Annotated in this window: 53 protein-coding genes, 2 tRNA genes and 1 riboswitch (1 of these 56 only partly in view); of the genes, 29 read left to right on the top strand and 26 right to left on the bottom strand. The window is 71.1% G+C overall.

All coding sequences use genetic code 11. The annotated features are described in order from the left end of the window. The 4 genes from ABZ896_RS20440 to ABZ896_RS20425 all read left to right on the top strand — a co-directional run. Window positions 1–225: the 3' end of a UPF0182 family protein gene (locus tag ABZ896_RS20440; protein ID WP_360930656.1), read on the top strand. It extends 2724 nt beyond the left edge of the window; only the last 225 of its 2949 coding nucleotides appear in the window; its start codon lies beyond the left edge, outside the window; it ends in the stop codon at window positions 223–225. A 44-nt stretch (window positions 226–269) separates the two neighbouring features. Continuing rightward, window positions 270–343: transfer RNA gene (locus tag ABZ896_RS20435), tRNA-Met, on the top strand. A gap of 173 nt (window positions 344–516) precedes the next feature. Beyond that, window positions 517–2319, top strand: a complete 1803-nt coding sequence (locus ABZ896_RS20430; protein ID WP_360930621.1) for a tetratricopeptide repeat protein — start codon at window positions 517–519, stop codon at window positions 2317–2319. 140 nt (window positions 2320–2459) lie between these two features. Further along, window positions 2460–2533: transfer RNA gene (locus ABZ896_RS20425), tRNA-Met, on the top strand. A 48-nt stretch (window positions 2534–2581) separates the two neighbouring features. On the opposite strand, the gene ABZ896_RS20420 is transcribed toward ABZ896_RS20425, so the two are convergent. The 6 genes from ABZ896_RS20420 to hisN form a co-directional block, all read right to left on the bottom strand. Then, the gene (locus tag ABZ896_RS20420) at window positions 2582–3727 is read right to left on the bottom strand and encodes an ABC transporter substrate-binding protein (protein ID WP_360930618.1); all 1146 of its coding nucleotides are present in this window, start codon (window positions 3725–3727) and stop codon (window positions 2582–2584) included. Continuing rightward, on the bottom strand, window positions 3724–4587 hold the full coding sequence (locus ABZ896_RS20415) for an ABC transporter permease (RefSeq protein WP_360930616.1): 864 nt from the start codon (window positions 4585–4587) through the stop codon (window positions 3724–3726). Before ABZ896_RS20415 ends, ABZ896_RS20420 begins: the two co-directional genes overlap by 4 nt. Further along, complete coding sequence (locus ABZ896_RS20410) at window positions 4584–5345, bottom strand: ABC transporter ATP-binding protein (RefSeq protein ID WP_360930613.1); 762 nt, start codon at window positions 5343–5345, stop codon at window positions 4584–4586. The genes ABZ896_RS20415 and ABZ896_RS20410 overlap by 4 nt, the downstream gene beginning before the upstream one ends. Before the next feature lie 97 nt (window positions 5346–5442). Then, the gene (locus ABZ896_RS20405) at window positions 5443–5859 is read right to left on the bottom strand and encodes a Fur family transcriptional regulator (RefSeq protein ID WP_037720110.1); all 417 of its coding nucleotides are present in this window, start codon (window positions 5857–5859) and stop codon (window positions 5443–5445) included. A gap of 180 nt (window positions 5860–6039) precedes the next feature. Beyond that, window positions 6040–6432, bottom strand: a complete 393-nt coding sequence (locus tag ABZ896_RS20400) for a CBS domain-containing protein (protein WP_360930609.1) — start codon at window positions 6430–6432, stop codon at window positions 6040–6042. 177 nt (window positions 6433–6609) lie between these two features. Next, window positions 6610–7410 (bottom strand): histidinol-phosphatase, encoded by an 801-nt coding sequence (gene hisN, locus ABZ896_RS20395; RefSeq protein ID WP_360930606.1) that lies wholly within the window; start codon window positions 7408–7410, stop codon window positions 6610–6612. A 212-nt stretch (window positions 7411–7622) separates the two neighbouring features. On the opposite strand from hisN, the gene ABZ896_RS20390 reads away from it, so the two are divergent. After that, a complete protein-coding gene (locus tag ABZ896_RS20390; RefSeq protein ID WP_360930603.1) occupies window positions 7623–8228 on the top strand; it encodes a TetR/AcrR family transcriptional regulator in 606 nt (201 codons plus the stop codon). A gap of 3 nt (window positions 8229–8231) precedes the next feature. Here the strand turns inward: ABZ896_RS20390 and ABZ896_RS20385 are convergent, their stop codons facing one another. The 4 genes from ABZ896_RS20385 to ABZ896_RS20370 all read right to left on the bottom strand — a co-directional run bounded on the left by ABZ896_RS20385 (window position 8232) and on the right by ABZ896_RS20370 (window position 11809). Beyond that, on the bottom strand, window positions 8232–8555 hold the full coding sequence (locus tag ABZ896_RS20385) for a multidrug efflux SMR transporter (protein WP_266888278.1): 324 nt from the start codon (window positions 8553–8555) through the stop codon (window positions 8232–8234). Between the two features lie 101 nt (window positions 8556–8656). After that, window positions 8657–9667, bottom strand: a complete 1011-nt coding sequence (gene rsgA / locus ABZ896_RS20380; protein WP_360930599.1) for a ribosome small subunit-dependent GTPase A — start codon at window positions 9665–9667, stop codon at window positions 8657–8659. Window positions 9668–9678: 11 nt separating this feature from the next. Further along, on the bottom strand, window positions 9679–10995 hold the full coding sequence (gene aroA, locus ABZ896_RS20375) for a 3-phosphoshikimate 1-carboxyvinyltransferase (RefSeq protein WP_360930596.1): 1317 nt from the start codon (window positions 10993–10995) through the stop codon (window positions 9679–9681). 100 nt (window positions 10996–11095) lie between these two features. Next, window positions 11096–11809: a M50 family metallopeptidase gene (locus tag ABZ896_RS20370; RefSeq protein ID WP_360930593.1), complete on the bottom strand. Its 714-nt coding sequence runs from the start codon at window positions 11807–11809 to the stop codon at window positions 11096–11098. A 222-nt stretch (window positions 11810–12031) separates the two neighbouring features. On the opposite strand from ABZ896_RS20370, the gene ABZ896_RS20365 reads away from it, so the two are divergent. Next, on the top strand, window positions 12032–15157 hold the full coding sequence (locus ABZ896_RS20365; protein ID WP_360930590.1) for a BTAD domain-containing putative transcriptional regulator: 3126 nt from the start codon (window positions 12032–12034) through the stop codon (window positions 15155–15157). 213 nt (window positions 15158–15370) lie between these two features. Here ABZ896_RS20365 and ABZ896_RS20360 read toward each other — a convergent pair whose 3' ends face one another. Genes ABZ896_RS20360 through ABZ896_RS20345 form a run of 4 tightly spaced genes read right to left on the bottom strand, consistent with a single transcriptional unit; the run spans window position 15371 to window position 19464 of the window. Continuing rightward, entirely contained in the window at window positions 15371–15517 is a 147-nt protein-coding gene (locus ABZ896_RS20360; protein ID WP_360930587.1) for a hypothetical protein, read from the bottom strand. Between the two features lie 50 nt (window positions 15518–15567). Then, window positions 15568–16872, bottom strand: coding sequence for a cytochrome P450 (locus ABZ896_RS20355; protein WP_360930585.1), 1305 nt, complete (start codon window positions 16870–16872; stop codon window positions 15568–15570). A gap of 13 nt (window positions 16873–16885) precedes the next feature. Further along, the gene (locus ABZ896_RS20350; protein WP_360930582.1) at window positions 16886–17692 is read right to left on the bottom strand and encodes an alpha/beta fold hydrolase; all 807 of its coding nucleotides are present in this window, start codon (window positions 17690–17692) and stop codon (window positions 16886–16888) included. 14 nt (window positions 17693–17706) lie between these two features. After that, window positions 17707–19464 carry a non-ribosomal peptide synthetase gene (locus tag ABZ896_RS20345; RefSeq protein WP_360930579.1) on the bottom strand — a complete coding sequence of 586 codons (1758 nt, stop codon included), beginning with the start codon at window positions 19462–19464 and terminating at the stop codon, window positions 17707–17709. A gap of 132 nt (window positions 19465–19596) precedes the next feature. Here ABZ896_RS20345 and ABZ896_RS20340 point away from each other — a divergent pair, with 132 nt between their 5' ends. The 11 genes from ABZ896_RS20340 (at window position 19597) to rsrA (ending at window position 30334) form a co-directional block, all read left to right on the top strand. Beyond that, entirely contained in the window at window positions 19597–20658 is a 1062-nt protein-coding gene (locus ABZ896_RS20340) for a pyridoxal-phosphate dependent enzyme (protein WP_360930577.1), read from the top strand. Further along, on the top strand, window positions 20655–21854 hold the full coding sequence (locus ABZ896_RS20335) for a hypothetical protein (protein ID WP_360930574.1): 1200 nt from the start codon (window positions 20655–20657) through the stop codon (window positions 21852–21854). Before ABZ896_RS20340 ends, ABZ896_RS20335 begins: the two co-directional genes overlap by 4 nt. Beyond that, window positions 21851–23065, top strand: coding sequence for an MFS transporter (locus tag ABZ896_RS20330; protein WP_360930571.1), 1215 nt, complete (start codon window positions 21851–21853; stop codon window positions 23063–23065). Before ABZ896_RS20335 ends, ABZ896_RS20330 begins: the two co-directional genes overlap by 4 nt. Next, window positions 23058–24272 (top strand): ATP-grasp domain-containing protein, encoded by a 1215-nt coding sequence (locus tag ABZ896_RS20325; RefSeq protein ID WP_360930568.1) that lies wholly within the window; start codon window positions 23058–23060, stop codon window positions 24270–24272. The genes ABZ896_RS20330 and ABZ896_RS20325 overlap by 8 nt, the downstream gene beginning before the upstream one ends. Further along, window positions 24269–25333, top strand: coding sequence for a glutathione synthase (locus tag ABZ896_RS20320; RefSeq protein ID WP_360930565.1), 1065 nt, complete (start codon window positions 24269–24271; stop codon window positions 25331–25333). The genes ABZ896_RS20325 and ABZ896_RS20320 overlap by 4 nt, the downstream gene beginning before the upstream one ends. Continuing rightward, complete coding sequence (locus ABZ896_RS20315) at window positions 25330–26742, top strand: hypothetical protein (RefSeq protein WP_360930562.1); 1413 nt, start codon at window positions 25330–25332, stop codon at window positions 26740–26742. The genes ABZ896_RS20320 and ABZ896_RS20315 overlap by 4 nt, the downstream gene beginning before the upstream one ends. Before the next feature lie 14 nt (window positions 26743–26756). Then, the gene (gene hisG, locus ABZ896_RS20310; protein WP_360930559.1) at window positions 26757–27605 is read left to right on the top strand and encodes an ATP phosphoribosyltransferase; all 849 of its coding nucleotides are present in this window, start codon (window positions 26757–26759) and stop codon (window positions 27603–27605) included. A 50-nt stretch (window positions 27606–27655) separates the two neighbouring features. Beyond that, the gene (locus ABZ896_RS20305; protein ID WP_360930556.1) at window positions 27656–28471 is read left to right on the top strand and encodes an SOS response-associated peptidase; all 816 of its coding nucleotides are present in this window, start codon (window positions 27656–27658) and stop codon (window positions 28469–28471) included. Between the two features lies 1 nt (window position 28472). Further along, on the top strand, window positions 28473–29105 hold the full coding sequence (locus tag ABZ896_RS20300) for an alpha/beta family hydrolase (protein ID WP_360930553.1): 633 nt from the start codon (window positions 28473–28475) through the stop codon (window positions 29103–29105). 246 nt (window positions 29106–29351) lie between these two features. Then, the gene (sigR, locus tag ABZ896_RS20295; RefSeq protein WP_360930550.1) at window positions 29352–30035 is read left to right on the top strand and encodes an RNA polymerase sigma factor SigR; all 684 of its coding nucleotides are present in this window, start codon (window positions 29352–29354) and stop codon (window positions 30033–30035) included. Continuing rightward, window positions 30032–30334: a mycothiol system anti-sigma-R factor gene (rsrA, locus tag ABZ896_RS20290; RefSeq protein ID WP_360930547.1), complete on the top strand. Its 303-nt coding sequence runs from the start codon at window positions 30032–30034 to the stop codon at window positions 30332–30334. The genes sigR and rsrA overlap by 4 nt, the downstream gene beginning before the upstream one ends. Before the next feature lie 75 nt (window positions 30335–30409). On the opposite strand, the gene ABZ896_RS20285 is transcribed toward rsrA, so the two are convergent. Next, window positions 30410–30775 (bottom strand): hypothetical protein, encoded by a 366-nt coding sequence (locus ABZ896_RS20285; RefSeq protein ID WP_360930544.1) that lies wholly within the window; start codon window positions 30773–30775, stop codon window positions 30410–30412. A gap of 155 nt (window positions 30776–30930) precedes the next feature. On the opposite strand from ABZ896_RS20285, the gene ABZ896_RS20280 reads away from it, so the two are divergent. The 7 genes from ABZ896_RS20280 (at window position 30931) to def (ending at window position 37587) form a co-directional block, all read left to right on the top strand. Then, a complete protein-coding gene (locus ABZ896_RS20280) occupies window positions 30931–31305 on the top strand; it encodes a hypothetical protein (RefSeq protein ID WP_360930541.1) in 375 nt (124 codons plus the stop codon). Next, entirely contained in the window at window positions 31302–32138 is an 837-nt protein-coding gene (locus tag ABZ896_RS20275) for a hypothetical protein (RefSeq protein WP_360930539.1), read from the top strand. Before ABZ896_RS20280 ends, ABZ896_RS20275 begins: the two co-directional genes overlap by 4 nt. Before the next feature lie 412 nt (window positions 32139–32550). Then, window positions 32551–32940: a roadblock/LC7 domain-containing protein gene (locus ABZ896_RS20270; RefSeq protein WP_360930536.1), complete on the top strand. Its 390-nt coding sequence runs from the start codon at window positions 32551–32553 to the stop codon at window positions 32938–32940. 118 nt (window positions 32941–33058) lie between these two features. Continuing rightward, a complete protein-coding gene (locus ABZ896_RS20265) occupies window positions 33059–34369 on the top strand; it encodes an HD-GYP domain-containing protein (protein WP_360930653.1) in 1311 nt (436 codons plus the stop codon). Window positions 34370–34516: 147 nt separating this feature from the next. Next, window positions 34517–35779, top strand: coding sequence for a metal-dependent phosphohydrolase (locus ABZ896_RS20260; protein WP_360930532.1), 1263 nt, complete (start codon window positions 34517–34519; stop codon window positions 35777–35779). A 104-nt stretch (window positions 35780–35883) separates the two neighbouring features. Next, on the top strand, window positions 35884–36864 hold the full coding sequence (locus ABZ896_RS20255) for a hypothetical protein (RefSeq protein ID WP_360930529.1): 981 nt from the start codon (window positions 35884–35886) through the stop codon (window positions 36862–36864). Window positions 36865–36936: 72 nt separating this feature from the next. Continuing rightward, a complete protein-coding gene (def, locus tag ABZ896_RS20250; RefSeq protein ID WP_360930526.1) occupies window positions 36937–37587 on the top strand; it encodes a peptide deformylase in 651 nt (216 codons plus the stop codon). 9 nt (window positions 37588–37596) lie between these two features. Here def and ABZ896_RS20245 read toward each other — a convergent pair whose 3' ends face one another. Then, a complete protein-coding gene (locus ABZ896_RS20245) occupies window positions 37597–38562 on the bottom strand; it encodes a helix-turn-helix domain-containing protein (RefSeq protein WP_360930523.1) in 966 nt (321 codons plus the stop codon). A gap of 92 nt (window positions 38563–38654) precedes the next feature. Here ABZ896_RS20245 and ABZ896_RS20240 point away from each other — a divergent pair, with 92 nt between their 5' ends. Then, on the top strand, window positions 38655–38825 hold the full coding sequence (locus tag ABZ896_RS20240) for a hypothetical protein (protein WP_360930520.1): 171 nt from the start codon (window positions 38655–38657) through the stop codon (window positions 38823–38825). Here the strand turns inward: ABZ896_RS20240 and ABZ896_RS20235 are convergent. From ABZ896_RS20235 to ABZ896_RS20190, 10 genes are all read right to left on the bottom strand, one after another. Further along, a complete protein-coding gene (locus ABZ896_RS20235; RefSeq protein WP_360930517.1) occupies window positions 38792–39247 on the bottom strand; it encodes a hypothetical protein in 456 nt (151 codons plus the stop codon). The two genes, ABZ896_RS20240 and ABZ896_RS20235, sit on opposite strands and share 34 nt — an antisense overlap. Window positions 39248–39298: 51 nt before the next feature. After that, entirely contained in the window at window positions 39299–41347 is a 2049-nt protein-coding gene (locus ABZ896_RS20230) for a putative Ig domain-containing protein (RefSeq protein ID WP_360930514.1), read from the bottom strand. A 202-nt stretch (window positions 41348–41549) separates the two neighbouring features. Next, window positions 41550–42563 (bottom strand): ribonucleotide-diphosphate reductase subunit beta, encoded by a 1014-nt coding sequence (locus tag ABZ896_RS20225; protein ID WP_360930511.1) that lies wholly within the window; start codon window positions 42561–42563, stop codon window positions 41550–41552. Beyond that, window positions 42563–44917: a ribonucleoside-diphosphate reductase subunit alpha gene (locus tag ABZ896_RS20220; RefSeq protein ID WP_360930508.1), complete on the bottom strand. Its 2355-nt coding sequence runs from the start codon at window positions 44915–44917 to the stop codon at window positions 42563–42565. The genes ABZ896_RS20225 and ABZ896_RS20220 overlap by 1 nt, the downstream gene beginning before the upstream one ends. Window positions 44918–45038: 121 nt before the next feature. Continuing rightward, a riboswitch (cobalamin riboswitch) is annotated at window positions 45039–45198 on the bottom strand. A gap of 22 nt (window positions 45199–45220) precedes the next feature. Further along, a complete protein-coding gene (locus tag ABZ896_RS20215; protein WP_360930505.1) occupies window positions 45221–45724 on the bottom strand; it encodes a GNAT family N-acetyltransferase in 504 nt (167 codons plus the stop codon). Between the two features lie 73 nt (window positions 45725–45797). Next, window positions 45798–47408 carry a monocarboxylate uptake permease MctP gene (gene mctP / locus ABZ896_RS20210; RefSeq protein WP_360930502.1) on the bottom strand — a complete coding sequence of 537 codons (1611 nt, stop codon included), beginning with the start codon at window positions 47406–47408 and terminating at the stop codon, window positions 45798–45800. Continuing rightward, on the bottom strand, window positions 47405–47659 hold the full coding sequence (locus ABZ896_RS20205; RefSeq protein WP_360930499.1) for a DUF3311 domain-containing protein: 255 nt from the start codon (window positions 47657–47659) through the stop codon (window positions 47405–47407). Before ABZ896_RS20205 ends, mctP begins: the two co-directional genes overlap by 4 nt. Window positions 47660–47779: 120 nt before the next feature. Beyond that, window positions 47780–47977, bottom strand: coding sequence for a YbdD/YjiX family protein (locus ABZ896_RS20200; protein ID WP_360930496.1), 198 nt, complete (start codon window positions 47975–47977; stop codon window positions 47780–47782). Beyond that, the gene (locus tag ABZ896_RS20195; RefSeq protein ID WP_360930493.1) at window positions 47961–50087 is read right to left on the bottom strand and encodes a carbon starvation CstA family protein; all 2127 of its coding nucleotides are present in this window, start codon (window positions 50085–50087) and stop codon (window positions 47961–47963) included. Before ABZ896_RS20195 ends, ABZ896_RS20200 begins: the two co-directional genes overlap by 17 nt. 74 nt (window positions 50088–50161) lie before the next feature. After that, window positions 50162–50926, bottom strand: coding sequence for a GntR family transcriptional regulator (locus tag ABZ896_RS20190; RefSeq protein ID WP_360930490.1), 765 nt, complete (start codon window positions 50924–50926; stop codon window positions 50162–50164). Between the two features lie 318 nt (window positions 50927–51244). Between ABZ896_RS20190 and ABZ896_RS20185 the strand changes: the two genes are divergently transcribed. The 4 genes from ABZ896_RS20185 (at window position 51245) to ABZ896_RS20170 (ending at window position 55906) form a co-directional block, all read left to right on the top strand. Further along, a complete protein-coding gene (locus ABZ896_RS20185) occupies window positions 51245–52528 on the top strand; it encodes an extracellular solute-binding protein (protein WP_360930487.1) in 1284 nt (427 codons plus the stop codon). A 64-nt stretch (window positions 52529–52592) separates the two neighbouring features. Continuing rightward, window positions 52593–53573 (top strand): sugar ABC transporter permease, encoded by a 981-nt coding sequence (locus ABZ896_RS20180; RefSeq protein WP_360930484.1) that lies wholly within the window; start codon window positions 52593–52595, stop codon window positions 53571–53573. Further along, the gene (locus ABZ896_RS20175) at window positions 53570–54409 is read left to right on the top strand and encodes a carbohydrate ABC transporter permease (protein WP_360930481.1); all 840 of its coding nucleotides are present in this window, start codon (window positions 53570–53572) and stop codon (window positions 54407–54409) included. Before ABZ896_RS20180 ends, ABZ896_RS20175 begins: the two co-directional genes overlap by 4 nt. A 9-nt stretch (window positions 54410–54418) precedes the next feature. After that, on the top strand, window positions 54419–55906 hold the full coding sequence (locus tag ABZ896_RS20170; protein ID WP_360930478.1) for a glycoside hydrolase family 3 protein: 1488 nt from the start codon (window positions 54419–54421) through the stop codon (window positions 55904–55906). Window positions 55907–56037: the final 131 nt, after the last annotated feature.

Genomic DNA, 56037 nt, shown 5'->3' with positions numbered 1-56037 from the left:
CAGGCCCTGGACGACGCCCAGAAGGCCTTCGACGCCGGCCAGGCAGCCCTGAAGAAGGGCGACTGGGAGGCGTACGGCAGGGCGCAGAAGGATCTGGAGGACGCGCTGCAGCGGGCCGAGGACGCGCAGAGCGCGGCGGACAAGAAGACCAGCGGCACGGCGAAGCCCAGCAGCAGTCCGAGTCCGAGCGGCACTCCGAAGCCGAGCAGCAGTCCCAGCGGCTGATCAAATGCCCACCCCCGCGCCGTGATACGGTTGCGACACAACGGCGCGGGGTGGAGCAGCTCGGTAGCTCGCTGGGCTCATAACCCAGAGGTCGCAGGTTCAAATCCTGTCCCCGCTACTGAAAGCGAAGGCCCGGATCCTCTTGAGGATCCGGGCCTTCGTGGTGTGCCGCGGGTGGCGGTCGGGGGGAATGTGTTTGACTTGTCGTTCTGTGGGCATGTCGACAAAACGCTGAAGTGACCTCACTGGCTGCGGTATACCAGGTGTACCCGGGTTGCAGGTGGTGCGACGATGGACGTTATGGGGGACAAGGCAACTCTGTTCGAGACAGGGCGTTTTGTGCAACCTTCCGGTCAGGACGGGGCCGCGGAGGTGGCTGACGACGCCGCCGAGGAGCTCCGGCAGCGCCTCGCGGCCGAGGCCGGTGACGTCGAGGCGATGAGCGTCCTCGGGGCCCTGCTGCTGCGCCGCGGTGATCTCGACGGAGCCGAGCCCCAGTTGCGTGCCGCCACCGCCGCCGGGGACCGTGCCGCCGCCAACAACCTGGGTGTCCTGCTGCACCAGCGCGGCTATGCCGAGGACGCGGCCGGCTGGTGGCGGATCGCCGCCGTCGCCGGGTCCGCGCCGGCCGCGCACGCCCTCGGACGCCACCACCGCGAGCGGGGCGACGAGCCCGCCGCCGAGTACTGGCTGCGCCAGTCCGCCCAGCAGGGGCACACGCTGGGCGCCTACGCCCTCGCCGACCTCCTGGAGCACCGCGGGGACGCCGACGCCGACCGCTGGATGCGGACCGCGGCCGAGCGGGGGCACCGGGAGGCCGCGTACCGGCTGGCGCGCGCCCTCGACCGCAGGGCAGGAGCCGACACCGAGGACGCCGGTACCGGGCCGGAGGAGGCCGAGCAGTGGTACCGGCAGGCCGCCGCGCGCGGGCACCGGCGGGCCGCCCTGCAGCTCGGGGCGATCCTGGAGCGGCGCGGGGAACTCAAGGAGGCCGGGCGCTGGTATCTGACCTCCGCCAAGGACGGCGAGGCGCGGGCCGCCTGCGCGCTCGGGTTCCTGCTGCGGGACGCCGGGGACACCGAGAGCGCCGCCGTGTGGTGGCTGCGCGCCGCCCAGGACGGCGACGGCAACGCGGCCAACGCGCTGGGCGCGCTGCACGCCGAGCGCGGCGAGCCGCAGACCGCCGAGCGGTGGTACCGGGCGGCGATGGACGCGGGCGACGACAACGGCGCGTACAACCTCGGGCTGCTCTGCGCCGAGCAGGGACGCGTCGCGCAGGCCGAGCAGTGGTATCGGCGTGCCGCGTACGCGGGGCACCGGGAGGCGGCCAACGCGCTCGCGATCCTGCTGCTCCAGGGCGGCGACACCGCCGGGGCCGAGCCGTGGTTCTCCAAGGCCGCGGAGGCCGGGAGCGTGGACGCCGCGTTCAACCTCGGGATCCTCTTCGCCGGGCGCGGGGAGGACGGGGTCGCGCTGCGCTGGTACGAGCGGGCGGCCGCCGCCGGGCACACCGAGGCCGCGCTCCAGGTCGGGATCGCCCGGCTGCGGGACGGGGACGAGGCGGACGCGGAGCGGTACCTGCGGTGTGCGGCGGGAGGTGGCAGCGCGGAGGCCGCGTACCGGCTGGCGACCGTGCTGGACGCTCGGCGGCCGCCGGTGCCGGCGCACTCCCTCGGGGAGTCCGCGGAGCTGGACAAGAGCGAGTGCGAGGAGTGGTACGAGCGGGCGGCGACGCAGGGGCACCGGCGGGCCCAGGTGCGGGTCGGGATGCTGGCGGCGGCCCGGGGGGATGTCGTGGAGGCGGCCCGGTGGTACCGGGAGGCGGCCGAGGCGGGGTCTCGGAACGGGGCGTTCAATCTGGGGCTGCTGTTGGCTCGCGAGGGCAGTGAGCCGGAGGCGGCCGTGTGGTGGACCCGGGCTGCCGATGCGGGGCATGGGCGGGCGGCGTTGCGGTTGGCGCTCGTCTACGCGCGTGGGGGTGAGCTGGCGGAAGGGCAGCGGTGGGCCGACCGTGCGGTGGCTTTGGGGCCGGCTGAGGTTTCTGAGCGGGCGGCTCGGTTGCGGGATGCGCTCAGAGAAGAGCTGTCCGCCTGAGGGGGTGCCTCGTAGGTCGTACGGCGGCTGCGGGGCGGTGGGGGTTGTTCGCGCAGTTCCCCGCGCCCCTTAGGTGGGTGCGGTGCAGGGAAACCGATTTGCTTGTGTCCTCACCTCTCACGTACTGTTCCATTCATCGACGCGGGGTGGAGCAGCTCGGTAGCTCGCTGGGCTCATAACCCAGAGGTCGCAGGTTCAAATCCTGTCCCCGCTACTGAAGGCCTAGGGCCGGAATCCGAGAGGGTTCCGGCCCTAGGTGCGTTCATGGGCGGTGGCCCACCGCTTCCTCGTACAGGGTTCTGTTCACCGTCTTCGATTCCGGTAGCGAGCCTCCCTCGACTGCTCCCTGTGCCTTGTACGCGGCCTGGAGACGGTCCGTCGTGCCCTTGCGGATCTCCCAGTCCATGCGGAGGGACGGGGTGGACCTCAGGATCGTCTCGTCCGTCTTCAGGAGCTTGGCGAGGTAGGTGACGAAGGTCGCGTCCGACTTGTAGTCGCCGGCGAAGTAGGTGTTGACCGTGCGGATGTAGGCGCGGAGCAGGGCCACTCCCGCGTCCACGTCGTCGTTCAGCAGGCTCGGGCCGTACAGCATTCCGCCCAGGGGCTCGCCCAGCGGCTGGCCGCCCAGGAAGGCGTAGCCGGGCTTGCCGTCGACCCTGCGCCAGACCGGGTCGAGGAGCCAGGCCGAGTCGACCCCGCCGTTCTGGAGGGCCGTGAGGACGTCCGCGGAGCCGAGTTGTTGGTACTGGATCCTGTCCAGGCCGCCACCGTGGCTCTTCAGGGCCTTCTCCATGGGGTAAGCGATCACCGAGCCCTTGCCGATCATCGTGCCCATCCTGCGGCCGGCCATCTTCACCTGGTCGGCGTTCTCCCCATCCCCGAGCTTCACCCACAGGCCGCTCTTCGACTTCGGGTCGGGGGAGAAGTTCCCGGCGACCCAGCGGATGTCGAAACCGCCCCGGACGCCGTTCACGACCGCCGCCTCGGGGGCCGCCCAGAGCGCGTCGATGTCGCCCTTCGCGAGCAGGGGGAGGGAGTCCGGGGTCGGCAGCACCTTCAGGGTGACGTCCAGGCCCTCCTTCTTGAACTCGCCCTTGTCCAGGGCGACTTCCAGCGGTGCCACATACTCCGCGCTCAGCGTGCCCGTCGCGATCGTCACCTTGCGGGGCTTCGAGAGGGGTACGGCCGCCGGCGTGCCCGTGTCGCAGCGGGCCGGGGCGCGGGTGGGGGAGAGGTCCGACGGGTCCGTCCAGGAACCCGAGCCGCAGCCCGCCACCGGGCGCACGGTCCGGGGCGCACCCCCGGGCGCCTGGGACTCCGAGCCCGGTGTGGAGTGTGACGTGCAGGAGAGAAGCGAGGTGAGCAGGGCTCCTACGGCGACTGCGCGGCCGTAAAAAAGGATGTTCACGACTGGCCCCTTCCACGGTCTCTCGGTGCCCACGGGGTGAGCAATCGGCCCAGGAGGCGCACCAGTTCGGAGAAGAGGACTCCGAGGGCGGCCACGCAGACGATGCCGACGAACATCACGTCGTTCTGGAACAGTGCGCGCGAGTCGAAGATCAGGTGGCCCAGGCCGTTTGTCGCGGCGATCTGTTCCGAGGCGACGATCACCAGGACCGCCACGCCCGCCGCGATCCGGGCGCCCACCAGGACGGCCGGGAGGGAGGCGGGGAGCAGGACGTGGCGGAACATCTGCCAGGGCGAGGCGCCGAAGACGCGGCCCGCGTCGCGGTGGCCGGAGGGGATCGCGAGGACCGCGGACATCGTGGAGATCCACACGAAGAAGAAGACCGTCGCCGCGACCAGGGCGATCTGGGGGCCCTCGCCCAGGCCGAACATGTTGAGGAAGATCGGGAGGAGGGCGAGTTTGGGGACGACGTACAGGGCGTCCAACAGCGGTTCCAGGGCCGCCCGTACGAGGGAGAGCGAGCCCATCAACAGGCCCAGGGCGTAGCCCGCCGCGGTGCCGACGGCGTAGCCCGCCAGGACGCGTTTCAGGGTGGCCCACACGTCCGGCCAGAGGTCGCCGGCCGCCGCGCGGTCCCAGCCGTCGGCCAGGATCGTGGAGGGGGCCGGGTAGACGCGGTCGTCGATCCAGGCCTGGGTGGCGGCCAGTTGCCACAGGAGGATCAGGAGGATGGGGACCGCTAGCGCCAACGACAGTTCCAGGGTGCGGCGTCGGCGGTGGGTGCGGGTGGGGTGGAGTTCTTCCGGGCCCGGGCGGCGGACCAGGACGGTTTCCTTCTCGTGGGTGGTCAACGTCGTCATGCCGGTATCGCCTCCTTGCGCAGCAGATCCCACAACTCGCTCTTCAGGGCGGTGAATTCAGGCGTGGAGCGGATGTCGCCGGTGCGCGGGCGGGGGAACGGCGGGTGGTGTTCGGCGAGGAGTCGGCCGGGGCGGGCGGACATCACCAGGACGCGGTCGCCGAGGACGATCGCCTCCTCCAGGCTGTGGGTGATGAACAGGGTGGTGGTGCGCAGGGATTGGGTGAGGTCCAGCAGCTCGTCCTGGAGGATCGTGCGCAGTTGGGCGTCGAGGGCGGCGAACGGCTCGTCCATCAGGAGGAGTTCGGGTTCCACGGCCAACGCCCGTGCGATCGCGACGCGTTGGCGCATGCCGCCGGAGAGCGTCGAGGGGTAGGCGTCCGCGAAGTCCGCCAGGCCCATGCGGGCGAGCCACTCGTCGGTGCGGGCGTTCGCCTCGCGGCGCGGGACGCGCTGGACGTCCAGGCCGAAGCGGACGTTGGCGCGGACGGTCTTCCAGTCGTAGATGCCGTAGTCCTGGAAGATCATGGCGGCCGGGCGCGGGGTGCGGGTGCGGATCTCCAGGGTGCCCGTGCTCGGGCGGAGCAGGCCCGCCGCGATGCGCAGGAGCGTGGACTTGCCGCAGCCCGAGGGGCCGACCAGACAGACGAACTCGCCCGGGGCGACGGTGAGATCGAGCGGGCCGAGGGCGTCGACGGACCGGGGCGGGCGGCCGAAGGTGCGGGTGAGGGTGGTGGCGTGGAGTGTGGGCTGTGACATTCCCACGACGATATGACGGTCCGTCAGATTCAGGAAGCCTGTGGGTACCACAAAGCCCCGGCGTCCGCCTGGGGCGCCGGGGCTTCGGTGGGGTTCGTTACGCGGCCGCGCAGTTGGGGCACACGCCGCGGTACGTCACCTCGACGTCCGAGACCGTGAAGCCGAAGCGCTCGGAGTCGGGGAGGTCGGCCATCGGGTTGCCCGTCGGGTGCACGTCCCGGATCGCGCCGCACTGCGCGCACACCAGGTGGTGGTGCGGACGGTGGGCGTTGGGGTCGTAGCGCTTGGCGCGCTTGTCGGTCGCGACCTCCAGCACCTCGCCGAGGGAGACCAGCTCGCCCAGGGTGTTGTAGACGGTCGCCCGGGAGATCTCGGGCAGCTTGGCCACGGCGCGTGCGTGGACCTCGTCGGCCGTCAGGTGGACGTGTTCGCCGTCGAGGACCTCGGCCACGACGCGCCGCTGCGCGGTCATCCGCCAGCCGCGGCCGCGCAGTCGTTCCAAAAGGTCGCTCATGCGTCCAGCTTAACAGCCGGAGACCAGATTCCGAATGGGTGTTACTTTGGAGGCGAGATCGATTTGGACTCAGTCCAATGTAGATTGGTGGCGGGCTACGACGGGTGGCCGGAGGGATCCGGCACTGGACCGCTTGTCGTAGCCCGCTTTCCGTGCCCGCTTGCTGTCGGGGCCGGTGCGCTAGGCCGGTACGCGCTGTCGGGCCGGGGCCCAGCAGCGGATGATGTCGCGGACCGAGACGATGCCGACGGGTTCACCGCGGTCGAGGACGATCAGATGCCGGAAGCCGCCGTGCGCCATCGCGTGCGCGGCCTCCTCCAAGGTCCAGGTCGGAGCGGCGAAGACGACGTCGTTCGTGGTGTGGGCGTGGGTGGCCTCCGTGTCCGGGCTCTGGCCCAGGCCCACGGAGTTGAGGATGTCGCGCTCGGTCAGAATGCCGATGCCGGTGCCGTCGGGATCGAGGACGACGGCCGCGCCGACCCGGCGGGCGGACATCAGGGCGGCGGCCTGGCGGAGGGTGTGGGCGGGGCCGATGGTGAGGACCACCGTGCTCATGGCGTCGCGTACGAGCATGGGTGCGGAGTCACCTCCAAAGGCAGCACTGACTTAGTTCACCCCCGGCGCCGGAGGCGCCTAATTCAGCACTGCACAAGTTCACAAACGAGGGTCCTCTCAGAGTCGCAGGTAAAGCGGGGGTCAACAAGGGGGCGCGGGTCGCCGATTGAGGGCGCACGCGCTCATCTGTGACTTTCAGTACCGCTCGTTCAGATACCCCAGCAGTTCGTCGTGGAGCAGCCCGTTGGAGGCTGCCGCGTTGCCGCTGTGGGGGCCCGGGCGGCCGTCGAGGCCGGTGAAGGAGCCGCCGGCCTCTGTCACGATGATCGCGTTCGCGGCCATGTCCCAGAGGGAGAGTTCCGGTTCGGCGCAGATGTCGACCGCGCCCTCGGCGACCAGCATGTAGGGCCAGAAGTCGCCGTACGCGCGCGTGCGCCACACCTCGCGGGTCAGGTCCAGGAAGCCGCCGAGGCGCCCCTGGTCCTCCCAGCCGGAGAGCGAGGAGTACGCGAAGGAGGCGTCCGAGAGCTTGCCGACCTGGGAGACGCGCAGCCGGGAGGCGGAGGTCAGGCTGCGGCCCGTGAACGCGCCGTGGCCCTTCGCGGCCCACCAGCGGCGGCCGAGCGCGGGGGCGGAGACGACCCCGACGACCGGCTGGTAGCCGCCCTCGGCCGCCTCCATCAGGGAGATCAGCGTCGCCCAGACGGGGACACCGCGGACGTAGTTCTTCGTGCCGTCGATCGGGTCGACGACCCAGCGGCGAGGGCCGGTGCCCTGGAGGCCGTACTCCTCGCCGAGGACCGCGTCCCGCGGGCGGGCGCGCTGGAGGTGGCCGCGGACGAGTTCCTCGGCGGCCTTGTCCGCCTCGCTCACCGGGGTCATGTCGGGCTTCGTCTCGACCTTGAGGTCCAGCGCCTTGAAGCGGTCCATGGTGGTGGCGTCGGCCGCGTCCGCGAGGACATGGGCGAAACGGAGATCGTCGAGGTAGTCCGGCATGTGACGAACGGTATCCGGCAAGGTCGGGCAGGGGCTACCGGGCCCTGCTCACGGTTTGGCACCACCTTGACGGCGCACGGTGAACGGTTCGGCACCGCCGTGACGGCAGACGGTGACCGCACCGCGCCGTTCCGTGCGCCCGCGAACCCTTGACAGTGCCCCCGCACGCGTCAAATCTGGGGCGCAGAGCCGCTCGCTCCTGGGAGGCGACGATGCCTGCTGCGCGGGAATCCCTGCTGGACGCCGCTTACACGGCACTGGCGCGCCGGCCGTGGTCCGCGGTGCGGATGGTGGACGTGGCCGCGGCCGCCGGGGTGTCACGGCAGACGCTGTACAACGAGTTCGGCAGCAAGGAGGGGCTGGCCCGCGCGCTCGTCAGGAGAGAGGCGGACGGCTATCTCGTCGGCGTCGAGCGGGCCCTGACCGCCCACGGCGACGCCCGCGAGCGGCTGACCGCGACCGCCGAGTGGACGACGGCCTCCGCCCGCGAGAACGCGCTCGTACGGGCCATGCTCACCGGCTGCTGGAGCGAGCGCCTGCCCTCACCGACCCTCTCCGCGGTGCCGTCCTCCTCGGCGGTGCCGGCGCAGCGCCGCGCGGACGGGCCGCTGCCCTCGCCCGGCGACTTCGTGGCGCTGGTGCGCGACCGCGCGGTGACGGTGCTGGCCGGGCCCGGGGTGCAGAAGTCGGACGTCGCCGAACTCGCCCGCTCCTGCGAACTGGCCGTCCGGCTCGCGCTGTCCTGTGTGGCGGCGCCGCCGGGGGAGGGCGGGGTCGCGGATCTCGTGCGCAGTGCGCTGCACCGGCAGTACGCGTAGGACTCAGTGGGCCGAGCCCGACAGCTGGAGTCCGATCACGCCCACGATCACCAGGCTGATCGACACCAGCTTCAGCGTCGAGACCAGGTCGCCGAGGAAGATCATCCCGTAGATCGCGGTGCCCGCCGCCCCGATGCCGGTCCACACGGCGTAGGCGGGGCCCACGTCGAGCTTGCGCAGCGACAGCGTCAGCAGGCCGAAGCTGCCGAGCGCGAAGATGCAGAACGCGACCGTGGGCCAGAGCCGGGTGAAGCCGTGCGAGAGCTTGAGGCACACCGCGAAACCGGTCTCCAGCAACCCGGCCACCACCACCAGCAGCCACGCCATGTGCTGTCCTCCCGTATGTCCGGCTCGGTGCGATTATGCACTTACCGAACTCGCGTACAGCCAAACAACGCGGAGGTCAGTCGCCCCTCCTGGGCGCCCCCTCAGTCGCCCTCCTTGCGCTCCCTCGTCGCGAGCAGTCGTCGTAGCGAATACAGCCGGGCCGGATCCGCGTGGCCCTCCGCGACCCACTCGTCCAGCGCGCAGTCCTGCTCGTCATGACTGCACGCGCGGGGGCAGTTCTCGGTTCCCGGTTCCAGGTCGGGGAACGCGTGGATCACCCGGGACGGGTCCACGTGGTGCAGTCCGAACGAGCGGACGCCCGGGGTGTCGATCACCCAGCCGTCGTCGCCGTCCAGGGGCAGCGCCAGCGCCGAGGTCGTGGTGTGCCGGCCGCGGCCGGTCACCGCGTTCACATGCCCGGTCAGCCGCCGGCGGTCCACCGGGACCAGTGCGTTGACCAGGGTCGTCTTGCCGACGCCCGAGTGGCCGACGAACGCCGTGATCTTGCCGTCGAGCTGCTCGCGCACCCGCTGCGCCGCGTCGCCGTTCTCCAACTCCTCGCGGCTGGTGACGACATGGGGGATGTCCAGGTCGCCGTAGAGCTCCAGGAGCTTGTCCGGCGGGGCGAGGTCCGACTTGGTCAGCACCAGCAGCGGTTCCAGGCCGCCGTCGTACGCCGCCACCAGGCAGCGGTCGATCAGGCGCGGGCGCGGCTCGGGGTCGGCGAGGGCCGTGACGATGGCGAGCTGGTCGGCGTTGGCGACGACCACGCGCTCGTACGGGTCGTCGTCGTCGGCGGTACGGCGCAGCACCGAGGTGCGCTTCTCGATGCGGACGATCCGCGCGAGGGTGTCCTTCTTGCCGGACAGGTCGCCGACGAGGGCCACCCGGTCGCCGACGATCGCCGCCTTGCGGCCGAGTTCGCGGGCCTTCATCGCCAGCACGATCCGGTCGTCGACGAGGACGGTCAGCCGGCCGCGGTCGACGGTGAGGACCATGCCCTCGGCCGCGTCCTCGTGGGCGGGGCGGATGTTCGTACGGGGTCGGGTGCCCTTGCGGTTCGGGCGGCTGCGGATGTCGTCCTCGTCGGTGTGCTTGCCGTAGCGGCGCATCGTCTACGTCCCTACGCCCCGAGCATCCCTGTCCACAGATCCGGGAAGTCCGGCAGGGTCTTGGCCGTCGTCGCGACGTTCTCGATCCGTACGCCCTCGACCGCGAGGCCGATGATCGCGCCGGCCGTGGCCATGCGGTGGTCCTCGTAGGTGTGGAAGACACCGCCGTGCAGCGGGCGCGGGCGGATGTGCAGTCCGTCGGCGGTCTCGGTGACGTCACCGCCGAGTTCGTTGATCTCCTTGGTGAGCGCGGCCAGGCGGTCCGTCTCGTGCAGCCGCAGGTGGGCGACGCCCCGGAGCGTGGAGGGGGAGTCGGCCAGGGCCGCCACCGCGGCGATGCCGGGGGTCAGCTCGCCGACCTCGCCCAGGTCCACGTCGATGCCGTGGATCGCACCCGATCCGGTGAACACCAGGCCGTACTCGGTGAGTTCGCAGGAGCCGCCCATCTCGGTGAAGATCTCGCGCAGCCGGTCGCCGGGCTGGGTGGTGCGGGCCGGCCAGTCCGGGATCACGACCTTGCCGCCGGTCACCAGGGCGGCGGCGAGGAACGGCTGGGCGTTGGAGAGATCCGGTTCGATGGTGAGGTCGCGGCCGAGGAGAGCGCCCGGCGTGACCCGCCAGACGTTGGGCTCGCCGCCCGACTCGGGGGTGTCCACCTGGGCGCCGACCGCGCGCAGCATGTCCACGGTCATGCGGATGTGCGGGAGGGAGGGCAGGGAGTGGCCTACGTGCCGGACCTCCACGCCCTGGTTGAAGCGGGGGGCGCTCAGCAGGAGGGCGCTGACGAACTGGGACGAGGACGAGGCGTCGATCTCCACCGGGCCGCCGTCCAGGGCGCCCGCGCCGTGCACGGTGAGCGGCAGCGCGCCTCGGCCGTCGTCGTCGATCCGGGCGCCGAGGACGCGGAGGGCGTCGATGACGCCGTTCAGGGGGCGCTCGTACGACCTCGGGTCGCCGTCGAAGCGGATCTCGCCGTCGGCGAGGGCGGCGACGGGGGGGAGGAAGCGCATGACGGTGCCGGCGTTGCCCACGTCGACGGTGGCGGGGCCGCGGAGCCCTGCCGGGAGGACGCGCCAGGTCTCTCCGGTGCCGTCGGGGCCCACTCCCTCCTCGATTCCCACGCCCATCTCGCGGAGGGCTGCCGCCATGAGGAGGGTGTCCCGGGAGCGGAGGGGGCGGCGGAGCCAACCCGGTTCTGAGGCGAGGGATGCGAGGACCAGGGCGCGGTTGGTTACGGACTTCGACCCCGGGACGTGGACCGTGGCGTCGATGGCTCCGCTTGCGTGGGGGGCGGGCCAGGGGGCGGGTTCTGCGGGGTTCAAAGCCATGGGTCCACTTTAGTGGGGGGTGCGTTGTTGGGTGCGGCGCCGTTGTGGCTGGTCGCGCAGTTCCCCGCGCCCCTGGATGACGTGCCCCTTCGGGGCTACGTCATCCATCCAGCAACCACCTACCCCCGCCTATCAGTGAGCACAGTGACACCGCGTGGAACAGGAACAGCCACAAGCCCGCCGGGACGTTTGTCAGTCTCGACAGTTGGTCTGCGTCGGAGTCGCCTGCGCCTCCCCTTGACCTCTTCGCCTGTAGTTCGAACGCGGGGCGTACTCCGCCTAGCAGCAGAAACCACACCACCGCGTACGCGAACGCCGCCTGGATCTGGGGGCCAGCCAGCCAGGAGACCAGGACGAAGGTGCCGCCGGTCAGGATCACCGTGAGGGCGCCGTAGGCGTTGCGGATCATGACCAGCATGGCTATCAGGAGGGCCGTCGCCACCCAGAGGAGGAGGGTGATGCGGCCCGCGCCCAGCAGGGCCGCGCCGCCCAGGCCCAGGAGGGGCGGGGCCGTGTAGCCGGCCGCCGCCGTGAGGATCATGCCGAGGCCGTGGGGCTTGCCGCGGCTGACCGTGAGGCCGCTGGTGTCGGAGTGCAGGCGGATGCCGGTCAGCTGGCGGCCGGTGATCAGGGCGATCAGTCCGTGGCCGCCCTCGTGGGCGATGGTGATGGCGTTGCGGGCGATACGCCACACGTTGTGGGGGACGACCACGGCGAGCGCGGCCACGAGGGTCGCGATGACGACCCACAGGTCCGGGTCGCTCTGGGTGCCGACGAGTTCGTCCCACAGAGAGGTCGCAGTACTGCTGTCCATGTCTTCCGGGCGCTCCCTCTCGTCGTACGGAGTGTCCTACGGAGTCTCGCAGTGCGGCCTGTGTGTGCGGAGGGCGGGCCGTCGACGGGGCCGGATCGTTTCTGTTTTCTTGACACTCCGTGAACGGGTCGCAGCTTAAAATCACCACGCGTAGATTCCGCGTGATCATGGACACGATCATGAACGCGATCATGCGGAGAGTGGAGCCGAGGGGGACGCGGAGTGGACGACGGTGTGCGTGGGGAGGCGGGGTTCGCGATCCTGGGGCCGCTGGAAGTCAGGGCCGGCGGGGTCCGGCTGCGGCTCGGCGGGCCCATCCAGGCGCGGGTGCTGACCACCCTGCTGCTCGACCCGTGCCGGATGGTGCCGGTGTCGCGGCTGGTGGAGGCCGCGTGGGACGACGAGCCGCCGGCGACCGCGGCGCACCAGGTGCGCAAGGCGATCGCCGATCTGCGGCAGCGCATCCCGGGCGGGCCCTCGATGATCGTCACCGACGGTCCGGGATACCGGGTGGACGTCGCCCGGAGCCAGCTCGATCTGAGCCAGTTCTCCGACCGGCTCTGCGAGGCGCGGGACGCGCTGGAGGCGGGCCACCTCGCCGAGGCCGCCGAACTGCTGCGCACCGCGCTCGTGCTGTGGCGCGGCCCGGTGCTGCCCGGGGGCGGCGGGTCGGTGATCGCCGCGGCCTCCGTCGTACTGGAGGAGCGGCGGCTGGCCGCCGTGGAGCAGCTGATGGAGCTGCGGCTGGCGCTCGGCGAGAGCCGGGAACTCATCGGCGATCTGCGGGAGTTGGTGGCTGAACATCCCCTGGGAGAATCGTTTCGCGGGCAGTTGATGCTCGCGCTGTACCGCTCGGGGCGGCAGGCCGAGGCGCTGGCCGAGTTCGCCAAGGCGAGGGAACTGCTCATCGAGGAGCTGGGGATCGATCCCGGTCCCCAACTGACCCGGCTGCACGAGGCCATCCTCCGGGACAGCCCCGAACTGGCCGTGCCGGACGCGGTGTCGCCGGAGTCCGCGGTCGCGTCGGCCGCACCCGCGGCGAGCGGTGAACCCGAGCCCGAGGCGGTGGCGGCCCCGTGCACCCTCCCGCACGACCTCACGGACTTCGCCGGGCGCGACCGGGAGTTGACCCAGCTGCTGGAGTACGCCGCACCGCCGCGGGACGGGGCGGTGCGGATCGTGGCCGTCGACGGCATGGGCGGCAGCGGCAAGACCGCGCTCGTCGTGCGGGGCGCGCACCGGCTGGCCGACCGGTACCCGGACGGGCAGCTCTTCGTCGACCTGCGCGGATTCACCCCGGGCGAGCAGCCGATGCGGCCCGGCACGGTGATCGGCACACTGCTGCGCACCCTGGGCGTGCCGGGGGAGCGGATCCCCGACGACCTCGACGGCCGGGTCGCCCTGTGGCGGACCACCCTGGCCAACCGCCGGGTGCTCCTGGTGCTGGACAACGCGGCGGACGCCGCGCAGATCCGCCCGCTGCTGCCCTCGCACCCCGGCTCCCTCGGCCTGCTCACCAGCCGGATCCGCATGGTCGGTCTCGACGGGGCCGAGTGGATGTCCATCGGGACGATGTCGCCCTCGGACAGCCTCGCGCTGATCACCGGCGCGCTGGGCGAGGAGCGGGTGCTCGGTGAGCCGGAGGCGGCGGCGGAGCTGGCGGCCCTGTGCGGGAACCTGCCGCTCGCGCTGCGGATCGCCACGGCCCGGCTGCGCAACCGGCCGCTGTGGACCCTGGGCCACCTCGTGGGCCGGCTCGGGGACGAGACCAGGCGGCTCGACGAGCTGAAGTCCGGTGACCGGAGCGTCGAGGCGACCCTGCGGATGTCGTACCACGGACTGGACGCGCGGCACCGCGAGGCGTTCCGGCTGCTCGGGCTGCACCCGGGGGCCGAGACCGACACCCACTCGGCGGCCGCCCTGCTCGACACCTCCTCGGCCGAGGCGGAGGAGGTGCTGGAGCATCTGCTGGACATGCACCTGGTCGAGCAGCACGAGATCGGCCGGTACACCTTCCACGACCTGGTCCGCAGCTTCGCGCAGCGGCTCCGTGAGGAGGAGGGGGCGGACGCGGGACAGGAGCGGGCCGCCTTCGGGAGGCTGCTGGACCACTTCCTGACGGTGACGGACCAGGCCTGCGCGGTCCTGTACCCGGGGCGGGTTCCCGTCGGGGGCGGCGCGCACGCGAGCGGGGGTGACGGGCGCGGTACGACGGCCGTCGTGGCGCCTCCGGGTGGCCGGGTCGCCGAGCCGTCGTCGATCGGCCAGATCGCCGAGCCGCCGTCGAGTGGGCAGGTCGTCGAGGCGGAGTCGTTCTTCGAGCGGGAGCACGGCACGCTGCTCTCGGCCGTCGCGCGCGCCGAGCGGCTGGGGTTCCTCGGCCAGACCGTGCACCTGTCCCGGAACCTGGTCTTCCACCTCAACTCGCGCAGCTGTCTGGAGGAGTACCGGCAGGCGGCGACGATCGCGGTGGCCGCGGCCCGCCGGCTCGGGGACCCCGTGCTGCTGCGGGTGAGCCTGTCGAATCTGGGCTCCGCCTGGTGGCGGCTGGGCCGGTTCCGGGAGGGGATCCCGGTGGCCGAGGAGGCGCTGGGTGTCGCGAAGGACCACGGGGACCGCAACGGCGAGGCCGTCTGCCTCAGCCTGCTCGGTCTGCTGCACAGCTGCCTCGGCCACTTCCCCGAGGCGCAGGGCTATCTGGAGCAGGCGGTCGAGCGGCGCCACGACATGGCCGACGGCCGGCAGGGCGCGTACGCCTGGTGCAGCCTGAGCACGGTGTACACCTGGCTCGGCCGGTACCGGGAGGCGGCGGTGGCCGCCGAGCACGCGGTGCGGCTCAGCCGGGAACTCGGCGCCCGCGCCGAGGAGATCACCGCGCTCACCGATCTGACGGCGGCCCTGCTCGGCACGGAGGAGTATCCGGCCGCGCGCGCCGTGGTGGAACGCGCACTGGAACTCGGCGACGAGTTGCGGATGCCGGAGGAGTACGCGCACGCGCTGGCGCTCGCCGCGGACGTGAGCCAGTGGCTCGGGGCCGGCGAGGAGTCGGCCGGGTACGCGGAGCGGGCCCTGCACCTGATCCGTTCCAAGGGGACCGCGACCCGGCAGGCGACCGTCCAGAACATCCTCGGGCGGGTGCACTGCCGCAGGGGCGAGTTCGCGCAGGCCCTGGAACTGCACCGCAGCGCGCGCTTCCACGCCGGAGCCATCGAGTACCGGATCGAGGTGGCCCAGGCCGTCGAGGGGATGGCCGAGGCCCTCGACGGCCTGGGCGACGTACGAGAGGCAGCCGCGCACCGCCTCAGCGCGCGGGAGCTGTACGCGGGGATGACGGGCGTACGGGGGTGAGGGGCCGGTGGGCGGGGCGGGCCGGTCGGGGTGAGCCGGGCCGTCGACGGGAGCTGGCCGGCCGGCCGGAGTGGGCTCACCTGCGGGAGCGAGCCGGTCGGCGGGGGCTGGCCGGCCAGCCGGAGTGGACTTACCGGCGGGAGCGAGCCCGTTCACCGGATCGGCCCCACCGGCCGGAGGGAACCAACCGGCCGGACCGAGCCCGTCGCCGAGTCACCCGCCCGTGCTGCCCGGCCCCGTGCCGTTGGCCAGGATGGTGTGGGCGGTGGTGGGGGCGGATGCCTCGTGGGTGAGGGTTCCGACGCCCGCGGCGAGGGCGAGGGAGAGGATCCCGGCGAGTACGGCCAGTTTGCTGCGCATTCCGTGCACCTTCGTTTCTGCGAGTGCGGTGTGTGGGTGTGCCGGAATGCTCACCGCGGCCCTTCCCGCCCCGTTCCCGGACCGGTACCGGTGGGAACGGCATATGCCGAGGTCAAACGGATGGGAAGGCTCCGCAAGCCGTTGACCACGATGGACTCCAGCCGCTCGGCCGGTCCGTCCGGCAGCGCCCGGTCCACCCGCGCGAAGAACTCCCGCAGCACGGCCCGGATCTCCAGCCGGGCCAGCTGGGTGCCCACGCAGTAGTGCGGGCCCGCGCCGAGCGCCAGATGCCGGTTCGGGGACCGGCGGATGTCGAAGCGGTCGGGGTCGGGGAAGTGCGCCGGGTCGCGGTTGGCCGCCGGCAGCCAGCACACGACGAGCTCGCCCCGGCCGATCCGCTCGCCGCCGAGCGTCACGTCCCTCGTCGCCCGGCGCACGATGTGCGTGGCGCTCGACGTCCAGCGCAGGATCTCGTCGATCGCGGACTCGACCAGGCCGGTGTCGTCGAAGTTCCGGCGCAGCAGCTCCCACTGGTCCGGGTGGTCAAGCAGCGCCAGCATCCCGCCCGACATGGCGAGGCGGACGTTCTCCGTGCCGCCCACCAGCAGGTTGTCGCAGTTGAGCACCACCTCGTCGAGCGGGAGCGGCGCGCCCTCGTGGCGCACTCCGGCCAGCACACTGACCAGGTCCTCGCCCGGCTCGGCCCGGCGCCGCTCGGCCAGGGCGCCGAAGTAGTCGAGGATCTCCAGGTGGGCGAGGGTGCGTTCCTCCGCCGTGGCGGCGCAGAAGGCGTCCGTCGACCACTCGACGATCAGCGGCCGGTCCGCGTCCGGGATGCCGAGGAACGCGCAGACCACCTCCACCGGCAGCTGCGCGGCGACCTCGGTCACGAAGTCGAACCGGCCCCTGTCGACGGCCGCCTCGACGATCCGCCGTGCCGACGCGTCCAGTTCGGACCGCAGCAGCCGCAGGTTCCTGGGCGCGAACCAGCCGGCGACGGCCGAGCGCAGCGCATGGTGGCGTGGCGGGTCGGAGAGCGCCAGGGTGCGGTTGCCGCCGGGGTCCTCACCCTGGGACAGCGGACGCAACAGGATGCCCGACGAGGAACTGAACGCCTCGGCGTCCCTGAGCACCTCCTTGATCTCGTCGTGGCGGGTCAGCGACCAGAAGCCGGGGAAGTCCCCGGGCTCGTGCCACAGCACGGGGGCGGCCCGGCGCATCCGCCGCCACAGCTCGAAGGGGTTGCCCTGCCGGTAGGTCCGCCCGTCGACGAGCCGGCCGGCCTCGCGGCGCAGTTCGGCGAGGCCGGCCAGGTCTCCCGGATGCCCGGCCGGTCCGGTCTGTGTGTACGGCATGCCGCATTCCCCCTCAGGAAGTCCGTGTGGAACGAGAAGCCCGTGCGGAACGAGAAGTCCCGGTGGAACGGGAGCCGAGGCTCCCGGCCCGGGCCAGCTCGGCCGCGATCAGCCCGACCGGCGGATTCGAGCGCAGGTAGAAGTGCCCGCCCTCCTTCACCACCTGCGCGAACCCGCCCGCCGCGTGGTCCCGCCAGCGCCCTGCCCGCGACCGGATCTCCGGGATGTCGTCCGCGCCGACCACGCTGACCAGCCGGGCGCCGGTCCGCGTCCCGGCGTGTTCCCGGTACCCGGACACCAGCCTGAGGTCGTCCTTGACGTACTCCAGGAGCAGCCCGAGCAGCTCCTCGTCCTGCCGGAGTTCCGCGCTCAGCGGTTCGTACCGTTCGAGGTACGCCAGTACGTCGGCGTCCCTCTCGTAGGGGACCGGCGGCCGCAGCGCGGGGGCCGCGGCCGAGGAGAGCACCAGGGTGGGCGTCGGCACCCCGGCCGCGCGCAGCAGCCGGTCCACCTCGAAGGCGACGTACGCGCCCATGCTGTGCCCGAACAGCAGGGAGTACCGCTCGCCGCGGGCCAGGATCTCCTCCGTCACCGCGCGGGCGAGCGCGGCCAGGCTCTCCGGCGCGGGCTCCGCGAACCGGTCCTCGCGCCCGGGGTACTGCACGGCGTCCACCCGGACCGCGGGCAGCAGCGCCTGCCACGACCGGAAGAACGAGGCACAGCCACCCGCGTGCGGGAAGCAGAGCACGGAGCCGGAGTCGGCAGCGGGGTGGGTGGGGCCACCGGGTACGGCCCTCGTGGATCTGATGTACACGGACATGGGAACCCCGTAGCTCAGAGCCGCGACAACAGATCCACCTGCTGGGGGATCGTGCCGCAGCGGTAGACGTTCTTGACCCCCACCGGGCGGCCGGCAAGTTCGCCGAGCGCCCGGGAGAGCCTGATCACGGTCAGCGAGTTGCCGCCGAGCGAGAAGAAGGTGTCCTGCTCGGAGGAGGCCACCGGCACGCCGAGGACCTTCTCCCAGACCCGGGCGATGTGGTCGGCGAGGGCGCCCTCCCCGGGCAGCCGCTCCGGTTCCACGGGCGGAGCCGTGGTGGCCAGCAGCGCGGCCCGGTCGGTCTTGTCGTGGGCGGTGCGCGGCAGCGCCGCGGTGAAGACGATCCGGTCGGGGACCACGGCGGCGCCCAGCTCCCCCTCCAGGAAGCCGCGGATCGAGGCGGCGGACGGCTCGGCGCCGGGTTCCGCGACCACGAAGGCGTGGCATACGGCGGTCTCCGCGTCGTACGCCACCGCGGCGGCCCGGACCCCGGGGTGCGCCGTCAGCGCCTCCTCCAGCGTCTCCAGGTGGACCCGCACTCCGCGGATCTTCACCTCGTTGTCCAGCCGCCCGACGAACTCCAGGCCCTCCTCGTCCGAGAACCGGCCGAGATCCCCGGTGAGGTAGGCGCGGACGGGCGGACCGGCCGTGGCGGGCAGGTCGACGAACTTCGCCGCCGTCTGCCGTTCGTCGCCGACGTAGCCCTGGGCGACCCCCGGGCCGCTGACGGCGATCTGCCCCACCGCGCCGGGCGGCACCGGCCGCAGCCGGTCGTCGAGCAGCCGCAGCGAGGTGCCGGGGATCGGGAAGCCGATGCCGGTGGGGCCGGGCTTCTCGTAGATCCGGGCGGTGGACCAGACGGTGCACTCGGTGGGGCCGTACTCGTTGCTGAGGGCCACGCCCGGCAGCAGCGCGAAGTGCCGGTCGAGGACGCTCTGCGGGAGCGCCTCGCCGGCGCTGGTCACCAGTCGCAGCGAGGCGGCCTGCGCCGTGTGCCGCTCGTCCTCGCGCAGCGTGTGCAGCAGCTCCCGGTGGAAGCCGGGGACCGTCAGCGTGTGGGTGACCCGGTGCCGGGCGATCAGGCCGAGGACCGCCTGGGGGACGCGCCGTTCCTCCTCGTCGGCGACGACGAGGGTGCCGCCGGCCGCGAGCGTGCCCCAGAGCCCGGCCAGCGAGGAGTCGAAGTGGAACGGGGAGAGCAGCAGGAAGACCGGGACGCCGAAGCCGTCGTAGAGCGCGAGCCGGGCGGCGTTGGAGTGCGCCAGGTTTCCCTGCGAGACGGAGACGCCCTTCGGCCGGCCGCTGCTGCCGGAGGTGAACAGGACGTACGCCTCCGCGTCGGGCGACCGCGACGCGACCGCGGCCGGGACCGCCCCCGCGGGCCCCGCCGGCCACTCGCGCGGGTCGACCACCACCGACAGCCCCGCCGTGCGCCGGATGTGCTCGGCCGCGCCCTGCGGTGCCGCCGGATCCAGGAAGACGAAGGACCGCCCGGACAGCCAGATGCCCAGGGCGTGGACGGCGGCTCCCGCCGTCCGGTGCGAGACGACACCGATTCTGCGCGCGGCCGCGCACCTCTCGTCCGCGCCGATCGCGCGGGCGACGGCGGCGGCCCCGGCCGCCAACTCGCCGTAGCTGACACGCTCTTCGCCGCAGATCACCGCTGTGCGCTCCGGGTGGCGGCGGGCGTGTTCCAGCACCGCCGCGGAGACCAGCGGCACGGGTTCGGGCAGGCGGGGTCCTGATATCACGCCGGATTCGGATGTCGTCATGGCGAAGATCCTCGGCAGGGCCGTTCCGGGAACCCTCCCGCCGCGGTCCCGAATCACTCCGGGACCCGGACGGGAACGAGACGGGAACGGGCCGGTAAGCCGCCGGGACCGGCCTGCCCTAGACCTCTTCCCATGTACCGATCATTCGCAGAGAAGCTGGCGGAACCCGACCTCATCGACCTGGGGAACGGCATCCATGTGCTGCGGTTCGAGGTCATGAAGGTCACCTCGGTCCGCGCCGCGGTCAGGGACCTGCTGGACCGCGGGGTCGTCCGCCCGGGGCAGACCGTGGTGGACAGCTCCAGCGGCATATACGGGCACGCCCTCGCGCTGGTCTGCCGCGAGTTCGGTCTGAAGTGCCACATCTTCGCCTCCGTGGCGGTCGACGCGGCCATCCGTACCCAGCTCAAGTACCTCGGGGCCACCTACACCCAGGTCCCCTCCTCCGGCGACGACGGCCTCCAGCACGACCAGGAGACCCGGGTCCGGCTGGTCCACGCCTACCTGGAGGAGAACCCGGACGCGTACTGGATGCAGCAGTACCACGACGACGTCCACTACATCGGCTACGAGAGCGTCGCGAACACCCTGGTCAAGGAGGTGGGGTCGGCGGGGATCACGCTGGTCGGCGGGGTCGGCACCGGAGCGTCGACCAGCGCCATGAGCCGCTATCTGCGGGAGTCGAGCAACGACGTCCGGGTGGCCGGGATCCAGCCCTTCGGCAGCCGTTCCTTCGGCTCGGAGGCGATCCCGCTGGACGGGTTCATCATCGCCGGGATCGGCAGCGGGATCCGCTTCGCCAACATCGACTACACCGCCTACGACGACATCCACTGGATCAACTTCGACGTCTCCGCGGCCGGTTGCCGCCATCTGCTGTCCACCACCGGCGTCTTCGCCGGCCTCTCCGCGGGCGCCGGCTGGCAGGTGGCCCGGCACATCCGCCGGCAGGAACCGGACGGCGGCCCCGTCGTCTTCCTCGCGGCCGACCCCGGACACCGCTACGTCGACCGGGTCTTCCCGCCCGACGGCCCGCTCGTCCGGGACCCCGAGTACCGGCCGCAGACCATCACCGACCTGTCCCGGATGACCGGCCCCTGGTCCACGATGCGCTGGGCCCGCAGGCCCTACGACGTCCAGGACGACCTGCCGGTCCTCCCGGTCGGCCAGAACTCCCCGAGGAACGCCGCATGAGCCGGATCGCCGTCATCAACTACGGCCCCCAGCACGACTACGCCGCCATGCTCCCCGAAGTGGCGGACCGCCTCCACGTGTTCAGCCACAACGAGCTGAAGAACACCGAGAGCCTCGCGCGCTACGAGTACGTACCCGACTGCGAGTTCGTCCCGTACCCGGAACTGACGATCCGCCGGCTCGCCGCCGAGCGGCCCTTCACCCACCTGATCACGGACAACGAGTACGACCTGGAGCGCGCCGCCCGGATCCGCGCGGACCTGGGCATCCCGGGGCAGTCGGAGGCGAGCGCCCTGTCCTTCCGGGACAAGGCGGTGATGAAGCGGGTGGCCGGCACCGCCGTGCGCGTCCCGCGCTTCGCCCGGCTGGAGACGTTCGGCGACCTCACCGGGTTCGTCGCGGAGAACGGCTACCCGGTGGTCGTCAAGCCGGTGAAGCAGGGCGGCTCGCGGGACATCGTCGTCCTGCGCGACGAGGACGACCTGACCGCGTTCAGCCGCCGGCACTGGCGGGAGGACCTGCTGGCCGAGGAGTTCGTCGAGGGCCGGATGTGCCACGTCGACGCGGTGCTCGCCCCCGGCTACCGGTTCGTGGCCGCCTCCCGCTATCTGCGCAGCTGCCTCGGCGTCTTCTCCGGGCACAACAACGGCTCGGTGCAGCTGGGCCCCGGCGATCCGCTCGCCCGCCGGCTGGAGGAGTTCCTCGACCGGGTCCTCGCGGCCTTCGACACCCCCGAGGTCGGCGCGTACCACCTGGAGGTGTTCCACACCCCGGACGACGAGCTGGTGCTCTGCGAGATCGCCTCCCGGGTCGGCGGCAACCGCATCCCCGCGCTCACCCGCGCCACCTACGGCGTCGACCTCCACTCCGCCTGGCTGCGCCACTCGCTGGGACTCCCCGTCGAGGCGCCGCCCGCCGGCCCGCCCGCCGAGGTGCACGGCTCGGTCTCCGTCCTGCCCCAGGGCCGGCCGGTCCGCGCCCCGGACCGGCCGCCCTTCCCCTGGGTGCGGGAGTACCAGGTCAACGAGGGGCTCGCGCCCGGTGCCGTGGCCCAGAACAGCACCTCGCACCTGTGCTTCGTGATCGTCGCCGGCGCCGACGCGGCGCAGGTGGAGGAGCGGCTGCTGGAGACCGAGGCCTGGCTGATGGCCCGCCTGGAGCACCCGGGCGACGGCCCCGGGGACGAGGCGGCATGACCACCTGGCGCCGGATCTCGCCGGCCGGCCGCGTCCTGCTCACGACGGTGCTGCTCACCGGTCTGACGACGTTCATGTTCCTGCCGCTGCTGGCGCTGGAGTTCACCGCCCAGGGCGTGCCGGCCACCCAGACGGGATTCCTCGTCGGACTGCTCGCCTTCTGCGGCCAGGGGTTCTCGCTGGTGTCCGGGCTGATCGTGGACCGGTTCGGCACCCGGGCGGTGCTGACGACGGGCTTCGCCCTGCGGATCGGCGGCTATCTGCTGCTCGGCGCCGGACTGGGCGTGGGCGGCCCGGACGGCACCCGGCTCGTACCGCTCGTCGCCGGTATCGCGGCGATCGGCGTGGGCGGCTCGCTGCTCGGGCTGTCCGTCAAGACCCTGCTGGTCACCGAGGACGGCGTCGAACCCCGCGAGATGCTCGCGCTGCGCTCGACCTTCGTGAACATCGGCGTGGTGGCCGGACCCGCCCTGGGCGCGCTCGTGTACCCGCTGGGCTTCGGCTGGATCCTGGGCGCCTGCGTCCTGTCCCATCTGCTGCTCGGCGTACGGCTGACCGTGCGCCCGGTGCGGCGGACGGCGCCCGGACCGCGGGCGCCGGGCAAGGGCGCGGCGGAGCGGGCGGCCGGTGACGGGTGGGGGCCGCGGCAGTGGCTGCCGCTGTGCCTGCTCGGCGTTGCGTACTGGGCGATCTACAGCCAGCTCAACGTCGTCATGCCCATCACCGCCGAGCGGACCACCGGGAGCACGGTCGCGATCTCGGTCGTCTTCGTCGTCAACGGCGCCCTGGTGGTGCTGTGCCAGTACACCCTGCTGCGCCATGTGTTCCGCCGGGCGCAGGCCCGGACGCTCCTGCTCGTCGGCTTCCTGGCCTTCGCCCTCGCCTACGCGGTGTTCATTCCGTTCACCGGCTGGTTCTCGCTGTTCGTGTTCGTCCTGCCGGTGACCTTCGCGGAGATGCTGATCTCGCCCAGCCTGGACGAACAGGCGGTCAGGGCGAGTTCGCCGCTGCGCACCGGACTCGCCCTCGGCACGATGAGCGCCCTCGGTGCGGTCGGCAGCCTGCTCGGCTCCAGCATGGGCGGCTATCTGCTCCAGACGTTCGGCGATGGCGGAGACGGCAGCGGCATCTGGCCGGTGCTCGTCGCCCTCTCCCTCTGCGCGGCGCTGACCAGTTTCCTCCTACCGAAAGCGCGGGCCCAGCATGGCTGACGCACCGGACATCGACGCCGACCTCCGCACCCCGACGGCGGTCCTGCTCAATCCACGGGACCGGGTCGTCGACGCGGCCGTGCAGCTCGGCTGCGCGATGATCGTCGTCGGCGACCCCACCGCACCGCTGCCCCACAACGCGCCCGGCGAGCCCCTGCGCAGCTCCTGGACCGAGGACCCCGGCGAACTCGTCGAACTGCTGAGGGCGATGGACCTGCCCGCGCCGGTCAGCTGTTTCGGCTTCGGTGAACTCGGCTGCGCGGTGGCCGCGGTGGTCAACGAACGCCTGGGCTGGCCCGGCAATCCTCCCGGTGCGCTGGCCGCCTTCAAGGACAAGGCCCGGCTGCGGGCCGTCGTAGGGGACCGGGCCGGTGCGCCGGTCGCCCACGTCCTGTGCGCCGGCCGGGACCGGATCCTGCCCGCGACCGAGCGGATCGGCTTCCCCTGTGTGGTCAAGCCGGTGGACGGCACGGGCAGTTCGGGGGTGCGGTACCTGGCGGACCGCGCGGCGGCCGAGGAGTTCGTGGCCGGCTCGGCGGAGTTCACCACACCCCACCTGGTGGAGGAGTTCCTGGCCGGCACGGAGTACTCCGTCGAGGCGGTCACCTCGCCCGCGGGCCACCGGATCCTGGCGGTCACCGAGAAGGCGACCACGGGTGCCCCGCACTTCGTGGAGACCGGGCACACCCTGCCCGTGACGCTCGACCCCGCGGCCGAGGAGGCGATCGGAGGGCTGGTCACCGCCGTCCTGGACGCCGTCGACTACCGCTACGGGCCCTCGCACACCGAGGTCATGCTGACCGCCGACGGGCCCCGGCTCATCGAGTCGCACGGGCGGCCCGGCGGCGACCGGATCAGCGACATGCTGGACCTGGCCCTCGGCGAGGACGTCTTCGCGCAGACCATCGCCGCCGTCCTCGGTCTCGAACCGCTCCCGGCCCACCCCCGCAGACGGGTCGCCGGCATCCGCTACGTCACCTTCGACCGGCTGGTCCCGCTGCACGGCATCAGCACCGAACTCGTCGCCTCGCTGCCCGGCGTCGCGGAGGTGCACATCAGCGTGCCGGCGGGCGCCACCCCTCCGGAGGTGCGCAGGTCGGGCGACCGGCACGCGTTCGTGGTCGGCACCGGAGACACCCGCGAGGAGCTGGAGAACAACCTCGCCCGGGCGGTCCGGACCCTCACGGCGGGCTCGAAACCGGCGTGACCGCCCGCACCCCGCCCCACTCCATCCACGACTCACAGAACAAGGTGCATCCGTTGCCGTACAAGATCCTGGTCCTGGTCTCCGGGGCGTCCACCTTCGAGCTGAACAACCACTCGATCATCCCCAGCGCCCTGTACCGCGAGGGCCACGAGGTGCACATCGGTGACATCGACACCCTGTGCGTGCACGACTCCGTCGTCGTCTGCGACCGGGTGCGGCTCAGCGAGGAGTTCACCAGCGGCGGCACCTTCCCCGAACTGAGCCTGCCGTACGCGTCCGCCGAGGAGTTCGACCTGGTGTGGGTGCTGGCCGGGACGCATCCGGAGTCGGGCACCGACTCCTTCCAGCTGCTGTGGCTGCTCAACCAGCGGGTGCCGTTCGTCAACGACGCGTCCGCGCTGTTCTACCTCAACACCAAGATCAACCTGGGGGCCGTGGTCCCCGCCGAGCACCTCCCGGTCTCCTACGTCTCCAACGACTTCGACCAACTCAACGCGCTCGTGGAGGCCGACGGCGACCGCTCCTGGGTCGTGAAGCCGACCAACGGCGGCTGCGGGGCGGACGTGTTCGTCGTCAACAGGCGCGACCGCAACCGCTCGGCGCTGCTCGCCAACGCCACCGGCAACGCGGCCTCCCGCTACGGGCGTTACGGCCGTGACGTCATCGGCATGGCCAAGCGGCACACCGCGGTCCAGGAGTACATCCCCACCATCCGGACCAACGAGAAGCGGGTCATCCTCGCCGGCGACGTCCCCGTCTCCGGCTTCCTGCGCTTCCACCCGGAGAACGACCACCGGTCCAACGCCACCCTGGGCGCCCGCTTCGCCGCGCTCGAACTCACCCCGGAGGAGGACGAGTTCGTCCGCGCGCTGGGCAAGCGGATGATGGACCTCGGGATCTTCTATTCGGGCATCGACCTCGCCTTCCCGTACGTCATCGAGGTCAACATGGTGAACCCGGGCGGGCTGAGCTACCACTACCGGGCGACCGGTGAGGACAGGTCCTCGGAGGCCGTCGCCACCGTGCTCGCGGCACTGCGGACCGCCGGGAAGCTGTCATGAGCGGGGTCGTCACGCGGACCGGGGCACGCGCGGAGCAGGCGGCCGGGCCCGACACCTGGTCCTGGCTGGAGCCGCGCACCCTCGCGGCCTGGGACGAGTTCGCGGCGACACCCGACGCCGAGACCGACCGGGAGTGGTTCACCGAGCGGCTGCGCCGGCCCGTCTGGCGCCACCAGTACCCGCCGCACGCCTTCACCGCCGAAGCGGCCCGCACGGTCGAGACGGTCGGGCTGCGCCTCGCCGACCTGGTCTCGGGCTTCCCGCGCCGCGTCTTCGGGGACGACCTGGCGGCCTGGACCCGCTATCTCGGGCTGCCGGACGAGGACGCGGCCCTGATGACCGAGGCGCTGGACCGGCCCCGGCTGCGCCGGGTCGCCACCGCCTTCATGCGGCCCGACCTGGTCGTCACCGACGAGGGACTCAAGCTCGTCGAGCTGAACGTGGCCGCCTCCCTCGGCGGACTCAGCACGCTCGCCCCGTACACCGGCGCCACCCGCGACTCGCGGTACGCCGCCTTCCTGGCCGCGCGCGGACTGCGGCTGGAGGGCCCCGACACGGCACGCGTGTGGCTCGACGTCTTCGCCGGGCTCACCCGGGCGCGCGGCGACGGGCCGCTGCACGTCTTCGAGGCCACCGCCAACCCGGCGGACCTGGACGGCGGCCGCCGCTTCTTCGTCGACATGATCCGCTCCGCGGGCCACGACATCAGCTGCGGCCTGATCAGCGAGCTGGACCTCACCGAGGACGGGGCCCACTTCCGGGGCCGGCGGGTGGACGCCGTCTTCACCGCGTACACCTGGCACGAGTCGAAGAACTTCGTGCCGCCCGCGCTGACCCGCGCGCTGATGGACCTCGACACGGCCGGCAAGCTGGACTTCATCGGCTCGCCCGCCGCCGCCCTGCACGACAACAAGGCGAACCTGGCCCTGCTCCACGACCCCGGGTTCCAGCACCTGCTGACCGACGAGGAGAAGGCCCTCGTACAGGCGCACGTACCGGTGACCTTCCGGCTCCGGCCGGAGACCCTCGACCGCGCGGTCGAGGGCCGCGAGCGGCTGCTCTGCAAGCCCGCCTCGGCCTACGGCGGCAAGGACCTGGCCTTCGGCTTCCTGGCCCCGGACGACCGGTCCTGGGCGGCGGAGCTGCGGGAACGGCTCGCGGACCCGCGCGAGCGCCATGTGCTCCAGGAGCGGGTGCGGCCGTCCGTGGTCGACGTGCCCGGCGTCCGGCCGTCCGGCGGGCGCGAGGTGGTGCTGGCGCCCCTGGTGTTCGGCGGCCGCTTCGCCGGTGTCTTCATGCGCCAGGCCCCGGTGCGGCCCGGGTCGGCGATCAACGCGTCCAGCGGCGCGGAGTCGTCGGCGGTACTGACCCTCGGCGGACGGCTCCGTCCGTCCCCGTCCTCCATGTGAAGGAGACCGGCCCCATGCTGCGCATCGCCGTTCCCAACAAGGGCTCCCTGTCCGGGCCCGCCGCCGAGATCCTGCACGAGGCCGGCTACCGGCAGCGCAAGGACGGCAAACAGCTGGTCCTCGTCGACCCCGGCAACGACGTCGAGTTCTTCTACCTCCGCCCCCGGGACATCGCGATCTACGTCTCGTCCGGCCGGCTCGACCTCGGCATCACCGGCCGCGACCTGCTGCTGGACTCGGCCACCAACGCCGAGGAGATCCTGCCGCTCGGCTTCGCACGCTCGTCCTTCCGGTACGCGGCCCGGCCGGGCACCGTCCGGGAGATCGCCGACTTCGACGGCCTGACCGTCGCCACCTCGTACGAGGGCATCGTGGCCAAGCACCTGGCCGACCAGGGGGTGGTCGCCTCCGTCGTCCATCTCGACGGTGCCGTGGAGACGGCCATCGAGCTCGGTGTGGCCCAGGTGGTCGCCGACGTCGTGGAGACCGGTGCCGGCCTGCGCAACGCCGGCCTGGAAGTCGTCGGCGAGCCGATCCTCACGTCGGAGGCGATCGTGGTCCGCCGCGTCGGCGCCGACGCCCACGACCCGGCCGTACGGCAGTTCGTCCGCCGCCTCCAGGGCGTCCTGATCGCCCGGACCTACGTGATGATGGACTACCACTGCCGCGCCGGGCAGCTGGAGCGGGCGATCGCCCTCACCCCGGGCCTCGAATCGCCGACCGTCTCCCCGCTGCACACGGAGGGCTGGGTGGCCGTCCGCGCGATGGTCCCGGGCAAGGAGGCGCAGCGGATCATGGACGGCCTCTACGAGCTGGGGGCGCGGGCGATCCTGACCACCGCCATGCACGCCTGCCGGCTGTGACGCCGAAGTGAGATCCTCGGTCGTGCAGGCGTCTCGGAGGGGTGTCGGACATGTGTGGACGGTATGCGGCCAGTCGTGGGCCGGAGGATCTGGCGGGGATCTTCGAGGTCGAGAAGTGGGAGCCCGAGGAGACCCTTGAGCCCGACTACAACGTGGCGCCGACCAAGGAGGTCTACGCCGTCCTCGACCGTCCGCTCAAGGACACCGGGGACCCGCGACCGGTCCGCCAGCTGCGGAAGCTCAAGTGGGGGCTGGTGCCGAGCTGGTCCAAGACGCCCGAGGGCGGCGCCCGGATGATCAACGCGAGGTCCGAGACCCTGCACGAGAAGCCGTCGTTCAAGCGCCCCTTCGCCGCCCGGCGCTGCATCGTCCCGGCCGACGGCTACTACGAGTGGGTCACCGGCGTCGCCGAGCGCGAGCTGGAGGTCGAGGGGAAGAAGAAGCGGCCGCGCAAGCAGCCGTACTTCGTGCTGCCCGCCGACGGCTCGGTCTTCGCGATGGCCGGGCTCTACGAGTTCTGGCGGGACAAGACCCTGCCCGACGAGCATCCGCTGGCCTGGTGGGTGACCTGCTCGGTGATCACCACGGAGGCGGAGACCACCCCGCTGGCCGTCTCCCCGGCCGACGGCCCGCACACCCTCGCCGAGATCCACCCCCGGATGCCCCTCATGCTCACCCCGGACCGCTGGGACGCCTGGCTCGACCCGGCCCGCACCGACATCGAGGACCTGCGCTCCCTGCTGGCGCCCCCGCCGCCCGGCCTGATGCGCGCCTACCCCGTCTCCACCGCGGTCAGCAACGTCCGCAACAACGGGCCGGAGCTGCTGAAGGAGCTGGAGGGGCCCGAGGAGGGCACACTCTTCTGACGTGACCACAACGGAGATCGTCAGCACGGACGCGGGGGACGCCCGCATCACCTGGTACACAGCGAAGAAAGCACGGCTCGTCCTGGCGGCGAGCCACGGCGCGGGCGGCGGCATCGAGGCGCGGGACCTCCAGGCCCTCGCCCACACGCTCCCCGAGCACGGAGTGAGCGTCGCCCTCGTCGAGCAGCCCTGGCGGGTGGCCGGCAAGAAGCTGGCGCCCGCGCCGAAGACGCTGGACGTGGGCTGGCGGGGCATCTGGCCCGCCGTGACGAAGCCCGGTCTGCCGGTGATCTCCGGCGGCCGCAGCGCCGGCGCCCGGGTCGCCTGCCGTACGGCCGTCGAACTGGGCGCGCACGCCGTACTCGCCCTCAGTTTCCCGCTGCACCCGCCCGGCAGGCCGGAGAAGTCCCGCGCCGAGGAGCTGCTCGGGTCCGGGGTGCCCACCCTGGTCGTGCAGGGCGGCAACGACCCGTTCGGGCGGCCCGAGGAGTTCCCGGACGGCTCCCACGAGCTGGTCGAGGTGCCGTACGGCGATCACGGCTTCGTGGTGCCGAAGCGCGCGGAGGTCACCCAGGAGGCGGCCCTTGCGGTGATCACCGAGGCGGTCTTGAAGTGGGCCGGGTCACTGGGGTAAAGGCCCGGGAATGTTGGGCCGCGTTCCTCTGTTGAGGCGGACAGAAGTGCACAGCCGTCTGTACGAGAGGAAGTCCGCCGCATGGGTTCGACCTTCTGCCCGAGCCGCAGCAGCCGCGCTGACCTGGACTGGACGGTGCTGACTGCGGCGAAGACCACCCCTATTCGAGGGGCGGCCGGGACGGGTAGTCGTCTATCCTCCAATTCCGGTGGCACCGGTTTCGGTGCTGCCCGGAATCTTGAGGAGGTGGGTCCGGTCACTGGGATCGACGCAGGGACCGACAACGGCCAGGCGGAGCAGCCCGAGGGCCAGGGCACGAGCGCGGAGACCACCGCGGAGCGCACCGCGCGCTTCGAGCGGGACGCGCTCGAATTCCTCGACCAGATGTACTCGGCCGCGCTGCGCATGACGCGCAACCCGGCCGACGCCGAGGACCTGGTGCAGGAGACGTACGCGAAGGCGTACGCGTCCTTCCACCAGTTCCGTGAGGGCACCAACCTCAAGGCGTGGCTGTACCGGATCCTCACGAACACGTTCATCAACTCGTACCGCAAGAAGCAGCGCGAACCCCAGCGCTCCGCGGCCGAGGAGATCGAGGACTGGCAGCTCGCCCGCGCCGAGTCGCACATGTCGACCGGTCTGCGCTCCGCCGAGTCGCAGGCGCTCGACCACCTGCCCGACTCGGACGTGAAGGAAGCGCTCCAGGCGATCCCCGAGGAGTTCCGCATCGCCGTCTACCTCGCCGACGTCGAGGGCTTTGCGTACAAGGAGATCGCGGACATCATGGGGACACCCATCGGTACGGTGATGTCCCGCCTGCACCGCGGCCGCCGTCAACTGCGCGGCATGCTGGAGGACTACGCCCGTGAGCGCGGGCTGGTCCCGGCCGGTGCCGGAGAGTCGAACGAAGCGAAAGGCTCGGGCTCATGAGCTGCGGAGAGCCGCACGAGACGGACTGCAGTGAGGTCCTCGACCATCTCTACGAGTTCCTCGACAGCGAGATGCCGGACGTCGACCGCGCCAAGTTCAAGCAGCACTTCACCGAGTGCTCGCCGTGCCTGGAGAAGTACGGCCTGGAAGAGGCCGTGAAGAAGCTGGTCAAGCGGTGCTGCGGACATGACGACGTGCCGACGGACCTGCGCGCCAAGGTCCTCGGGCGGCTCGACCTGATCCGCTCCGGACAGACGGTGCCCGAGCACGACGTGACGGCGACCCCGCAGGAGTCGTGAGTCGCGAAAGCCGTGAGGGGCCGGCCCCGGGGAGGAGATCCCCGGGGCCGGCCCCTTTTCGTCGTAGCGGCCGGCTCAGACCTCCAGCGCGGTCTCGATGTTCCTCAGGCCGTGGCGGGCGAGCGCCAGGTTGCTGCGGGAGCGGTCGAGGGCCAGGTAGAGGAACAGGTTTCCCTGGGTGTTGGTGAGCGGCCTGATCAGGTGGTACTGCTTGCCCAGCGTGATCAGGATGTCCTCGATGGTGTCGTTCATGTCCAGCGACGCGAGCGTGCGCATCTTCGAGCGGACGACCTCGGTGTTCCCCGCCGCCGCGAGTTCCAGGTCGAGGCCGTGACCGCCGCCGAGCGCGCCGAGTGACATCCCGCTCTCGTAGTCGACGAGGGCGATGCCTATCGCGCCGTCGATGGACATGGCTTCCTTGAGCGCCGTCTCGATGTTCATGCTGGGGCCCCAATTCCTCGGTGCTGCTGACCGGTCGATGTCCGGCCATCTACGATCGAACGTGAGTGACTCTCGGGTCTTGGAAAGTCAACTTTTTTGCCTGTTATGGAAGTTGACGCTCAAAGTACTGTGCGGCGTAGACGGATGGAGGGGGAATGGGGGAAGTGACGACAGCGCTCCGGACGTCCCTGGACCGGCTCCTCGATTCCCCCGGGGTCACGGGCGTCGCGCTCGTCGACGCGGTCACCGGCCTGACCTACGGCGCCGCCGGCGACCTCGGCGAGGCGGGGGACGCCACCGAGATCTGCGAACTCGCCGCCCTGATCGCCGAACGGCTGGGCGCGGCGGGAGCCGGGGGAGAGCTGGAGAGCGTGGTCACCACCAGCGCCAAACGCCATCAGGTGCTGTTCTCCGTGGTGCGCCCGACGGGCGACCCCCTGCTGCTGGCCGCCGGACTCGACCGGGAACGCGTCAACGTGGCGCTGGCCCTCAGGAGTCTGGGCGACCACGCCAAGGAGGTGCTCGCGTGACACCCTCCGCGGTCCGCAACGTGCCGGCCCTCCTGCAGCAGCTCCGCGACGAGCGCTTCAGCGGGACGGTCCGGGTCTCGGGCCACCCCGGCGGAACGATCCATCTGCGCGACGGGCTGATCGGCGCGATCGAGACCCCGGGCGCGCCCACCGTCACCTCGACGCTGCTGACCTCCGGCCGGATCACCGACGAGGACTGGCTGGCCGCGACCGCCGCCGAGCCCGACGCGGACCGGCTGGGCGGACACCTGGTGGCCACGGGACTGATCGGCGCCGCCGAGTTCGAGGTCTGCTGCGCGGCCGCCGTGTTCGACGGCGCCTTCGCGATGGCCCTGAGTCCGCCGGGGGAGCGCGAGGTGAGCGGGCCCGAGCCCGCGCTCGTCGCCGAACCGGGCTTCGAACCACGGCAGTTGACCGAGGAGACCGCGCGGCGGACGGCCTGGCTGACCCGGCTGTGGGGGCCGCCGAGTGAACTGACACGTGTCCGGCCCGAACGGGTCGAGAGCCCCGAGACCGCGGCCGGATGGCTCGCGCCCCGGCAGCAGGACGTCCTCGGCTGCGTCAACGGCCGCCGGACCGCCCGGGACATCGCCTTCACGCTGGGCCGCGGACTCTACGCCGTCCTCCTGGACCTCGTCCGGCTGGAGTCCCTGGGCCTGGTCCGCTGGCAGCCCCGGCCCGCCTCCGACACCCGGCCGAGCACCGCACCGCGCGTCCCGCGGACGGACACCTCCGCCACGGGAGCCGTACCGAAGACCACGGCCCTGCCGAAACGCCGACCCGGCAGCGGGCTGCCCGGGCGCGATCCGGGGCAGAAGGGGAGGGGCGGATAGTGAGATCGAGGGCCGGAGCCCGCAAGAAGAAGCAGTCGGGCAAGGCCGCATCCGCACGTGGACGAAGCACACCGGCACAGCGAGAAGAAGAACCCACAGAGCCACCAGAAGAAGCGACGACGGTCGCGAACCCCGCCCCGGAAGAGCCGGAAGCCCCGGAAGCCGAACCCGGCTCCTTATGCCCGCCGTTGCCGCGACGCGGTGAGGCGCCGGCCTCCGCACCGCCCCCACCCGGACTGATGTCCCTGTTGTCGGCCGAGGACCTCGCCGCCGACCAACCCTCGATCGAGACGCTTCAGCGCGTCCGCCGGGCGCTGCGCGCCCTTCCGGAGCCCGAGTGAGGCCGTCGGCTCCGTCGACCCGACTGGACCATACCAGTACCGGCATATGCCGGGAACAAGGAGCACGTCATATGTCCGAGATCCCACCGCCCGATTCCCTGACCGGCATTCTGACCTCGCTGCGTGAACGGGTGCTGGGAGTCTCGGAGAGCGTCCTGTCCACCGTGGACGGCCTTTTGGTCGTGGCCGACGCCGACACCGTCCACCCGGAGTCCGTCGCCGCGCTCGCCGCCGCGACCCTCGGGGTCGGACGCAGGATGGCCGAGACGGCGGGGGTCGGCGCGCTGCGCGAGGTGGTCGCCCGCTGCGGATCGGGACACGTCATCGTGGTGGCCGTCGGCGAGCGCGCCCTGCTCACCGTGAAGGGCGACGACGGACTCGACCTCGCCGCGTTCCAGCGGGAGTCGCCGGCCGCGGTGGAGGAGCTGAGGAAGGTGCTCGCCGCGGACGTGGCGCAGTGAACTCGCTTCAGATTCCGAACGGTTGTCCCGGCAACAGCGATCCGGTCACTCGAACGTGCTAATCCGCGGTTCATAAGCCCACAGGGTGTCCCGCACCCGCCCTAGGCTCCGGGGCGTGATGGAGGCGGTTCCGGCACGGGCCCGGGCGTACGTCGGCTGCGTGGCCGTCGCCGCCCTGTGCTGTGTGCTGCCGCTGCCCACGGTCCGTACGCCCTGGTGGGCGGTCGCGCTCCTCGCCGCGCTGTACGTCGGAGGTGAACAGGCCGCCGCCCGGCTGAAGTTCACCGGCACCTTCTACCCCGTCCTCCTCGCCGGCGCCTTCCTGCTGCCACCGCCCGCAGCCGCCCTCGTACCGCTGCCGGGTGCGTTGCTCTCGCCGGCCGGGCAGCGGGCCCCGTGGCTCAGACGGAGCTGGCGGGCGGCCCAACTCGCGGTCGCCGTATGGGCGGCCTCGCGGACGCACTGGGCGCTGGGCGGCCGGGACGCGGTCGTCGACTCCGACTTCCCGTACGCGCTGCTGCCCGCCGGGGCCGCGGTGCTCGCCTTCTGCCTGGTGCTGAGCGCCCTGGACGGCGGGATCCTCGCGCTCGCCGAGAGGGTTCCGGTACGACTTGCCTGGCGCGGTCTCCTCGCCCGCTCCCTGGCTCCGATCGCCGTGCACGGGCTCGCCGGGCTGATGATGGCCGTGCTCTGGCGCAGTCCCTACGGTCCGGTCGCCGCGCTGCTCGTGCTGTTGCCGATGTGCGTGTCGTGGTGGGTGTTCGCGCAGTACCACCGGGAGCGGGCGGCCCACCAGGCGACCATCCGCGCGCTGGTGCAGGCCGTCGACATCAAGGACGGGTACACCCGCGGGCACAGCGAGCGGGTCGGACAGGCGTCGATGATGATCGCGCGCGAACTCGGCATGGACGAGGCCCGCACCGAGGTGCTGCGGTTCGCCGGGATCCTGCACGACGTCGGCAAACTCGGGGTGCCCACACGGCTGTTGCGCAAGGACGGGCCGCTGACGCCCGAGGAGCGGCGGGTGATCGAGCTGCACCCCGAGTACGGGCACGAGATGGTGCGGGGCATCTCCTTCCTCGGGGAGGCCCGGGCCGCCGTACTCCATCACCACGAGCGGCTCGACGGCAGCGGGTACCCGTACGGGCTGATGGGAAGTCAGATCCCGGAGTCGGCGCGGGTGGTGGCGGTCGCCGACGCCTTCGACGCGATGACGTCGACCCGCTCCTACCGGCGGGCCCGGCCCGTACCGGCCGCGCTGGAGGAGCTGGAGCGGTGCGCCGGGGCGCAGTTCGACCCCCGCATGGTCGAGGCCCTGGTCCGCGCGCTCGCCCGCGAGGGCTGGCACCCGACGGTGACGGCGGACGAGGAACGGCCCTGCGAGGTACCGGCGCCGACAGCGGCGGAGCGTCCCGGGGGCCGCCGATGAGGTGCGCGGCGGCGCAGGCCGGCCCGGGACGCGCCGAGGCGCCCGGTCTCCGCCCGCCGGTTTCCCGAGGCCGCTGATGACGCCCCGCCCCGCCGGTTTCCCGAGGCCGCCGATGACGCCCCGCCCGCCAGATCTCCGAGGCCACTCATGACGCCCCGCCCGACCCTTGCCCGTCGTCGCCCCGCCCTCGCCACCCTCGTCCACCTCGCCGCCGCCCTCCTCGTCCTCCTCTCCCTCGTCGTCACTCTCTGGAACGGGCTGGAGGAGCGCGGGACCGCGTTGGCGTTCGGGGTGCTGATCGCCGTAGGGGAACTCACCCGGCGCGGGGGCCCGTTCGTGCGGGAGGCCGCTCCGCTCGGGGCCGCCGGGGCGCTGGCGTATGCCCTGCTCGGGGAGAACGCGGGGCAGCCCACCCACCACGGCCCTGCCCAGGTCGTCACCGTCGTCCTCGCCGCCGGGCTCGTCGGCAGCGTGCCGCACATCGCGCGCGGCCAGGGGCCCGGCGCGGACCAGTGCGCCCGCCGCGTCCTGACCGTCGGATTCGCCGCCGTCTGCTTCCAACCCCTCTACAACCAGGGCGCGTTCGCCGGCTGGGGCGGCCCCGCCTACGCCCTGCTGCTGCTCGCCCTGCTCTCCCTCACCGCGCTGTGCGGCGCCGTTCTCGCGGCGGCCCTGGCACACTCCCGCACCCGCTGGCCCTTCGCCCCGCTGCTCAGGGACGAGCTGCGGGCGCTGCCCGGGATCGGGTCCGCCGTCGTCGCCACCGGCGCGGTGATGGCGCTCGCGGTCGCCGTCGCCGGACTGTGGGCGCTGCCCGTCTTCTCGCTGCCGCTGCTCCTCACCCAGCTGTCCCTGCGCCGGTACGCGGCCGTCCGCTCCACCTACCGGCAGACCATCGCCTCCCTCGCCCGGGCCACCGAGATCGCCGGATACACCCCCGCCGGGCACGCGCACCGGGTCGCCGCGCTCAGCCGGGCCGTCGGCCGGGACCTCGGGATGTCCGGCCCCGCCCTCACCGTCCTGGAGTACGCGGCCCTCATGCACGACATCGGCCAGCTCAGCCTCGTCGACCCGGTGCCCGCCGGGGCCACCGCCTGCCTCCCCGTCGCCGAACAGCGCCGGATCGCGCTGCTCGGCGGGGCCGTCGTACGGCAGACCGGGGTGGACGCGGCGGTCGCCGTGGTCGTGGAACGGCAGGCCGACCCCTGTAGGGAGCAGCCGCCGGCCGCGCGGATCGTGCGCGCGGTGAACGCGTACGAGGAGAAGGCGCGCGCGGCCGGGCCCGGCGGATCCCTCACCGCGCTGGAGGAGCTGCGCCTGGCCACCGCCGGGGACTACGCTCCGGAGGTCGTGGAGGCGCTGGCCAGAGTCCTGTCAAGAGACTGTCTGACCTCACCCGGAGTGGGGTAACCCATGGGTAATGAGCGCCCTTCCGGCCGCACATGGTTGGATGCGAGAGAGAGGGTGTCCGGGGGCACAGCCAGCCCACTCGACGGAACTGGCAGGCGGGAATCGTGAGGATCTTCGGCAAGGGACGGCACCGGCCCTCCGCCTCCTGGCGGCAGGCCACCGACCGCGCGTTCACGCTCATCGGCGATGGCCGGTACGAGGACGCGGGCGCGCTGCTGACACGTGCCGCCGACCTGGAGCCCTGGCTCTCCGAGTCCTGGTTCAACCTCGCCCTGCTGCACAAGTTCCGGCACGACTGGGAGCAGGCGCGCGCCGCGGGCCTCAGGGCCGTCGCACTGCTCGACCGGGAGACCGGGGCGCCCGACTGGTGGAACGTCGGCATCGCCGCGACCGCGCTCCAGGACTGGCCGCTGGCCCGGCGCGCCTGGCAGGCGTACGGGCTGAAGGTGCCCGGCGGGGCGACCGCCTCCGTCGAGCCGCTCGGCATGGACCTGGGCAGCGCGGCCGTACGGCTGTCTCCCGAGGGGGAGGCCGAGGTCGTGTGGGGGCGGCGGCTGGACCCCGCGCGCGTGGAGGTGCTGTCGATCCCGCTGCCGTCGTCCGGGCGGCGCTGGGGCGAGGTCGTGCTCCACGACGGCGTGCCGCACGGCGAGCGGACCACCGCGTCCGGACACGCGTACCCCGTCTTCGACGAGATCGAGCTGTGGGCGCCCTCGCCGGTGCCGACGTGGGTGGTGCTCCTGGAGGCGGAGACCGAGGCCGACCGGGACGCGCTGGAGCAACTGGCCGCGGACGCCGGGTTCGCCGCGGAGGACTGGTCCTCTTCGGTACGGCTGCTCTGCCGGACCTGTTCCGAGTCGCGGATGCCGTCCGACGAGGGCGACGGGGAGCATCTGGATCCCCACGACCACAGCGAGCCGGGGCATCCGGGGCCGCTGGGGCATCGGACGGATGGGCAGTTGTGGGTGCCGGAGCGCGAGTGCGGGGTGGCTGCGCCGGCTTCGTTGGTGCGGGGGTTGCTGGACGGGTGGGTTGCGGACAGCCCTGATTCCCGGGACTGGCGGGACCTCGAAGAGGTCTGCTGAGAATCGCCGCAGCCTTCGGAGCCGTACCCTGTAGCACTGAATCCAAGGTTTCTAGGAAGGCATCCGTCGGTCATGGCGCAGCAGGACACCGATCAGCAGCACGTGGGCGTGCTTCCCGTCGACGACGACGGGTTCGTCGTCGACACCGAGGAGACCGAGGAGCGGGAGAACGCCTGGCGGGAGCGGGGGACCTCGCGGCCCATCACCGTCGTCGGGAACCCCGTGCTGCACAAGGAGTGCAAGGACGTCACCGACTTCGGCGACGACCTTCAGCAGCTGGTCGCGGACATGTTCGCCTCGCAGCGCACCGCCGAGGGTGTCGGGCTCGCCGCCAACCAGATCGGCGTCGACCTGAAGGTCTTCGTCTACGACTGCCAGGACGACGAGGGCAAGCGGCACGTCGGTGTCGTCTGCAACCCCAAGCTCGTCGACCTGCCCGCCGACAAGCGCCGGCTCGACGACAGCAACGAGGGCTGCCTGTCGGTGCCGACCGCCTACGCGTCACTCGCCCGCCCGGACTACGCCGAGGTCACCGGCCAGGACGAGCAGGGCAACCCGGTCAAGGTGCGCGGCACCGGCTACTTCGCCCGGTGCCTCCAGCACGAGACCGACCACCTGTACGGCTACCTGTACATCGACCGGCTCTCCAAGCGCGAACGCAAGGACGCGCTGCGGCAGATGGCCGAGAACGAGCCCCGCTACCCCGTGGTCGCGAACGACTGAGGTGGGCCGTCAGGCGGCCTCCGGTCCCCGGAAGGTGCGGCGGTAGGCGTTCGGGGTGGTCCCGACCGTGCGCAGGAACTGGTGGCGGAGCGCCGCCGCGGTGCCGAACCCCGTGCGGCCGGCGACCGCGTCCACCGTCTCGTCCGTCGCCTCAAGGAGCCGCTGCGCCAGCAGCACCCGCTGGCGCAGGATCCAGCGGTAGGGCGTCGTGCCCGTCTCCTGCTGGAAGCGGCGGGCGAAGGTGCGCGGGGACATCAACGCACGCTCGGCGAGCTGCTCGACGGTGACCTCCTCGTCGAGGTGGCGCTCCATCCACACCAGCACCTCGCCGACCGTGTCGCACGGCGAGGCGGGCAGCGGGCGCTCGATGTACTGCGCCTGTCCGCCGTCCCGGTGCGGCGGCACCACCATGCGCCGGGCGATCTTGTTGGCGACCTCGGGGCCCTGCTCTTTGCGGACGATGTGCAGACAGGCGTCGATGCCGGCGGCGGTGCCCGCGGAGGTGATCACCGGGTCCTCGTCGACGTACAGGACGTCCGGCTCGATGATCGCCCGCGGGTTGCGCACGGCCAGCTCGTCGACGTGCTTCCAGTGCACGCTGCACCGCCGCCCGTCCAGCAGCCCGGCCGCGCCCAGCACGAACGCGCCGGAGCAGACGCTGAGCACCCGCGCACCCCGGTCCGTGGCCCTGACCAGGGCGTCGAGCAGCTCGGGCGGGTACTCCCGGGTGACGTACTCGCTGCCCGCCGGCACGGCGATCAGGTCGGCCTCCTCCAGCCGCTCCAGGCCGTACGGCGTGGAGACGCTGAGCCCGCCGACATGGGTGCCGAGCGTCGGGCCCTCCGCCGAGACCACGGCGAAGTCGTAGACCGGCAGTCCGTCGTCGCTGCGGTCGATGCCGAACACCTCGCACACGACGCCGAGTTCGAAGGGGTGCACGCCGTTGAGCAGGACGGCCGCCACGTTCGTCAGCATGCTGCCAGTATGCCTCGGGGGTGGCAGTAATTCGAGGCTACGCGGCAGTCCTGCCACTGTTTGTCAGGAGTCTGGGGCGCGACAGTAGTGACATGACATCCGCGCAGACAGAAGGACTGATCGGAATGCTCACCGTTCTCGCGATCCTCGTGCTCCTGGTCCTCCCGTCGGTGATCGGCATCGTGCACGACAAGCGTGTCGACCGGCAGATCAGGCGGGCGCAGCGGCGCTACTTCACCACCACGGCGACCCACCACTCCTGAATGCCCTTGCACGAGACCCGGCCGGTCTCGGTGGCGCACAGCGGTCGCGACGAACTCAGTCGCACCCGGCCCGCCGAGACCGCCTTGTACGCGGCGCTCGCGTCCCCGGGCTGGATGACGAAGCCGCTGTTGGTGGCCTCCAGGCCGCTGCCCTCCGCGGACAACGGGTCCCAGGGGCGGCTGTTCGTCCCGTCCAGACTGATCCGGACGGTATCGCCGACGGCCAGGCAGACGGTCTTGCCGCTGTCCGTCGCGCCGAGCTCGGAGACGGACGTACAGCCGGGTGATGCCGATGCCGACGGGGGTGACGGCGACACCGTGTCGCCGTCACCCCCGTCGCCGCCTGCCTGGGTGCCGCAGCCCGCTGCCAGCAGGGTCAGGGCGGCGAGGGCGAGGGTGGTGCGGTGGGTCGTACGACGCATGGGGGTCTCCTCTCCCCTCTTGGACGTACGACCCCTACTCCTGGATCCGGGTCAGCTCGTCGTGACGGCCGTGTCGTCGAGGACGAAGCTGGTCTGGAGCGAGGAGTCCTCCACGCCGCTGAACTTCAGGGTCACGGTCGAGCCGGCGTACGAGGAGAGGTCGAAGGACTTCTGGACGTAGCCGGTGGCCGCGTTGAGGTTGGAGTAGGTGGCCAGGGTGGTCGAACCGGCGGTGACCGTCAGCTTGTCGTACGCGGTGCTGGTGGAGGTCTCCGCGGTGTCGACGTGCAGATAGAACGTGAAGGTCGCCTTGCAGCCGCTCGGGACGGTCACCGACTGGGAGAGCGTGTCGGTGTGGCTCGACCCGTAGCCGTCCAGCCAGGCGTAGTAGGAGCCCGCGTGCGCCGACTCGCTGGTGGAGTTGGTGATGACCCCGCTGGACGCGGTCCAGGTGGTGTTGCCCGACTCGAAGCCGGGGTTGCCGAGCAACTGGGACGAGGTGCAGGTGCTGCTGCTGGAGCCCACGGTCCAGGTGAAGGAGGCGGAGCCGGAGGCGCCGGTGGAGTCGGTCGCGGTGACGGTGACCTGGTAGGTGCCCGCGGTGGACGCCGTGCCCGTGATCTTGCCGGTGGAGCTGCTGATCGACAGCCCGGTCGGCAGACCGCTCGCGCTGTAGGTCAGGGTCGCGCCCGCGCTGTCGGTCGCGCTGATCTGGAGGCTTGCCGTGCCGCCCGTCGTCGTCGACTGGCTGCCCGGGTTGGTGACGGTCACCGTGTTGCCGGTGGAGGTCCCGGCGGTGAAGGCGGTGGTGCCGTTGGGGGTGCCCCAGCCGGTCGGGCCGTCGTAGCCGGTGGCCGCGGTGCAGAAGTACGACGTGGAGCAGGAGCCGTTGTTGCCGCTGGTGACGTCGTACAGGTTGCTCGTGTGGGAGTACGGGTACTTCGCCGGGTAGTCGCTGGAGCCCGGGGTGCCCGCGAGGGCGTAGACGCCGGCGATGATCGGGGCGGAGGCGCTGGTGCCGCCGTAGACCGCCCAGCCGGAGCCGCCGTAGGTGTCGTAGACCGCCACGCCGGTGGCCGGGTCGGCGACCGCGGAGACGTCGGCCTCCATGCGCTTGGTGCAGCCCGTGTCGGTCTGCCAGCTCGGCTTCGGGTCGTACGCGGAGCAGCCGGAGCCGGTGCCCTCGGTGGAGCTGGTCTTCCAGACGGACTCGGTCCAGCCGCGGGAGTTGGAGGACGTCGACAGGGCCGTACCGCCGACCGCCGTCACGTACTGGGAGGTTGCCGGGTACTCGGCGCCGTAGGCGGAGTCACCGGAGGAGACGGTGATGGCGACACCCGGGTGCTTGAAGTACGAGGTGTCCTCGCTGGTCTGGGACGAGGACTCGTCGCCGCCCCAGCTGTTGGAGACGAACTTGGCGCCCAGGGACACGGCCTCGTTCTCGGCGATGCCGAGGTCGGAGTCGTTGGCCGAACTCGCCTCCACGAGCGTGATGTTGCAGTTCGGGCAGACCGCGCTGACCATGTCGATGTCCAGCGCCTCCTCACCCGCCCAGCCGGTGTCGTTGGTGGGCAGCGAGGTGGTGGAGCCGGTCTGGCTGACCTGCTTGAAGCAGCCGTTGGCCTTGGTGCAGGCGGAGAGGCCGTACTGCGAGCGGTAAGTGGCCAGGTCCGACTCGGCGTTGGGGTCGTTGTAGGCGTCGACCACCGCAACGGTCAGGCCGGAACCGCCTGTTGAGGGCAGGTTGTACGCGCTGTGCAGGTTGGCCGGGCTGAGGCCGGAGGGCGCCGCGGCGGCCAGCGCGGTGGCGAGGCGCTGCTTGATGTCGGTGCGGCGCTGGGCGAAGCAGGACGCGTGGCCCGCGGCCGGGGTGGCGCACAGGTGGGTGGTCGGGACCTTCTGGCCGGCCTTGCCGGTGGTGTGGAAGGTCTGCCGGTCGGGGGAGGTGAGGGCCTTGCTGTTCTGGGTCACCCGGGAGGTGTGGGTGGCTGTCGGCGCCGCGTGCGCCGGTACGGCCGCGACTCCGGCGAGGCCGAGGGCGAGGGCGGGTATCGCGGTGGTCAGGAGTCTTCGCAGGCTCCGTCGGGGGGTTTCACGCATGGGGTACTGCCTCCATCGGTGGGGTTACAGGCAGGCCCGTGACGCGCGTAGCGGCGGCAGATCACGCAGTCATGAGCATGACGTGCCAGAAGCTAGCCGGGTGGAAAGAGGCGGGAGAAGCGGTGGCAGGAGAACTTTGCTGCCCCATAGCAGGCTCATGGACGGCCCATGGACGCTCCATGGGCCGTCCCTAGCAGAGCGGTCAGAAATCCTCGTCGAGGTCGACCGTGCCCTCGACCGCGACCTGGTAGGCCGACGGGCGGCGCTCGAAGAAGTTCGTCAGCTCCTGGACGCCCTGCAACTCCATGAAGGAGAAGGGGTTCTCGGAGCCGTACACCGGAGCGAAGCCCAGGCGGGTCAGACGCTGGTCGGCGACGCACTCCAGGTACTGGCGCATCGAGTCGGTGTTCATGCCGGGCAGGCCGTCGCCGCACAGGTCACGGGCGAACTGCAGCTCGGCCTCGACGGCCTCCGCCAGCATGTCGGTGACCTCCTGCCGGAGCTGCTCGTCGAAGAGGTCCGGCTCCTCCTTGCGGACGGTGTCGACCACGTCGAAGGCGAAGCTCATGTGCATCGTCTCGTCGCGGAAGACCCAGTTGGTGCCGGTGGCGAGGCCGTGCAGCAGGCCCCGGCTGCGGAACCAGTAGACGTACGCGAAAGCGCCGTAGAAGAAGAGGCCCTCGATGCACGCGGCGAAGCAGATCAGGTTGAGCAGGAAGCGGCGGCGGTCGGCCTTGGTCTCCAGCCGGTCGAGCTTCTCGACCTCGTTGATCCACCGGAAGCAGAACTCCGCCTTCTCGCGGATGGAGGGGATGTTCTCCACCGCGTCGAAGGCGGCCGCACGGTCCGCCGGGTCGGGGAGGTAGGTGTCCAGCAGGGTCAGATAGAACTGGACGTGCACCGCCTCCTCGAACAGCTGCCTGGAGAGATACAGGCGCGCCTCGGGGGAGTTGATGTGCTTGTAGAGCGTCAGCACCAGGTTGTTGGCGACGATCGAGTCGCCCGTCGCGAAGAACGCCACGAGCCGGCCGATCAGATGGTGCTCCTCGGGCGTCAGCTTCGCGAGGTCGGCCACGTCCGAGTGGAGGTCGACCTCCTCCACGGTCCAGGTGTTCTTGATGGCGTCCCGGTAGCGCTCGTAGAAGTCCGGATAGCGCATGGGGCGCAGAGTCAGCTCGAAGCCCGGGTCGAGCAGGTTGGTGTTACGGCTGGACATTACTGGCAGGCCTCGCAGGACTCGGGGTTTTCCAGGGAGCAGGCGATGGCGTCTTCCGTTTGCTGGACGGGGACCGTCGCCTGGGCGGCGCGGGCGATACGGGTCGCCGGGCGCGAGCGCAGGTAGTACGTCGTCTTCAGCCCGGACTTCCAGGCGTACGCGTACATCGAGGAGAGCTTGCCGATGGTCGGCGTCTCCAGGAAGAGGTTCAGGGACTGCGACTGGTCCAGGTACGGCGTGCGGGCGGCGGCCATGTCGATCAGGGAGCGCTGCGGGATCTCCCACGCCGTGCGGTACAGCCGTCGTACGTCCGCCGGGATCCACGCGAAGTCCTGCACCGAGCCGTTGGCCTCGCGCAGCGCCTCCCGGGTGCGGGCGTCCCAGACGCCCAGCTCCTTGAGGTCCCTGACCAGGTAGGAGTTGACCTGGAGGAACTCGCCGGAGAGCGTCTCGCGCTTGAACAGGTTCGAGACCTGCGGCTCGATGCACTCGTACACGCCCGCGATGGAGGCGATGGTGGCCGTGGGGGCGATGGCGAGGAGCAGGCTGTTGCGCAGGCCCGTGGTGGCCATGCGCTCGCGCAACGCGGCCCAGCGCTCGGGCCAGTTCGTCTCGACGCTGTAGTGGTCGGGGTGCAGCACGCCCTGCGCGGTACGGGTCTTCTCCCAGGCGGGCAGCGGGCCGTTGCGCTCGGCGAGGTCGGCGGAGGCCTCGTAGGCGGCGAGCATGATGCGCTCGGCGATCCGCGTGGAGAGGGCCTTCGCCTCGGGCGAGTCGAAGGGCAGGCGCAGCTTGAAGAAGACGTCCTGGAGACCCATCGCGCCGAGGCCGACGGGACGCCACTTGGCGTTGGAGCGGCCCGCCTGCTCGGTCGGGTAGAAGTTGATGTCGACGACGCGGTCGAGGAAGGTGACGGCGGTGCGGACGGTCTCGTCGAGCCGCTCCCAGTCGATGTCGTTTCCGTCCACGAACGCGCCGAGGTTCACGGACCCCAGGTTGCAGACCGCCGTCTCGCCGTCGTCCGTGACCTCCAGGATCTCCGTGCAGAGGTTGGAGGAGTGGACCGTGTGCCCGGGCAGGGCCGTCTGGTTGGCGGTGCGGTTGGCCGCGTCCTTGAAGGTCATCCAGCCGTTGCCGGTCTGCGCGAGGGTGCGCATCATGCGGCCGTAGAGGTCACGGGCAGGGATGGTCCTGCGCGCGAGCCCGTCGGCCTCGGCCTTCCGGTAGGCCGCGTCGAACTCCTCGCCCCACAGGTCGACCAGCTCGGGCACATCGGCGGGTGAGAAGAGCGACCACTCGGCGTTCGCGTTCACCCGGCGCATGAACTCGTCCGGGATCCAGTGCGCGAGGTTCAGGTTGTGCGTACGGCGGGCGTCCTCGCCGGTGTTGTCGCGCAGCTCCAGGAACTCCTCGATGTCGGAGTGCCAGGTCTCCAGGTAGACCGCGGCCGCGCCCTTGCGCCGGCCGCCCTGGTTCACGGCGGCGACACTCGCGTCCAGCGTCTTCAGGAACGGGACGATGCCGTTGGAGTGCCCGTTGGTGCCGCGGATGAGGGACCCGCGCGAGCGGATCCGGCTGTACGACAGCCCGATGCCACCGGCGTGCTTCGAGAGCCGGGCGACCTGGTGGTACCGGTCGTAGATGGAGTCCAGCTCGTCGATCGGGGAGTCGAGGAGGTAGCAGGACGACATCTGGGGGTGCCTGGTGCCGGAGTTGAAGAGGGTGGGGGAGGAGGGGAGGTAGTCGAGGCGGCTCATGAGGCCGTAGAGCGCGGCGACTTCGTCGAGCGCCCTTGCGGTGTCGTCCTCCGCGAGGCCGGAGGCCACCCGGAGCATGAAGTGCTGGGGCGTCTCGATGACCTTGCGGGTGATCGGGTGCCGGAGGAGGTAGCGGCTGTGGAGGGTACGGAGGCCGAAGTAGCCGAAGCGGTCGTCGGCCGCGGGGTCGACGAGGGCGTCCAGCTTCTCGGCGTGGACGCGCACGAACTCGGCGGTCCGGTCGGCGATGAGGCCCTCGCGGTGGCCGACGCCGACGGACCCGGTGAACGAGGTGACGCCCTGCGAGGCGGCCTCGGCGGCGATGGAGATCGTCAGCAGCCGGGCGGCCAGCCTGCTGTAGGCGGGGTCCTCGGAGATCAGCCCGGCCGCCGCCTCGGTGGCCAGCTCGCGCAACTCCGACTCGTCGGCCCGCGCGGACCGGCCACGGAGCGCGGCGGCGGCGACCCTGCCGGGGTCGGCGTCGGGAAGGTCGGCGGTCAGCTCGGCCAGGATCCGCAGTAGCGCGGCACCGGGGCCGTCGTGGTCCTGCTCGGTCCGCTCGATCGCTGAAGCCGGGTCGGCTGGCGCGATGGTCACGTGGGGCTCTCCCTCGCTGGGCACGGGGCCTGGAGGGCAGGGGGCGGCACACGAGCGCGCACGGCGTCGCGTCCACCGGCCCATTCCACGAGGCCTGGACGTCAGTTGCACCCGGGCCACGGCGGCCGGGCACACTGTCGGCAGGTCCTCGGACTGACTCTCATGTGCGCCTATGCACGCATGAGTACACCGTTGCGGGACAGTTCCGGATTCCCACCGGATTCCCCTGCGGCGACAGCGAGCATGAGCATACATCTTGTGCCGGGTGGGGGAAGCAGCCCCATATGTTGTGTCGTGGTGACTTCAGAGCGTCAACTGATAGGTGAGGAGCGTGAAGTCGTTGTCGGGGATCGGGTGCCAGTCGCGTTCCGGGGCGCGGGTGAAGCCCAGGCGCTCGTAGATGCGGTGGGCCGTGTGCATGGTGGGCTGGGTGCACAGGACCACCGCGGTGGTGTCCGTTGCTCGGGCCCGGTCGATGCAGGCTTGTACGAGGGCCTTGCCGACGCCTCTGCCGCGGGCTTCGTGGAATACGGCGAGCATGCGGATCTCGGCCTCTCCGGGGCGGGCGAGTTCGGCGAAGGGGCCGCCGGACGGGACGTAGGTGACTCCGCCGAGGATTCGGTCGTCCGTCGCGGCGACCAGGACGTCGGCTTCCGCGGCTCGCTTGGCCACGTTCTTGAGTTCCTGGAAGTACCAGTCGTCTTCGTCGCCGAAGGCGAGCAGCCCGTCCTGGAGGTAGGCCTGGGCGGTGATCTCGCCCAGGTGTTCGTAGTCGGTGGGTTCGGCGGGGCGGATCAGGATGTCCATGGGGGTGAGTGTGCACGACGGGCACGACAACGGGCCGCCGGACAACCTCTCCGACGGCCCGTGAACGGTGTGCCTAGTGGGCCGACCCCGCTGTCGCCGGCGGCAACTCCACCTCCACCCCCGGGTCGCCCGCGTCCGCCGTGTAGTCCTCCGGGCTTGTCTCGTCGACGCCCTCCGGGGCCTTCAGCGCCTTCAGCGCGAAGGTCAGGATCACCGTCACCACCACGTTGAGCACGAACGCCGTCAGGCCGATGTAGCCGATCTCGCCGATGCCCGGGATCTCCTTCGCCGAGCCGCCGAAGTGCTTCTGGGTGGGGGAGGCCACGCCGTACGCCGCGACCGTGCCGTAGACCATGCCGACCGCCCAGCCCGCGAGCAGCGCCCAGCGGTGGAACCAGCGGGTGAAGAGACCGCCGACCAGGGCCGGGAAGGTCTGGAGGATCCAGATGCCGCCCAGGAGCTGGAAGTTGATCGCGACCGTCTTGTCCATCGTGAGGACGAAGACCAGCGCGCCGACCTTCACCAGCAGCGACACGATCTTGGAGACCTGCGCCTCCTGCTTCGGCGTGGCGTCCGGCTTGATGAAGTCCTTGTAGATGTTGCGGGTGAAGAGGTTCGCGGCCGCGATCGACATGATGGCCGCCGGGACGAGCGCGCCGATGCCGATCGCCGCGAACGCCACGCCCGCGAACCAGTCCGGGAACATGTTCTCGAACAGCTGGGGGATGGCGAGTTGGCCGTTGGTGACCTTCACGCCCGCCGCGATCGCCATGAAGCCGAGCAGGGCCAGCAGGCCGAGCATCAGTGAATACAGCGGCAGGATCGTGGTGTTGCGGCGGATCACCTCACGGCTGCGGGAGGAGAGCGTCGCGGTGATCGAGTGCGGGTACATGAAGAGCGCGAGCGCGGAGCCCAACGCCAGCGTGGCGTACGTCCATTGGCCCGCTTCCAGCGGGACCAGGCCGCCCGCCTTGGCCGTGGTGTACTTCTCGTTCGCGGCACTGAAGATCTCGTCGAACCCGCCCAGCTTGATCGGGATGTAGATGATCGCCACCGCGATGACGATGTAGATCAGCGTGTCCTTCACGAACGCGATCAGCGCGGGGGCGCGGAGCCCGGACGAGTAGGTGTACGCGGCCAGCACGCCGAAGGCGATCAGCAGCGGCAGGTCCTTGACGAACCAGTTCGTGTCCGCCCCGCCGCCGACGCCCATCACGTCCAGCACGGCCTGGATGCCGACCAGTTGGAGCGCGATGTACGGCATCGTCGCCAGGATCCCGGTGAAGGCCACGGCCAGCGAGAGGCTCTTGGAGCCCCAGCGCCCGCGCACGAAGTCCGAGGTCGTCACGTACCCGTGCTTGTGGGAGACCGACCACAGGCGGGGCAGGAAGGTGAAGATCAGCGGGTACACGAGGATCGTGTACGGCACCGCGAAGAAGCCGGCCGCGCCCGCCGCGTAGATCGCCGCGGGGACGGCGACGAAGGTGTACGCCGTGTAGAGGTCGCCGCCGAGCAGGAACCAGGTGACCCAGGTGCCGAACGACCGTCCGCCCAGGCCCCATTCGTCGAGGCTGTGCTCGTTCTCGGCCTTGCGCCAGCGCGCGGCGAGGAAGCCCATGACCGTGACGGCCAGGAAGAAGAAGATGAAGACGCCGAGCGCGACGCCGTTGACGCCGTCGTTCACTTGGTACCTCCGTGGCGGGCGCGCTGGTCACGCTGCCAGAGCTTGTACGCGATCATCGTCAGCGCGGTCGAGATCAGCACCCACAGCATCTGGTACCAGTAGAAGAACGGGATGCCGATGAACGTCGGGTCGACCTTGGCGTACGAGCCGACCCACAGCATCGCCACGAACGGTGCGAGGAGGCACAGGCCGATGACGACCCGGACCGGTGTCACCACCGGTGGTCTCTGGTCAGGCGCGTCTGATGACATACGGCGGCTCCGTCTCCTTCGCTGATCACCTGTGTAACGCGCAGGCAATCTAGGTCACGGCGTCCCGTCGGCGGAAGACCTCATCCGCATATCGGTATGTCGATTCTGTGAAGCACCCGTTCAGCAGCACCGGAAGCCCTGGCGGGGGTCTCTTTCCTGCCGTTCCGTCCGCATCCGCTCGAACGTGCGCCGCGTCGGCACCGGCGCCTGTGGGTGGTCCCTGCGCAGGTGCACGACATAGCGGTCGTACGCCGACTCGTCGGTCAGTTCGCGGACGTACCAGCGCACGGTCCGCAGCGCTTTAAGAAGAGACCGCATCCCGCGCCTCCTCCTTCTCCGCCCGCGTCGGGACCAGCCCGGCCGGGGCGACGATCCTCGACTCGACGTACGGCGACTCGCTGAGCGTGGACAGCGCCGGGCGCCTGACATGGCGTACGCAGACCCGCAGGGCGTCGGCGACGACGACCACGATCAGCAGGGCGAGGACCGCCGAAAGGACTCCGTCCACCGTGGAGTTGGTGACCACGGTGTGCATGTCGTCCATGGTCTTCGCGGGGGCGAGGACCTCGCCGCGGTCGATCGCGGCCTGGTAGACCGAGCGTTGCTTGAAGAAGCCGACCCTGGGGTCGCCGGAGAACACCTTCTGGAAGCTGGCGGTCAGGGTCACGGTCGCGTCCCAGGCGAGCGGGACCCCGGTGATCCAGGCCCACTTGAGACGGCCCGACTTCACCAGCAGGGTTGTGCAGACGGCGAGGGCGACGGCGGCGAGCAGCTGGTTGGAGATGCCGAAGATCGGGAAGAGCTGGTTGATCCCGCCGAAGGGTTCGTGGACGCCGACCCAGAGGAAGTAGCCCCACAGCGCGCAGACGATCCCGCTGGTGATGACCAGGCCCGGCTTCCAACTCACGTTCTTGAACGGCCTGATGACGTTGCCCAGCATGTCCTGGAGCATGAACCGGCCCACGCGCGTGCCCGCGTCCAGCGCGGTCAGGATGAACAGCGCCTCGAACATGATCGCGAAGTGGTACCAGAAGGCCCTCAGGCTCCCGCCGGTGACCTTGGAGAAGATCTCCGAGACACCGACCGCGAGAGTCGGCGCGCCGCCGGTGCGGGAGAGCAGGGACGCCTCCTCGACGTTCTTCGCGGCCTGGGCGAGCTCGGCGGGGGAGATGGAGTAGCCCCAACCGCTCACCACCTGCGAGGCGTTGTCGACGGTCGTGCCGATCACCCCGGCCGGGGCGTTCATCGCGAAGTACAGGCCCGGGTCGATGATGCTCGCCGCGACCAGCGCCATGATCGCGACCGACGACTCCATCAGCATGGAGCCGTAGCCGATCATCCGGACCTGCGTCTCCTTCTGGATCATCTTCGGCGTCGTACCGGACGAGATCAGAGAGTGGAAACCCGACAGGGCTCCGCAGGCGATCGTGATGAAGACGAAGGGGAACAGGGAGCCCGCGAAGACCGGGCCGTCACCGCGCGAGGCGAAGTCCGTGACCGCGTCCATCTTCAGCGTGGGCAGGGCGATGACGACCCCGAGGGCGAGCAGGCCGATCGTGCCGATCTTCATGAAGGTGGAGAGGTAGTCGCGGGGCGCGAGGAGCATCCACACCGGCAGGATCGAGGCGATGAACCCGTACGCCACCAGCCAGACGACCAGCGTCGAGGGCGCGAGGGTGAAGGTGTCGGCCCAGGACGACTCGGCGACCCAGCGGCCCGCGACCAGCGCGAGCAGCAGCAGTGCTACGCCGATGAGGGAGACCTCGCTGACCCGGCCCGGGCGCAGGACCCGCAGGTAGAAGCCCATCAGCAGGGCGATCGGGATCGTCATCGCGATGGAGAAGGTGCCCCAGGGGGAGGCGGCGAGCGCGTTGACGACGACCAGGGCCAGCACGCCGAGCAGGATGATCATGATGGCGAAGGCGGCGACCAGCGCGGCCGCGCCGCCGAAGGGGCCGATCTCCTCGCGGGCCATCTGCCCGAGCGAACGGCCGTCCCTGCGCGTGGAGAAGAACAGCACGACCATGTCCTGGACCGCGCCCGCGAAGATGACGCCGGCGATGATCCAGATCGTGCCGGGGAGATAGCCCATCTGCGCGGCGAGGACCGGGCCGACGAGCGGGCCCGCGCCCGCGATCGCCGCGAAGTGGTGGCCGAGCAGCACACGGCGGTCGGTGGGGTGGAAGTCGATGCCGTTGTCGAGGCGTTCGGCCGGGGTGGCCCTGGTCGGGTCGACCTTGAGGACCTTGTGCGCGATGAACTTCGCGTAGAAGCGGTAGCCGATCGCGTACGAGCCGAGGGCGGCGGCGACCATCCAGGCGGCGGAGACGTTCTCGCCGCGGGCCAGCGCGAGGACGGACCAGCCGGTCGCGCCGATGAGCGCAACGACGGTCCAGATGACGATGGTTCGGACGTTCGCGGTACGCACGAGGCGGTCCTCCCGTCCAGACGGAGTCGGGAGGACCGTAGAACAGGATGTGCGCTTGCGCTACAGGGCGTGCACTAGTCGACCGGCCTCTTCAGGCGGGCCACGAACTTGTACCGGTCCCCCCGGTACACCGACCGCACCCACTCCACCGGCTCGCCCGTCTTGTCGTACGAGTGCCGGGACAGCATCAGCATCGGCAGGCCGACGTCCGTGCCGAGCAGGCCCGCCTCGCGCGGGGTGGCCAGCGAGGTCTCGATGGTCTCCTCGGCCTCGGCGAGATGGACGTCGTAGACCTCGGCGAGCGCGGTGTAGAGAGAGGTGTACTTCACCAGACTGCGCCGCAGCGCGGGGAAGCGCTTGGCGCTGAGGTGGGTCGTCTCGATGGCCATCGGCTCGCCGTTGGCCATGCGCAGCCGCTCGATGCGCAGCACCCGGCCGCCGGCCGTGATGTCGAGCAGTTCGGCGAGCCGGTCGTCGGCGGTGATGTAGCCGACGTCCAGCAGCTGCGAGGTCGGCTCCAGGCCCTGGGCGCGCATGTCCTCGGTGTACGAGGTGAGTTGCAGCGCCTGCGAGACCTTCGGCTTGGCGACGAACGTGCCCTTGCCCTGGATCCGTTCGAGGCGCCCCTCGACCACCAGCTCCTGGAGCGCCTGGCGGACGGTCGTGCGGGAGGTGTCGAACTCGGCGGCCAGGGTGCGCTCGGGCGGTACCGGCGTGCCGGGCGACTGGGTCTCCGTCATGTCGAGCAGGTGCTTCTTGAGGCGGTAGTACTTGGGCACACGCGCGGTGCGGACGCCTGCCCCGCCCTCGTTCTCCGCACTGCTGACGTCGGTGGTCATGGTCTGCCTTCCCGGCTCCGGATGCGGCTCACGTCGTGATCCCTCTGTATATCGCCGACCCGGCTTCTGGTCTAGTCCATAGGTCTGGTCCACGGGTTGAAGTGGTCTAGCGGACGAGAGTACTCCGCCGCCGCTGTTTTCGCTGGCTTCTTTACTAATGGTTCCTGCATATGTAGGTCGCATAACGGCTGGTCAGGGCGGTTTCGAGCACTCTTGACAGGTCCTCTGGTCTGGTCCAAGCTCCCCCTACTGGTCTACACCATTGGTCCAGGTCCCGGCCCATGGGCAGGGGGGTGTGGCATCCCTGAGGAGGGTGGCGTGAAGCGCAGGCTGATAGCCGCGATCGGTATCGCGGGCATGATGGTCTCGGTCGCGGCGTGTGGGGGCGGCGACAGCGGAAGTTCGGACAACAGCGGCGCGGACGCCAAGGAGCTGACCGTCTGGCTCACCGTCGACGCCCAGAACAACTGGCCCGAGCTGGTGAAGGCCGCCGACGCCGCGGTCCAGAAGAAGCACCCCGGCGTCAAGATCAAGCACGAGTACTACGGCTGGCCGGACAAGAACACCAAGCTCGACGCGGTCCTCGCCACCGACAAGGCCCCCGACGTGGTCGAGATGGGCAACACCGAGATGCTCGGCTACATGGTGAAGGGCGCCTTCGCCCCCCTCGACGCCTCGAAGTTCACCAACTCCTCCGCGTGGCTCGACGGCCTCAAGGCCTCCGTGACCTACGACGGCAAGACCTACGGCGTCCCGTACTACGCCGGCGGCCGCGTCGGCAACTGGCGCAAGGACCTCTTCGCCTCGGTCGGCGTCAAGTCCACCCCCAAGACCTACGCCGAACTGACCTCCGCCCTCGACAAGGTCCAGAAGAAGGAGGGCGACAAGTTCTCCGCCTGGTACCAGCCCACCCGCGACTGGTACGCGGCCATGTCGTTCGTCTACGACGCCGGCGGCTCCATCGCCGTCGACTCGGGCGGCACCTGGAAGGCCAACCTCTCCTCGCCGGAGTCCATCAAGGGCCTGACCGAGTTCAAGAACGTCATCGACAAGTACATGCACGGTGACAAGACCAAGGACGAGTCCGACCGCTACATCGTCTACGGCCAGGGCAAGTCCGGCATGATCTTCGGCGCGGCCTGGGAGGGCGCGACCTCCGCGGACCCGAAGAACGACAAGACCGGCAAGCTCAAGGACAACCTCGAGAACTTCGTCATGCCGGGTCCGTCCGGCAAGAACATGCCCGTCTTCCTGGGCGGTTCCGACCTCGCCGTCCCGGTGAAGTCGAAGGCGCAGGACCTCGCCGCCGAGTGGATCAACGCGTACGTCGGTCCCTCCGGCCAGAAGGGCCTGATGGCCAAGGGCAACCTGCCCAACAACAAGACCGACCTCGCGACCCTGAAGAACGACCCGGCGACCGCCGTTCCGGCCACCGCCGCCGAGTCCAACTGGTTCGTGCCCATGGCGCCCGGCTGGGGCCAGGTCGAGAAGGCCCAGGTCCTGCAGAACATGCTCCAGAGCATCGGCACCGGCAAGCAGTCCGTCGAGGCGGCGGCCAAGGCGGCCGACGAGCAGATCGACAAGGTCATCAACACGAAGTGAGCAGGAGCAGGGCCCCGTCGCGACGGACGGGGCCCTGCTTCTCGTACGGCCTGAGGAGCGCGCGATGAGTGCCGCAGACACCACCACACCCACCGAGGTGCCGCCGCCGATGTCGGTACCACCGCCCTCTCCACCCGTGGCGACCCGCAGAAAGCAGGGCTCCGCCGCCACCCCCTGGCTGCTGCTCGCGCCCTGCCTGCTGATCCTCGGCCTGGTCATGGGCTATCCGCTGGTCCGCCTGGTGACCCTGTCCTTCCAGAAGTTCGGGCAGTCCCAGCTGTGGGGCTTCCTGCCCGCCCAGTGGGTCGGCTTCGACAACTTCACCGCGATCCTCGGTGACGGCGACTTCTGGACGGTCGTCGTCAGGACCATCGTCTTCGCGGCCGCCTGCGTGATCTTCACGATGGTCTCCGGCATGCTCATCGCGCTGCTGCTCCAGCGGGTCTCCGGCTGGGTGAAGCTCCTCATCAACATCGCGCTGGTGGCCAGCTGGGGCATGCCGATCGTCGTCGCCACCACCGTCTTCAAGTGGCTCTTCGACGCCGACTACGGCATCCTCAACGCGCTGCTCAGCAAGCTCCCCGGGGTCGATCTGATCGGCCACAACTGGTTCGCCAGCGGACCGCAGGGCCTCGCCGTCATCACCCTGCTCGTGGTGTGGGGCGCGGTGCCCTTCGTCGTCATCACCCTCAGCGCCGGTCTCACCCAGGTCCCGGCCGAGCTGGAGGAGGCGGCCCGGCTGGACGGCGCGGGCGCCTGGGGCGTCTTCCGGTACGTCACCCTGCCCATCCTCAAGCCGATCATCGTGATGCTCACGACCCTGTCGGTCATCTGGGACATGGGCGTCTTCCCGCAGGTCTTCATCATGCGCAACGGCCACCCGGAGCCGGAGTTCCAGATCCTGCCCACGTACTCCTACGACCGCGCCTTCGTGGTCAACGACTACGCGCAGGGCTCGGCGATCGCCCTGATCACCGTGCTGTTGCTGCTCGGCGTGGTCGCCGTCTACATGCGGCAGATGCTGAAGATCGGAGAGGTCGAATGAGTTCTGTCTCTGTGGCGCGCCGGAAGTCCCGGCTCGGCTGGAACCTCCTCGGTCTCCTCGTCTTCCTCACCGCTGGCTTCCCCGTCTACTGGATGCTCAACACGGCGTTCAAGCCGGCCAAGGACGCCATCGACCCGGACCCGAGCCTGCTGCCGACGGGGATCACCCTCGACAACTTCAGCCGCGCGCTGGACATCGCCGACTTCTGGGGCCCGGTCGGCCGCAGCCTGATCGTCTCCCTGTCGGTCGTGGCGATCGGCATCGTGGTCGGCACCCTGGCCGCGCTCGCCATCTCCCGCTTCGCCTTCCGCGGCCGCAAGGTCGTGATCGTCGGCATCCTCGCGGTCCAGATGGTCCCGCTGGTCGCCATGATCATCCCGGTCTTCCTGCTCCTGAACGACCTCGACCAGTACGACAAGCTGTCGGGCCTGGTCATCACGTACCTGACCTTCATCCTCCCCTTCACGGTGTGGACGTTGCGCGGCTTCATCGTCAACATCCCGAAGGAATTGGAGGAGGCGGCGATGGTGGACGGCTGCTCCCGCACCACCGCCTTCATCCGCGTGGTCTTCCCCCTGCTCGCCCCGGGCATGGTCGCGACCTCGGTCTACGCCTTCATCCAGGCCTGGAACGAGTACCTGTACGCCCTCATGCTGCTCAGCCAGGAGCACCAGACCGCGACCGTCTGGCTCGGCAACTTCACCACCAAACACGGCACCGAATACGCGCCGATGATGGCCGGTTCCACCATGATGGCCGTGCCGATCGTGGTCCTCTTCCTCCTCGTCCAGCGCAAGATGGCCGCGGGCCTCACCGCGGGCGCCGTGAAGGGATAACGCCCCCCGATGACGACATTCGCCAGCGGCACAGACACCCTGACTCGGGACGCCCTCACCGTCCTCCAGCCCGGCTTCACCGGCACCACCGCCCCCGACTGGCTGCTGCGCCGCGTGGGCGAGGGCCTCGCCTCGGTGGGCCTGTTCGGCCGCAACATCACCTCGCCCGAACAACTCGCGGCCCTGACCGCGCAGTTGCGCGCCGAACGCGACGACATCCTGGTCGCGATCGACGAGGAGGGCGGGGACGTGACCCGCCTGGAGGCCCGCACCGGCTCCTCCTTCCCCGGCAACCACGCCCTCGGCGCGGTCGACGACGTGGAGCTGACCCGCGAGGTCGCCGCCGAACTGGGCCGCCGCCTCGCCGCCTGCGGGGTCAACCTCAACTGGGCGCCCTCCGCGGACGTCAACTCCAACCCCGACAACCCGGTGATCGGCGTCCGCTCCTTCGGCGCCTCCTCCGACCTGGCCGCCCGCCACACCGCCGCCTGGGTCACCGGCCTCCAGTCGGCCGGCGTCGCCGCCTGCACCAAGCACTTCCCGGGCCACGGCGACACCGCCGTCGACTCCCACCTCGCCCTGCCCCGCATCGACGCCGACGCCTCGGTGCTGCTGGAGCGCGAACTGCGGCCCTTCCGCGCCGCCATCGCCGCCGGCAGCCGCGCGGTGATGAGCGCCCACATCCTGATCTCGGCCCTGGACCCCGACCGCCCGGCGACGCTGTCGCCACGGGTCCTGACCGACCTGCTCCGCGGCGAACTCGGCTACGACGGCCTCATCGTCACCGACGGCATGGAGATGCAGGCCATCGCCGGCACCTACGGCATCGAACGCGGCAGTGTCCTCGCCGTCGCCGCCGGTGCGGACGCGATCTGCGTGGGCGGGGGCCTCGCCGACGACGAGACGGTACGGCGGCTGCGCGACGCCCTCGTCGCCGCCGTCCGCTCGGGCGAACTCCCCGAGTCCCGGCTGGCCGACGCGGCGGAGCGGGTCCGCGCGCTGGCCCGCTGGGCCGTGACCGCGACCGACCTGGAGTCCGACACCGGCGCCGATCCGGAGGTGGGCCTGCGAGCGGCCCGCCGCGCGGTGACGGTCTCGGGGCGGGCGGGCTTCACGCCCCTCACCGAGGCGCCCTACGTCGCCGCGCTCACGCCGGTGGCGAACATCGCGGTGGGTTCGGAGACGCCGTGGGGTGTGGGGGCGGAACTGTCCCGACTCCTCCCGGGCACCCTGACCGGCAGCCACACCGGCGACAACGCGGGGGCGGAGGCGCTGAAGGCGGCCGGGTCCCGCCGTATCGTCGCCGTGGTCCGCGACGAGCACCGGCACGCCTGGATGTCGACGGCCCTGGACGTCCTGCTGCGGGAACGCCCCGACACGATCGTGGTGGAGATGGGCGTTCCGCAGGCACCTGCGCGGGGCGCTCTACACATCGCGACGCACGGGGCGGCACGGGTGTGTGGGCGGGCGGCAGCGGAGGTTGTCGCGGGTCGATAGTGCTTGGACCTGTGGTTTGCGGGGTGCGGGTAGTGGTGGGCTGGTCGCGCAGTTCCCCGCGCCCCTAAGGAGGTTGCACTTCACCCACCCCACTCCAGGCGGCTGAGCCGAGCGCGGCCCTGGCTGTTCTC

This window comes from Streptomyces sp. NPDC047072 (assembly GCF_040643855.1).
Lineage (GTDB): Bacteria > Actinomycetota > Actinomycetes > Streptomycetales > Streptomycetaceae > Streptomyces.
The sequence above is the reverse complement of the archived record's forward strand: the minus strand, read 5'-3'. Positions and strand labels throughout refer to the sequence as shown.

Excerpts from the sequence above, each read along its gene's own strand:
- ABZ896_RS20405 (WP_037720110.1), bottom strand. The coding sequence starts at position 5,859 with ATGAGCGACCTTTTGGAACGACTGCGCGGCCGCGGCTGGCGGATGACC.
- ABZ896_RS20315 (WP_360930562.1), top strand. The coding sequence starts at position 25,330 with ATGAGCGGGGTCGTCACGCGGACCGGGGCACGCGCGGAGCAGGCGGCC.
- ABZ896_RS20280 (WP_360930541.1), top strand. The coding sequence starts at position 30,931 with ATGGGGGAAGTGACGACAGCGCTCCGGACGTCCCTGGACCGGCTCCTC.
- ABZ896_RS20335 (WP_360930574.1), top strand. The coding sequence starts at position 20,655 with ATGAGCCGGATCGCCGTCATCAACTACGGCCCCCAGCACGACTACGCC.
- ABZ896_RS20235 (WP_360930517.1), bottom strand. The coding sequence starts at position 39,247 with ATGCGTCGTACGACCCACCGCACCACCCTCGCCCTCGCCGCCCTGACC.
- ABZ896_RS20370 (WP_360930593.1), bottom strand. The coding sequence starts at position 11,809 with ATGGACAGCAGTACTGCGACCTCTCTGTGGGACGAACTCGTCGGCACC.
- ABZ896_RS20260 (WP_360930532.1), top strand. The coding sequence starts at position 34,517 with ATGACGCCCCGCCCGACCCTTGCCCGTCGTCGCCCCGCCCTCGCCACC.
- ABZ896_RS20225 (WP_360930511.1), bottom strand. The coding sequence starts at position 42,563 with ATGTCCAGCCGTAACACCAACCTGCTCGACCCGGGCTTCGAGCTGACT.
- ABZ896_RS20330 (WP_360930571.1), top strand. The coding sequence starts at position 21,851 with ATGACCACCTGGCGCCGGATCTCGCCGGCCGGCCGCGTCCTGCTCACG.
- hisN (WP_360930606.1), bottom strand. The coding sequence starts at position 7,410 with ATGCCGGACTACCTCGACGATCTCCGTTTCGCCCATGTCCTCGCGGAC.
- aroA (WP_360930596.1), bottom strand. The coding sequence starts at position 10,995 with ATGGCTTTGAACCCCGCAGAACCCGCCCCCTGGCCCGCCCCCCACGCA.
- ABZ896_RS20410 (WP_360930613.1), bottom strand. The coding sequence starts at position 5,345 with ATGTCACAGCCCACACTCCACGCCACCACCCTCACCCGCACCTTCGGC.
- ABZ896_RS20305 (WP_360930556.1), top strand. The coding sequence starts at position 27,656 with ATGTGTGGACGGTATGCGGCCAGTCGTGGGCCGGAGGATCTGGCGGGG.
- ABZ896_RS20390 (WP_360930603.1), top strand. The coding sequence starts at position 7,623 with ATGCCTGCTGCGCGGGAATCCCTGCTGGACGCCGCTTACACGGCACTG.
- ABZ896_RS20170 (WP_360930478.1), top strand. The coding sequence starts at position 54,419 with ATGACGACATTCGCCAGCGGCACAGACACCCTGACTCGGGACGCCCTC.
- ABZ896_RS20190 (WP_360930490.1), bottom strand. The coding sequence starts at position 50,926 with ATGACCACCGACGTCAGCAGTGCGGAGAACGAGGGCGGGGCAGGCGTC.
- ABZ896_RS20240 (WP_360930520.1), top strand. The coding sequence starts at position 38,655 with ATGACATCCGCGCAGACAGAAGGACTGATCGGAATGCTCACCGTTCTC.
- ABZ896_RS20270 (WP_360930536.1), top strand. The coding sequence starts at position 32,551 with ATGTCCGAGATCCCACCGCCCGATTCCCTGACCGGCATTCTGACCTCG.
- ABZ896_RS20355 (WP_360930585.1), bottom strand. The coding sequence starts at position 16,872 with ATGCCGTACACACAGACCGGACCGGCCGGGCATCCGGGAGACCTGGCC.
- ABZ896_RS20285 (WP_360930544.1), bottom strand. The coding sequence starts at position 30,775 with ATGAACATCGAGACGGCGCTCAAGGAAGCCATGTCCATCGACGGCGCG.
- rsgA (WP_360930599.1), bottom strand. The coding sequence starts at position 9,667 with ATGCGCCGCTACGGCAAGCACACCGACGAGGACGACATCCGCAGCCGC.
- ABZ896_RS20430 (WP_360930621.1), top strand. The coding sequence starts at position 517 with ATGGACGTTATGGGGGACAAGGCAACTCTGTTCGAGACAGGGCGTTTT.
- ABZ896_RS20180 (WP_360930484.1), top strand. The coding sequence starts at position 52,593 with ATGAGTGCCGCAGACACCACCACACCCACCGAGGTGCCGCCGCCGATG.
- ABZ896_RS20265 (WP_360930653.1), top strand. The coding sequence starts at position 33,059 with ATGGAGGCGGTTCCGGCACGGGCCCGGGCGTACGTCGGCTGCGTGGCC.
- ABZ896_RS20350 (WP_360930582.1), bottom strand. The coding sequence starts at position 17,692 with ATGTCCGTGTACATCAGATCCACGAGGGCCGTACCCGGTGGCCCCACC.
- ABZ896_RS20415 (WP_360930616.1), bottom strand. The coding sequence starts at position 4,587 with ATGACGACGTTGACCACCCACGAGAAGGAAACCGTCCTGGTCCGCCGC.
- ABZ896_RS20200 (WP_360930496.1), bottom strand. The coding sequence starts at position 47,977 with ATGCGGTCTCTTCTTAAAGCGCTGCGGACCGTGCGCTGGTACGTCCGC.
- ABZ896_RS20230 (WP_360930514.1), bottom strand. The coding sequence starts at position 41,347 with ATGCGTGAAACCCCCCGACGGAGCCTGCGAAGACTCCTGACCACCGCG.
- ABZ896_RS20400 (WP_360930609.1), bottom strand. The coding sequence starts at position 6,432 with ATGCTCGTACGCGACGCCATGAGCACGGTGGTCCTCACCATCGGCCCC.
- rsrA (WP_360930547.1), top strand. The coding sequence starts at position 30,032 with ATGAGCTGCGGAGAGCCGCACGAGACGGACTGCAGTGAGGTCCTCGAC.
- ABZ896_RS20245 (WP_360930523.1), bottom strand. The coding sequence starts at position 38,562 with ATGCTGACGAACGTGGCGGCCGTCCTGCTCAACGGCGTGCACCCCTTC.
- ABZ896_RS20205 (WP_360930499.1), bottom strand. The coding sequence starts at position 47,659 with ATGTCATCAGACGCGCCTGACCAGAGACCACCGGTGGTGACACCGGTC.
- ABZ896_RS20215 (WP_360930505.1), bottom strand. The coding sequence starts at position 45,724 with ATGGACATCCTGATCCGCCCCGCCGAACCCACCGACTACGAACACCTG.
- def (WP_360930526.1), top strand. The coding sequence starts at position 36,937 with ATGGCGCAGCAGGACACCGATCAGCAGCACGTGGGCGTGCTTCCCGTC.
- ABZ896_RS20360 (WP_360930587.1), bottom strand. The coding sequence starts at position 15,517 with ATGCGCAGCAAACTGGCCGTACTCGCCGGGATCCTCTCCCTCGCCCTC.
- ABZ896_RS20325 (WP_360930568.1), top strand. The coding sequence starts at position 23,058 with ATGGCTGACGCACCGGACATCGACGCCGACCTCCGCACCCCGACGGCG.
- hisG (WP_360930559.1), top strand. The coding sequence starts at position 26,757 with ATGCTGCGCATCGCCGTTCCCAACAAGGGCTCCCTGTCCGGGCCCGCC.
- ABZ896_RS20345 (WP_360930579.1), bottom strand. The coding sequence starts at position 19,464 with ATGACGACATCCGAATCCGGCGTGATATCAGGACCCCGCCTGCCCGAA.
- ABZ896_RS20385 (WP_266888278.1), bottom strand. The coding sequence starts at position 8,555 with ATGGCGTGGCTGCTGGTGGTGGTGGCCGGGTTGCTGGAGACCGGTTTC.
- ABZ896_RS20340 (WP_360930577.1), top strand. The coding sequence starts at position 19,597 with ATGTACCGATCATTCGCAGAGAAGCTGGCGGAACCCGACCTCATCGAC.
- ABZ896_RS20175 (WP_360930481.1), top strand. The coding sequence starts at position 53,570 with ATGAGTTCTGTCTCTGTGGCGCGCCGGAAGTCCCGGCTCGGCTGGAAC.